This window comes from Brevundimonas sp. AVps7 (assembly GCF_058681545.1).
Genome location: NZ_CM178742.1, coordinates 165,325 through 219,030, shown reverse-complemented (window position 1 = coordinate 219,030; position 53,706 = coordinate 165,325). Strand labels below are relative to the sequence as shown.

Below are 53,706 nucleotides of genomic sequence, written 5' to 3'. Positions count from 1 at the left end.
AGGACGGCGACGGCGATGGCGGCCGTGGCGGCGGCGAAACGGATCATCACATGCACTCCTGAGTTCGTGGCGCTTTGCGGCGACCCGACCTGAATGGGATCCGATTGTTTCCGCGCCGTGTGAAACCCCGGGCCGAAAAGCGACGCCTGATGAAATCGCGGCCATCAAGGGCGGCCGTTCCCGTCAGCCGTAGACGATCGGGACCATGGCCAGGACACGACCGCCGCACGCACGGGCGTAGTCGTCGCGACGGGCGGTCGGCAGCTGGCGCATCGCCTCGACGCGGAACCGGGCGCGGCACTGGAGGTCCGGCATCGGAGCGCCGAGGCGGCAGGCGCGGCCGGCGGCGTCATTGACGCGGGCGTCGAAGGCGGCTGCGCCTTGCAGCGAACCGAGGTCCAGGTCGCCGAACGGAATGCGGTAGTCTTGCGCCGAGGCTGCGCCGGCGGAGAGAAGAAGGGCGGCCGAGAGGGCGGCGATGGCGAACTTGTGCATGACGGGATCCTGCTGAACGTCGCGGGGAGACGACGCCGCCCCTATGACGCCCTTCGGTGACAGGGCGGACCGCGCACGGTGACGCTGCGATGAATCCTTTCAGACAATCCCGCCCCGAGCGTTAAATCGTGTTCACTCTGCGCACGGACGGCACGATCGTTTCGCGCCTATCCGCTGTTCCGCAGCCCCGCCGCCACCCCGTTAATGGCCAGCAGAATGCCTTCGCGCACCAGGGGATCGTCGTCCCCCGCACGCCGCCGGCGGATCAGTTCGATCTGCACATGGTTGAGCGGCTCGACATAGGGCATCCGCAGCCGGATCAACCGGTCCAGCTCCGGCTGCCCGCCCAGCAGTTCCGTCTGCCCTGTGATGGCAAGGACCGCGTCACGGGTCCGGTCCCACTCCGTCTGCAAGGCTCCGAAGATGGTCGCCGCCAGCGCCTGATTGGGCACGAGGGAGGCGTAGCGACGGGCGATGGTCATGTCCGACTTGGCCATGATCATCTCCATGTTCTGGACCAGGGTCCGGAAGAAGGGCCACTCATTCGCCATGGCCTGAAGTTCGGCCATGTCCTGTCCCTCAATGGCAGAGCCGAACCCGAACCAGCCGGGCAGCATGACCCGGCTCTGCGACCAGCTGAGCACCCAGGGAATGGCGCGCAGATCCTCGATGGCGGTGGAGGCGGTGCGCGAGGTGGGGCGTGAGCCGATCTTCAGCTCGGCGATCTCGTTGATCGGCGTGGCGGCGCGGAAATAGTCGACGAAGCCGGGCGTCTCATAGACCAAGGCGCGGTAGGCCGCCATTGAGGCGATCGACAGGGCCGAGGCGGTCTTGCCGTGTTTGGCCGTCATCGCCTCGTCCGGCGGCGGCGCCAGCGACGCGATCAGGGTCCCGGCCGTGAGGGCGTCGAGGTTGCGGCGCGCCACATCCGGCTCGCCGTATTTGTTGGCGATGACCTCGCCCTGTTCGGTGATGCGGATGCGTCCGGCCACCGTGCCCGTCGGTTGGGACAGGACGCCGGCGAAGCTCGAGCCCCCGCCCCGTCCCACGGCGCCGCCCCGGCCGTGGAACAGCTGCAGCCGCAGACCCGCGGCCTGGGTCACCGTCAGCAGGGCCCGCGACGCCTCGTGCAGTTCCCAGGTCGAGGTCAGGTAGGACCCGTCCTTGTTGGAGTCTGAATAGCCGATCATCACTTCCTGCACGCCGCGCGCGTGTGCGACGGCGAGGGCGGACGGCTCCTTGAACAGCCGCTCCAGCGTCGGCTTGGCGGCTCTGAGGTCGTCGATGGTCTCGAACAGGGGGGCGGCCTGGATCGGGCATTCGCCGGGCGCCTCGGGTCGATAGAGACCGACCTCCTTGAGCAACAGATAGACCTCCAGCATGTCGGAGGCGGCGTCGGTCTTGGACACGATATGGGTCCGGATGGCGTCCGGTCCGAACCGCTCCAGCGCCTCGGCCGCGGCCTGCAGGATGGCCCGCTCCTTGAGAACTTCGGCGTCGTATTCGGCATAGGGACTGAACAGCAGACGCGGCGTCGCCAGCTCGGCCGACAGCAGGGCCAGGCGCGCCTCTTCGTCCAGCGCCGCATAGTCGGGGCAGACCCCGGCGACGCGCAGAAGATGGGAAACGACGCGCGCATGGACGTCTGAATTCTGGCGCAGATCGAGCGTCGCCATGTGGAATCCGAACACATCGACTGTGGCGATCAGGCGCGACAGTCCATCGTCGGCGAAAACCGCGCCGTGGCTCGCGACCAGGCTGTCCTGCAAAACCGCGAGATCGGCCCGGAACTCGCCGGGGCCGGCATAGGGCGGCGCGGCGAACGGCGCCGGGCGCGGGGCCGTCTGGCCGGTCAGGATCGGATGGGTCGCCGACAGTCGCGCATAGATCTGGCTCAGGGCCCGGCGATAGGGTTCGTCAGCCCGGTGCGGAGAGTCGTCGCCCGATCCTTCGGCCAAGGCCTTCAGCGCCGGGCTGATCTCGGCCAACGACCCCGACAGGCTGAGTTCCGCGCCCAGGGCGTTGGTCGCCTCCAGATAGTGACGCATCACCGCCTTGGCGGGGGTGGCGAAGGCCGCTCTCAGCGCGTTGGCATCGACATTGGGGTTGCCGTCGCGGTCGCCGCCGACCCAGGCGCCGATACGGATGAAGGGCTTGAGCTCCGGCGCGTGCAGCCGACGACGCCAGTCGATCAGTTGTTCGGGCGCGACCTTCAGGAACACCCGCTCGAGGAAGGACACCACGGTGTCGATCTCGTCCTGGACCACCAGCCCGGTCGTCCGCACCAGCCGTGTCGCCCACAGGATCACCGTCTGGCGGCGCAGGCCATTGATCAAGACCTCGGGCGCGCAGGCCAGGTCGTCGCGATCGCAGGCGTCCAGCAGATCGGACACGGTGGCGATCCGGTCGATGACGCTCTTTCTGCGCACCTCCGACGGGTGGGCGGTCAGAACCGGCGAGATCAAGGCCTCGGACAACAGGGCCCGCGCCTCCTCGACGGTCCGACCCGCCGCCGTCAGTCGGGCCAGCGCCCCTTCGGGCGTATCGGGACGCGCGCCCTCGGCCGTCTGGCTGCGCGCGCGGCGCTTGCCGGCCCGGTCCTCGGCGACATTGGCGAGCAGGGAGAAGACCGCGAACCCGTGCGCCAGGCCGACCGCATCATCCAGCGACAGCTCATTGAGCAACCGCTCCAGCTCGGCCGATCCGCGCGCCCCGGCGTGGCGGTGGTAACCGACGGAAGCCACCCGCACCGCCTCGATCCGGTCGTAGAGATCCTTGCCGCCCTCGTCGCGGATCACCTCGCCGAGCAGCCCGCCGAGCAGCCGCACCTCCTCGCGCAGGCGATCATCAGCGGCAGGTGCGGCGGAAACGGGCATGGCGGTCTCATTCAGCGGGGAGGCTGGAAAGCGTGACCGTATCAGCGGTTTGCCGATCGGTCCTTGCAAAGAGCAACGCTGAAACCGGATGTGCGATGCTGTTTCGGAGGCGGACGCCGAAATGTCGTTCCACGAGATTCGACAAATCGCCTCATTTCCCTCATAAGCCGCCGCTTCCGGCGCAATTGAACCTGCGTCTCCACCTGCACGTCCCCGGTTTCGACCGGACGAGGCAGGCGAGAACCCTCTGCCGACGTGATCGTCGCCAGAGGTCGTTTCGCTATGGAGCATGGTTCGACCGTCGGTCTGAACAGCCCGCGGGCTAACGAGGTAGTGAATTGTTCGAGGCTCTGAACGAGCGGCTGACAGGCGTTTTCGACCGGATCACCGGGCGCGGCGCCCTGTCCGAAAAGGACGTCGCGGAGGCGATGCGCGAAGTGCGCGTGGCCCTGCTGGAGGCCGACGTCGCCCTGCCCGTCGTCAAGGACTTCATCGCCTTCGCCACCGAGAAGGCCACGGGCGAAGAGGTCATCCGTTCGGTCAAGCCGGCCGATCAGGTGGTCAAGATCGTCTATGACGGCCTGGTCGAGATGCTGGGCGGCGAGGAGCCGACCCCGCTCAACCTGAACGCCACGCCGCCCGCCGTCATCCTGATGGCCGGCCTGCAGGGCTCGGGCAAGACGACGTCCTCGGCCAAGCTGGCGCTGCGACTGACGAAGTTCGATCGCAAGAAGGTCATGATGGCCTCGCTGGACACGCGTCGTCCGGCCGCCATGGAACAGCTGGCCCAGCTGGGCAAACAGATCGAGGTCGTGACCCTGCCGATCGTGGCGGGCGAGAGCGCGGTCCAGATCACCCGCCGCGCCCTCACGTCCGCAAAGCTGCAGGGCTTCGACGTCCTGATCCTCGACACCGCCGGCCGCATCACCCTCGACGAGGGTCTGATGGCCGAGGTCGCCGAAGTCGCCGATATCTCGAAGCCTGTCGAGACCCTGCTGGTCGCCGACAGCCTGACGGGTCAGGACGCCGTCCGCACCGCCAAGGCCTTCCACGAACGCCTGCCCCTGACAGGCCTGATCCTGACCCGCGCCGACGGCGACGGTCGCGGCGGCGCCATGCTGTCGATGCGCGCCGTCACCGGCCTGCCGATCAAATACATGGGCGCCGGCGAGAAGGTCGACGCGCTCGAGGTCTTCGACGCCCGCCGCGTCGCCGGCCGTATCCTGGGTCAGGGGGACATCGTCGCCCTGGTCGAGAAGGCGTCCCAGGACCTGGACGCCTCCAAGGCCGAGGCCATGGCCCGCAAGCTGGCCAAGGGCCAGTTCGACCTCAACGACCTCGCCGCCCAGCTGCAGCAGATGAAGCGGATGGGCGGTCTTCAGGGCATCATGGGCATGCTGCCCGGCGTGGCCAAGATGAAGAACCAGATGGCCGAGAGCGGCGTCGACGACCGCATGATCCTGCGTCAGGAAGCCATCATCTCCTCCATGACCAAGGCCGAGCGCAAGAAGCCCGACCTGCTCAACGCCTCGCGCCGCAAGCGGATCGCCGCCGGCGCCGGGGTCGAGGTCCAGGACCTCAATCGCCTGCTCAAACAGCACCGCCAGATGGCCGACATGGTCAAGTCCATGTCCAAGGGCGGCCCGCGCAAGATGCAGCAGATGGCCGCCATGCTGGGCGGTCTCGGCGGCGGCGGCGCTCCCGGGATGGGCGGCATGGGCGGCCCCGACCTCAAACGTTTGAAGGCCATGGGGGGCGGCAAGATGCCCGAGCCCAGCGCCGACGAAATGAAAGCCCTCCAAGACCGGCTCGCCGGACTGGGCGGCGGACAGCTCCCGGGCCTGCCCGGTCTACCCACCAAGAAATAATCAGACCCAGAAAGAGACCTGAAATGCTGAAGATTCGTCTGGCCCGCGGCGGCGCCAAGAAGCGCCCCTACTACTACATCGTCGTTGCCGACTCCCACGCTCCCCGCGACGGCAAGTTCATCGAGCGCGTCGGCACCTACAACCCGATGCTCGCCAAGGACGGCGACAAGCCGCGCGTCACCCTGAAGGCCGACCGCATCTCGGAATGGCTCGCCAAGGGCGCCCAGCCGACCGACCGCGTCGCGCGCTTCATCTCGCAGAGCACCGACGAAGCCCTGACCGGCAAGGTCAAGTGGACCCAGTCGAACAACCCGAACAAGGGCGCTCCGGGCAAGAAAGCCCAGGAACGCACCGCCGAGCGCGCCCAGCGTGAAGCCGATCGCGCCGAGGCCGAGGCCGCTGCGAAGATCGAAGCCGCTGAAGCCGCTGTCCGGGCCAAGGAAGAGGCCGCCGCCGCCGCGGAAGCCGCCAAGAACGCCCCGCCGGTTGAAGAGGCTCCGGCTGCTGAAGAAGCCGCCGCTGAAGAGGCCCCGGCCGCTGAAGGCGAAGGCTCCGCCGAAGTCAGCGTCGAAGAGGCTCCGGCTGAAGGCGCTGCTGAAGAAGAAAAGACCGAGGCCTAAGGGTCTCACTGGAGCCCTGACGCAGGTCGGGGTCCGGATGACGGAAGGGCAGTGTTCGGTTCGAACGCTGCCTTTCTGCTATCTGGTGCGAGGATGAACGGAGACGCGGCGATGGCGAACGACCAGAAACTCATCCTCGTGGGCCATGTCGCCGGCGGGTTCGGGGTCAAGGGCGAGGTGCGGGTGACGGCCTATACGGCGGATCCACTGGCGCTGACCGCCTACGGTCCGCTGCTGCGCGGCGACGGCTCGCACGGCCTGACCCTGACCCAGACGCGCGCGACCAAGGACGGCGTCGTCGGCCGGGCGAAAGAGATCGCCACCAAGGAAGAGGCCGACGCCCTTCGCAATCTGAAACTCTACGTCCCCCGCGACGCCTTCCCGGCGCCCGAGGAGGATGAATTCTATCTGGCCGACCTGATCGGCGTGGAGGCGCGCGACGCCGGCGGCGTGGTGCTGGGCACGGTCAAGGCGGTGCAGAATTTCGGCGCCGACGACATGCTGGAGATCGCCCCGGTGGCCGGCGGCCAGACCTGGTATCTACCGTTTACGAAGGCGGCCGTGCCCGACCTGCATCTGTCGGACGGCTGGCTGCTCGCCGTTCCCCCGCAGGAGACCGGCGAGCGCGAGCCGGACTAGGCCCTATTCGATCTCGACGGTTTCCGCGTCGCCGACGTATTTCTTGATCGACTCGATCGCGCGCTTGGCGCCCGACTTGTCCGAGTAGCCCTCGGTCGAGAAGATGATTTCCGAGTTGTATTTGAACCGGACGCGGAACTCGCCGGCCTTGTCCTTGTAGACTTCGAATTTGTGGGCCATCGGGCGCCTCCTCGTTGGTGAGGCCCGGATAAAGCCCCGCTTCCCGCCGGGCGACAACCTGACAATGTCTGACGGAGTACACAGGCGCGTGAGGCGGGGCGCGACACCCTTGCGGGGGGCCGACTGTCAACCGACATGGGCCTATCAGCAACCGTCACGGTGTCTCATGGCAGACCTTTCCGCCTTCCCGATCACGCGCCAGTTTCCCGCCGTCCATCCCGACCGGCTGCAGCTCTATTCCCTGCCAACCCCCAACGGGGTGAAGGCCTCGATCATGCTGGAGGAGATCGGCCTCCCCTATGAGGTCCATCTGGTGGACATCATGAAGAACGAGACCTGGACGCCCGACTATCTGTCGCTGAACCCCAACGGCAAGATCCCGGCCATCCTCGATCCGGACGGCCCGGGCGGACAGCCGATGGGCCTGTGGGAATCGGGCGCCATCCTCGTCTATCTGGCCGACAAGACGGGCAAGCTGATCCCGACCGATCCGGCCGCGCGCTATGAGACCCTGCAGTGGGTCTTCTGGCAGATGGGGGCCGTGGGTCCGATGTTCGGCCAGCTCGGCTTCTTCCATAAATTCGCCGGCAAGGACTACGAGGACAAGCGCCCGCGCGACCGCTACGTGACCGAGAGCAAACGCCTGCTGCGCGTGCTGGAGGACCGGCTGAAGGACCGCGCCTTCATCGTGGGCGACGACTTCACCATCGCCGACATCGCCCTGATCGGCTGGGTCAACAACCTCGTCACCTTCTACGACGCGGGCGAGCTGGTGGACTACGCGTCGCTGACGGCCGTGCCCGCCTGGGTCGAGCGCTGCCTCGCCCGACCGGCGGTCGCGCGCGGATTGAAGATCCCCGCGCGCACCTGACGCGGGATCGTCCGGCGGCGTCGCGTGTTGGGTCGGGGCACACAAGGAGACCCCATGAAACTGATCCTCAAAGAGCTGTCGAAGAAGATGCGCAGCATCGACTTCACCATGCTGACGACCCGCACCGCCTCCGGCGCCCTGACGTCGCGGCCGATGAGCAACAACGGCGATGTCGACTACGACGGCGACAGCTGGTTCTTCACCACGGAGGACGCCGGCATGGTCGCCGACATCATGGGCGACCCGATCGTCGGCCTGACCCTGACCGGCGACAAGGGCCTGCTGGGCAAGCCCGGCATCTTCATCGCCGTCGAGGCGCGGGCCGAGCTGATCCGCGACAAGGCCCAGTTCATCGCCCACTGGACCAAGGGGCTGGACCGCTGGTTCCCGCAGGGCGCCGACACGCCTGGCCTCGTGCTGATCAAGGCCCACGCCTCGCGCATCGCCTACTGGGACGGCGAGGACGAGGGCGAACTGACCCTCTAGGTCCGGCCAGGATCATCCGCGGCCTTCGCCAAAGACGCGAAGGCTGCGGACCCTAACCCCGAAGCTTCCGCGTCAGGGCCTCGACGTCGCGGGCGATCTGGTCGTCCTGCGGCATCAGCTCCTCGATCTTGCGCACCCCGTGCAGGACCGTGGTGTGGTCGCGCCCGCCGAAGCGGCGGCCGATGTCGGGATAGGACCGGGTCGTGTGCTGTTTGCACAGCCACATGGCGATCTGGCGCGGACGGGCCACCGCGCGGGTGCGGCGCTCCGACAGCAGGTCGGCCTGTTTCATGTTGAAATGCTCGGCCACCGTCTTCTGGATCTCGTCGACGGTGATGCGACGCTCGGGGCCGCCGCGCAGGGCCGAGCCCAGCAGGGTCAGCGTTTCCTCGACGCCCAGGGAGGACAGTCGCGAACCGGCGGCCGCGGCCAGGGTGTTCACGGCGCCTTCCAACTCGCGCACCGAACCCGGGGTGCGATCGACGACCTGTTCCAGAACCTCGCGCGACGCCTCTCCGGACACCACGCCCATCCGGGCGAAGGCGGCCAGGCGGTTCTCGGCCACGGCGATCTTGAGCGCGCGATCGGCGGGCTCGACCGGGCAGGTCAGGCCGGCGGCCAGATGGCTGCGCAGGCGCGGCTCGACCTCGGTCAGGGCCATGGGCGGACGGTCGGCCGAGAGGACGATCCGCTTGCCGTCCTCGATCAGGGCCGTCAGCGTCGACAGCAGTTCCTCCTGCGTCGAGGCCTTGCCGCCCACGAACTGGACGTCGTCCAGCAGCAGCATGTCGGCCGAGCGCAGGCTTTCCTTGAAGGCGGCAGTCGAGCGGTCCTGCATCGCCTTGACGAAGGTCGACAGGAAGCGTTCGGCGGTCAGATAGACGACCTTCGCGTCGGGGCGCAGGCGCTGCGCCTCCCAGGCGATGGCGTTCAGGAGGTGGGTCTTGCCGTAGCCATAGGGGCCGCAGAAGAAGATCGGGTTGAAGTGGCCGTCGGCCCAGCTTGCGGTCTGGCGAGCGATGGCCAGGGCGAAGGCGTTGCCCTGACCCTCGACGAAGCTGTCGAAGGTCAGACGCTCCTGCAGGCCTGCGGCGCGCACGGCGCGGGCGCCGTCGGTCACGGGGCCCACGGTCGGCGACACCGGTGTCGCCTCGCCCGGGACAGAAAGGGCCTGCATGGCCACAGAGGAGGCCGGAGGCGCAGACGTCACCTCGGCGCGGCACCGCACCTCCAGACGACGCGACAGGCCGTCCAGGCCCAGCCACAGCTCGTTCAGACGGCGGAGCGCATTCTTGCGCACCCAGTCGCGGGCGTAGCCGGTCGGGGTCACCAGGATCAGTTGACCGCCGCCGTCGATCCGCACCGCCGAGGGCGCGATATAGGAACTGAACGGTCCATCGCCGATTTCGGCCCGGAGCCTCAGCGAGGCCTCGTTCCAGATCCGGTCCGGGTCCGTCATGTTCGCCAACGCCAAGCCCCCCATCGTCGTTACACCCGCCTTAAATTGGTCATCCCGCACCGGAACCTTCTGTTCCGAAGTCCACGCCGGGTCGGCCGATCCAGGGACGCGTTCTCCTGACCTCCGAAGCATGAGCTTCGAAAGCGGGGGCGACCTCGCGGACAGACGTCTCCCGCCGGCGCAGGGGTTCGCCCCCGCTCCGTCTTCATCCGTGTGGGGATGGAAGTGCGTTAGAGCCCAAAACTTACGCTCGACGCGGCATGGGTCAACGCTGATTCGCGAGCCGATTCGCAGTTAAATTGTTTGACTCCGCTAAAGCCAAATCAGGCCTAGGAAAATCTTGATTTCGCCTGTTCGGCGAGCGTCGATTCCCCTGCCGAGACTTATCCGCACACGGCGAAACGGCGAGTAAGCTGGTGCTTACTCGCCGTTGAAATCGCTGGATTTTCGCATGACAGAGGCGTGAACCGCCTCTGGAAACCTCCTGGGTACGCAGTCGTACCTAAGGGGTTTTACGCCGCCGACATCTTCTTCAGCTGGGCGTGCAGACGGCTCACCTTGCGCGAGCCGGTGTTCTTGTGAACGACGCCCTTGGTGACGGCGCGCATCAGCTCGGACTGGGCCTCGACGAAGGCGCCCTTGGCGGCGGCGGCGTCGCCCCCGGTCACGGCTTCCTGGAACTTGCGAAGGAAGGTGCGGACGCGCGTGCGGCGCGACTTGTTCACTTCGGTACGCGCGGCGATCTTGCGGATCGCTTTCTTGGCGCCGGGATTGTTGGCCATCGTCAAACCTATCAACGGAAACGCCGCAGACACCCGTCTACGGCGCAGAAAATCTTCAAGAGCGGGCGGCTATAGCGGAATGGGGTTTGTGGGGCAAGGGGAGTCTGGGAGAGATGAGGCAGTAGGCAATAGGCAGTAGGCAATAGAAGAAAAACCGGCCAGCGGGCGATGAGGCCCCAAGCGCCGTGACGCCCCTACTGCCTATTGCCTCACCTCCCCGTGAACACCGGCTTCCGCTTCTCGACGAAGGCCGCCATCCCTTCCTTCTGATCCTCGAAGGCGAACAGGGAGTGGAACAGGCGGCGTTCGAACTGGACCCCTTGCGTCAGGGTCGTCTCGAGGGCGGCATTGACCATCTCCTTGTTGGCCATGACGGCCAGCGGGCTTTGCGACGCGATCTTCGCGGCGATCTTGCGGACCTCGTCCAGCAGGGTCTCGTGCGGGAAGACACGGCTGGCCAGGCCGGAGCGTTCGGCCTCGGCCGCGTCCATCATCCGGGCGGTCAGGACCATGTCCATGGCCTTGGACTTGCCGACCAGCCGCGTCAGCCGCTGGGAGCCGCCGATGCCGGGGGCGACGCCGAGGTTGATCTCCGGCTGGCCGAACTTCGCCTTTTCCGAGGCGACGATGAAGTCGCACAGCATGGCCAGCTCACAGCCGCCGCCGAGGGCGAAGCCGTTGACCGCCGCGATGATCGGCTTGCGGAACCGGGTGATCCGGTCGTGGCCGAGGGCGAAGAAATTGCCCTTGTACATGTCGGCATAGGACTGGTCCGACATCTCCTTGATGTCGGCGCCGGCCGCGAAGGCCTTGTCGCCCGACCCGGTCAGGATCAGGCAGCGCACGCTGTCATCATGCTCGACCGCGTCGAGGAAGGCCGCCAGATCCCTGAACAGGGCCGAGTTCAGGGCGTTCAGCGCCTCCGGACGGTTCAGGGTCACCACGGCGTATCCGTCGGCGTGCCGCTCGATCAGCAGGGTGGAATAGGTCTCGGCCATGGTGCGGTCTCCGGTGCGTCTCCCGCCTGCATACCGGCCCCGCCCCTGCGACGAAACCCGCATTGGCAAAGCGCATACGCAGGATAGTATGGCGACAACCCTGGGGAGAACGGCATGCTGATCTGGTACCTGACCGCCGTGCTGATGCTGGCCGATCTCAGCCCTGCGGCGCAGGCCAGGCTTGCGCATTTCAACAGGACGGTGGCCGAGGCCCGCGCCGGAGTGGCGGCGCTCGGACCGGAGGCCTCCGTCCGCGCACGTCTGGAAGCCCTGCTCACCTTGGACCAGGGACCGTTGATGATGGCCAGCCATTCCGATCTTTCGGACCTGCCCGAGGCGGATCGGCACGTCGTCCAGGGAGCCATGGACGCCGAGGTCGAGCGGCTAAGCGCCGAGAACGTTCAGGCCCTGCTCGCCATGGTCCCGGCCGAAGGCTGGTTCTCCACCACCGTCTACGGCGAGGAGGCGGCGACCGGCGCCTTCATGATCGTCCAGCATGCGGACACGGCGCTGCAAAAGCGCTTCCTGCCGGCCATCGAGGCCATGGCGGATCGGGGCGAGGCCAGCAGATCCTTCTACGCCCTGATGTACGACCGGATCGCGGTCGCCGAGGGCAGGCTCCAGCGCTACGGCACCCAGATGCAGTGCGTGGACGGCTTCATGCGTCCCTTCCCCACCGAGGATCCTGACCAGCTCGAGGCCCGCCGGGCGCCGATGGGGTTCCGCTGGCCAGACTACGCCGGCTACCTCGCCAACTTCGGCGCCTGCGGCGCGCACTGAGGGCTCACCCCTCCCACTGGAACACCTCGGTGATCGGGACGCCGAAAACGGCGGCGATGCGGAAGGCGGCCTCGAGGCTGGGCGAGTATTTGCCCTGCTCCATGGCGACGATGGTCTGGCGGGTCATGCCGATCCGCGTCGCCAGATCGGCCTGGGTCATTTCTCCGGCATGGAAGCGCAACTCGCGGATGCGGTTCCGGATGGGCGGCGGGCCCTTCACGCGGCGATCCGGCGGTGCAGGACCACGACGACCGCCGACTTGATCGCCTCGGCCAGGACGATAGCGAGCAGCAGCCCTTGCCCCATGATGGTCGCGGCCTCGCCGCGCGACGCAATCGCAAGGCCGCCGTACTCGACGCCAACCGCCAGGGGACTGACCAGGGCGACGCACAGAACCAGGCCGGTCAGGGCCGCATAGCCGATGCTCGTGGCCCGACCGTCGATCTGGATTTCGCGCTCGTCGGACAGGGAGCGTTGGTCGCGCGGCGTCCGCATCGCCACGACACCCATCAGCACCCCCTGAACCAGCAGGCTGGCGATGACGCACTCCACGAACAGGGCCACCGGCCACTCCCCCGGCAGTTCGACGAGCCGGCCCCAGACGACGACGAAATAGAAGCTCCAGATGATGACGCCGCTGCCCAGGCTGATCCAGGCCGCCTTTTCGCGAAACGACATCAGCGAGCCCTCCGCAGCAGCATCAATGTGACCCCGGCGCGGATCATCTCGGCCAGGACGAGGCAGGCCAGCAGAACATTGGCCAGCAGAACCATCATCTCGCCGGTGATCGAGAAGACCGCGGCCCCGCCGACGAGGTTGTCGTCCAGCAGTCCGACGAAATAGGCGCCGGCCGAGACGCAGAAGACCAGGCCGATCAGCGCCATCAGCGCAATATGGCTGGCCTTCAGCGATGCGAGGATCTCGCGCTCATCGCGGGTGTCGCGCTCCGACTTCGGCGTCGTCGCGGTGGCGATGATGGTCAGCACCACCTCGACCAGAACGACGACCACGAGGCTGCCCATAAAGGCGAGGCTGACGTCGCCGGTGAAATGGTCGCTGACCAGCCTGCCCGCCGCGACGTGCCGGATCAGAAACCAGAAATACCAGCCCCACACCGCCACCGAGGCGATGATGCTGATCCACAGATGCTTCTCTCGAAACGACATGACGGCCCTCCGCCGCAACAGGCGGCGAGAGCGATGTCGCACGACGCGGACATGATGTCCATTATTTTGGACATTATGTCTTTGACAAACCCACGTCATGATGTAGTGTGGATGGACAAGGAGAAGCCCCCGTGTCCGTTCTGTCGAAGCCCTACTTTCATGATGAAGCCGCCGCCTTCGCGTTCGTCGAAGGCATCATCTGGAACGGCTCGCCCCATTGCCCGACGTGCGGCTCGGTGAAGATCTACGCGATCAAGCCGAACCCAGAGAAGAAGGTCCGCATGGGCCTGAAGAAGTGCGGCGACTGCAAGCGCCAGTTCACCGTCCGCATCGGCACGATCTTCGAGGAAAGCCACCTCCCGCTTCATAAGTGGCTTCAGGCGATCTACCTGATGTGCTCGTCGAAGAAGGGCATCAGCGCCAAGCAGCTGGAGCGCACTCTGGAGTGCACCTACAAAACTGCGTGGTTCCTGGCCCACCGCATCCGCGAGGCCATGCGCTCGGGCGACCTGTCGCCGTTCGGCAATGACGGCGGCGCGGTCGAGGCTGACGAGACCTTCTTCGGTCGCGAGCCGGGCAAGCCCGTTCAACGCGGCGTCGCTCACAAGATGAAGGTGCTGACCCTGATCGACCGTGAGACCGGCCGCGCCCGTTCTATGGTAATTGACGACCTCAAGGCCGAAACCATCGGCCCGATCGTCCTCGCCAACGTCCAGCGCGAAGCCGCCCTGATGACCGACGAAGCCCACCGCTTCCAGTCCATCGGACGCCACTTCGCCAGCCACGACACCGTCAACCACGCCAAGGACGAATACGTCCGCTACGGCGACCCGGTCATCACGACCGACACCGTCGAGAACTACTTCTCCGTCTTCAAGCGCGGCATGAAGGGCACCTATCAGCACTGCGCCAAGAAGCATCTGCATCGCTATCTGGCTGAGTTCGACTTCCGCTATTCGAACCGGTCGGCGCTGGGCTGCGAGGACCAAGAGCGCACCGTCCGCGCGCTGGTCGGCGTGATAGGGAAGCGCCTGACGTACCGCAGGCCTGACCTCGGGTCCCAAGCCCACGCCTAACGGGCGTCATCGCCGCCGGTTTGCAAAGACAAATCAGGTGTGAGACAATTGGCTACGCCCCGACACCGCAAGGCATCGAGGCGTAGGGTTAGGTTTTGGTCTGGGGTCTACCTCATGTGCCACCTACCCCCGGGAGCGCGCCAACGCCCCCGCCGCACGCGGTAAAACCCATGGTGACCCCGGTTGGGCCTTGGCCCGCCGGGGAATCTTGGGAGAGGCGATTAAGCATTTCCGCCCCCCTCTGAATTGAACAGCGTCCGATCGCCGAAGGGTGTTGGTGCCTCATCAGGCGCGCGCCCCGCCAGCCACAGACGGCCGTGCTTCTCATCAATCTCACCGCGATCAATCAGGCGCTTTGTGAAGTTGTAGAAGTGGTTCGGATTGCTCTGAAGCTTGGGGCCAAACTCCGGGTGTTGCAGGATCAGTTTGCGGACTGCTGAACGCGTGGTGCCGTGCTCGGCGTCAGCGATAGCGTTGATCGCAAACTCGACCATCGAACCCGCGCGACGGCCATCTTTGGGCGCGACCGCCGTCTCTGCCAATGCGCCTACCGCTACATGTTCAGGATCGACGCCTAGCGCAGCCGCCACGGCCGCGATCCGCGCATCCACCTCGGAAAGCTGACGCAAGAGCTGGTCGCGTTGAAGCGACAGGCGTCCCACCTGTTGCTGGACAATGTCCAGAATGCTTGCTGGGTTAGAGGGGTCGGCCATGAAAAAGAGGGTAGAGAAAGACTCTCCATTCCACAAGGCCAAATGATTCAGAGGGGTGGGTCAGGGGGTTTTTGGCCTAAGTCATTGAAAAACAACAAACCCGTCCAACTCTCTCCGAGTGCCGTTTTGTTCTGGTCTTCCGCTGCTGGTCGGGGGTGCTGCCGGACGATTCGCGTGTGGTATAAGGACCGTCATGACAGACGCCCCCAAGCCCCAGGCTGACAAATTCCGCGACATGGCCCGCGAGCTAGAGGCGGACGAAGCCCCCGAGCACTTCGAGCGGGTGGTGCAGCACATCGCCAGCGTCCCGGTCCCGGTGAAGGGGTCGAAGCCGGCCGGAAAGCGCACGCCCGGCCCGCGCTCCGCTTGACGGCGAGTCCGGCTTAATTCACACAAGGCAAGAGGGCCGCAGGTTTCCCCATGGCCCTCCCTGTCTTCGATCAGACTGCCGGACCTTTTCCGACTGCTGCCCGTACCGGCCTCTCACCGCCAGTACGGGCACCCGGATGACTGAATCACGCCGTACCGCCAATTGACCGGTGATTCGCGCGCAACGAAACCCCTGAAATCCAAACTACCCTAGGCATCAACATCTAGGACGGGTTTGTCAAAGACATAATGTCCATTATTTTTTACATCACGTCCAAGCTATCAGACATCCACCATCTCGCCCAGCTTGCGCACCGTGTTCCAGTTCCGTCCGGTGCCCATCCCCAGCATGCGTGGCGTGGCCTTCCTGAAGATGCCGCTTTCGCCCTGACCGTTCGGGAACCAGAAATAGAGAACGTCGCCGCCAGGCCCGGACCGGCCCTCGACCGCCTCGCCGCCCTCGGCCAGGGCACGACACGCCTCGAGCGCCCCGGCCTTGATCCCGTCCTTCATGACCATGGCCACAACCTTCGCCGGCTGGTCTGCGGCTTCCCGGGCGAAGGGGTTGGCGGCGATCAGCCCGGCCCATTGCTCCGACGTGCGGACCATGGCGGCAACCTTGACGCCGAAGCGGCGCTCCATCTCGAGCTCAATATCCGTCTCAAGCGCGGCCGGATCGCGATCGCTCTCGACCACCAGATTGCCGCTGGCCAGAAGCGTGCGCGGGTTCTTCAGCCCCAGGGCCTCGGCCATGGTGCGCTGCTCGCCGACAGGCGCGCGGACGCCGCCCGTGTTCATGCCCCGGAACAGGATGATGCGGTGGGTCATCAGCGCTTCTGGCAAGAGGGACAGTAGAAGGTCGAGCGGCCGCCCTGAACGATCCGTCTGACGACGCCCGTGCAGCCTTCCCCGAGGCAGGGCTGCCCCTCGCGGCCATAGACGTCGAACCGATGCTGGAAATAGCCTTGGCCGCCCTCGGCGTTGGCGAAGTCCTTCAGGGTCGAGCCGCCCGCCGCGATGGCGTCGTTGAGCACGTCCCGGATGACCGAGGCCAGGGTCTCGAGCCTCGGCTTCGTGAGTTTGCCCGCCGCGATCAGCGGCGAGATGCGCGCCCGGTACAGGGCCTCGCAGACATAGATATTGCCCAGGCCGGCGACATTGCGTTGGTCGAGCAGCGACACCTTGATGTTCTGCTTCCTGCTGTCGAAAACCTCGGCCAGATGGCCCCCGGAGAAGGCGTTGCCGAGCGGCTCCGGCCCCATGGCGGCGAACCAGGGGTGGGTCTCGACCTGGCCGGTGGGGATCAGACCCATGAAGCCGAACCGGCGCGCGTCGGCGAACCCCACCCGCGTCTGCTTCCCGTTCCGCACGGCGCAGAAGCTCATGTGCTCGTGCTTGCCGGCGATGGGAGCGGACTCCTCGAACTCACCCAGCTGTTCGCCGTCGACGGTGAACCGGCCGGTCATGCCCAGGTGCGCGACCCAGGTCTCGCCGGTGGACAGGGGCGCAAGCAGATACTTGGCCCGGCGGTCGATCCGCTCGACCGTGGCGCCCTCCAGTCGCTCAACGAACCGGTCGGGGAAGGGAAAGCGCAGGTCGGGACGGTTCTGTCGCACCCGCGTCAGGCGGGCTCCGACCAGCACCGGCTCCAGGCCGCGTCGGACCGTCTCGACCTCGGGAAGTTCAGGCATGTCATCCGTCTAGACCGTCCCTGTGACAGGGTGAAGCGGATCCAGCGTCGCCATAAGCTGTGCGGTTACGGACGGCTCTACACACGGCCGACGTGGAAGCTCCGCCAAACCCCCATGTTTCGGTGACACGCCCGCCGCACAAGTCAGCCATCCCCGTCTCACGGCTCGATTGGGGGATCGATGACGGACGTCACAGCCATCGGCGAACGGGGTCGGCGCGCACGCCGCCCGTTCAACATCCACGCCCTGCGGCGGGCGGCAACGCGATTGCGGCTGTCTATCGCGACCGGCGTCCGCGCCGACGAGCCCGTGACCGTGGCCTTTGTGACCGTCGTGGTCCTGTCGCTGTATTTCGCCCTCCTGCCCGGCGTCGACATGGCGGTCAGCGCCCTGTTCTACAGTCCGGGCGCGGGCTTCGTTCTGGCCGACAATCCGGTCCTGAAAGGGCTGCGCAAGTCCTCAAGCTGGGTGCTTGGACTGATGCTGCTGGGCCTGATGGGCGAGATCGTCCTGGCCCTGCGTCGAAATCCGCGCCGTCTCACGGGCTGGGGTCGTCGCGCCGCCGTGCTGATGATCGGCCTGGTCGTCGCCTCGGGCTTTCTCGTCAACGGCGTCCTGAAATCGATGTGGGGTCGCGCCCGGCCGATCCAGATCGAGGGCTTCGGCGGCGACGCCGACTTCACCCGGGCCTGGCAGGTGTCGGACAACTGCCTGTCCAACTGTTCCTTCGTCTCGGGCGAGGGATCGTCCGCCGCCTGGATGGTGGCCGTGGTGGTCCTGATGGTTCCGGCGCCCTGGCGTCGCTGGGCCCTGCCGGTCGCGGTCGCCTATGGAGCCGCCCTGTCGATCAACCGCATCGCCTTCGGCGGCCATTTCCTGTCGGACATTCTGCTGTCGTGGGCTCTGACGGGGCTGGTCATCGCCGCCCTGCACCGGCTCGCCCTCGCCTGCCCCCGGACGGCGCGGCAGATCCGCCGTGCTCGCCGTCGGAGCGGCATGATCGCCTGAAACCTGCTATGGCTCGGCCATGCCCGTCCATGTCCAGCGTTTCTGCATCCACGCCCTGATCGCCCTCGTCCTCTCGGCGGCGGCGACCTGGGCACTCAGCCTGTTCTGGGGCGCGATCGGCGGGGGCGACCTGCCGCTTCACGGCTGGATCGCCATGGCGCTGGGCGTCGCCGGAACGGTCGGCCTGACCTGGATCCTGATGGCCCTGGCCTTCAAGTCGCATCGTGAGGGTTGGGACGAGCGGGTCGATAACAGCCTGGATCCCGGAAGGGACGAACCCGAGGTCTATTAGGCGAACGCCGGCCGCACCTTGACAGCACAGGCTTGACCATAGCCGTCCGGGCTGCGTTTCTGCCTCATCGTCCTTCCGGAGCTGACCCATGCGCGCCTTCATCGCCTCGGCCTTCGTCTTGATCCTCGCCGCCTGTTCGCCTGCTGCCGAGCCAGGAAAAGCCGGGGCCGAACCTGTTGCGGCGGCAGCGCCCACGCTCCGGCTGGGCGCGATAGACCTGACCCAGCCGGTCCGGGCCGCCGGGACCGAGCCGTTCTGGACCATCGACATCGCCGACGGCGTGATGACCTATCGCGACATGGAGGATTTCGGCGGCGACATCACGACCCCGCGCACCGGCCCGGCCGTTCCGGTCGTGACCGGCGACACCGCCGTCTACGCCGTGACGCTCAGCGACGGAAAGACCCTGACCCTGACGCTGACGGCGACCGAATGCCCCGACATCGGCGAAGAGACGCGCGCCCTGACATCCAGCCTGGCCATCCCGGGCGCGATGACGCAACAGGCCTGCGCCGACGCCCGCACCGCCTATCCGCCCGAGACCTGATCGACCCAAGGAGTACACTGTCATGCGCCTGTTCCGCGCCAGCCTGCCGATCCCGGTGCTCGTCCTGGCCGTGACCCTCGCCGCCTGTTCCGATCCGGCGCCGACCGGGCCCGAGGTCACGCCGGCCCCGGCCCCGACGGTGCTCGGCGATGTCGATCTGAACCAGCCGCTGCGGGCCCTGGGCACGGAGCCCTTCTGGGCCGTCGACATCACGCCGCAGGACCTCGCCTATACGGCCGTCGATGCGGTCGAGGTGCGGGCCTCCAACCCGGGACCGACGGTCCAGGGCACCACGGCGGTCTATGCCGCCGCCGCGCCCGACGGCTCGACCCTGGTCGTCACCCTGATCGCCACGGAGTGTTCGGACGGCATGAGCGACCGGGTCTATCCCCTGACCGCGCGTGTCGAGCTGGGGTCGCAGACCCTGAACGGATGCGCCGCCTCTGTGGCCTTCCTCAACAGCCAGCCGGCGCCGTGACCGTCTAGCCGTCTCCCAGCAAGGGGCCGACGCCCGGAACGCTTCGCACCGCCTCGCCCAGCAGGTCGCGCCCGGTCGACGCTCGCACCCTGTCCCGTGCGGCGGGGAGGAGGCGTTTCAGCGCCGCCTTGTCCACGCCTTCGTCCCTGAGCCGGTCCAGCAGGCCCATGGCCTCGGCCACCGCCGCGCCCGACACGCCTCCGGCCGAGGCCATGATGCCGCCGAAGAGGCCCCGCTTCGGACGTCCGGCGGCCTTCGACCGCGCCGCCGCCTCGGCGCCTTCCACAGCGGCATAGAGGGCCGTCAGAGGTTCGCGCCCGGCATGGCGGTCCAGCAGGCCCAGCGCGCCTGTCAGGGCGGCGGCCGCCTGGGCGGCCGTCAGGCCCGCCGGTGCTGCGGCGGCCGAGACGACATCGTCGAAGGTCAGGGCTGAGGTCACGTCTGCATCTTTCATCGTTCACTTAACTGTTCTGGAACCGCGTCGGCTGCATATGGGACGGATGACCCAGGTTGAAACGCCGCAGGACCTTCGCCCTCTGACCGCGCTGCGCTTCGGCGCCGCCATCTGGGTGGCGCTGTTCGCCTTCTGGCCCGACCTCGACGTCAGCTTCATGCCGAACCTGGTGGCCAAGGGCTATCTGGGGGTCGAGCTTTTCTTCGTCCTGTCGGGCTTCATCCTCTGCCACGTCTATCTGGCGGCGCATGGCGAGAAGCGGTTCAGCTACGGATCGTTCCTGTGGGCCCGGATCGCGCGGGTCTATCCGCTGCATATCGCCACCCTGGTCGGCGTCGGCGTGCTGGCGTTCGGGGCGCTCGCCGCCGGGATGAACGTCAACGGCAATATCCTCAGCTGGGCGTCGCTCCCGGCCAACATCCTGATGGTCCATGCCTGGGGCTTCGCGCCCGTGGCCGGCTGGAACCATCCCTCATGGTCGATCTCGGCGGAGTGGTTCGCCTATCTCTGCTTCCCGCTGTTCGCCTTCGTGGCCTGGCGGCTGCGAGAGCGTCCGATCGCCGCTGTCATCGGCGCGGTGGCCTTCCTCGTCGGCCTCTACATCGTCTTCCAGGCCCTGGCCGGCTTCCCCCTGACCCAGGCCACCATCCTCTGGGGCGCCCTGCGGATCGTTCCCTGTTTCGCGCTCGGCTGCGCCCTCTATCTGATGCACCGCAAGATGAGCCTGCCCCGGCCCGGCTGGATCGCCGCCGGCGTGGCTCTGGCCATAGCCGTCGCCGGATCGCTGTCGGCGCCGGACGCCTTGATCGTGCCCCTGTGCGGCGCCCTGATCCTGGCCCTCGCGTCCCTGCCAAACGCGCGCGCCGGCTGGCTGGCGTCGAAGCCCGCCGTCTATCTCGGGGAGATCAGCTACTCGGTCTATATGGTCGTGGTGCCGTGGAAACTGTTGGCTGTGAACGCGGCGTCGAAACTCACGGGCGGCGGCGACAAGCTTCAACTTTTTGTGTGGCTCGCGGTCTTCCTGACCCTGCCGGTGGTCGCCGCGGCGTCCTACCACCTCGTCGAATTCCCCGCCCGGCGGGCGCTTCGCGGCATCGCACAACGACGTGCAGCCCGCGCGAAAGCACGCACAGGCGGTCCACAGCTCGCCTGAAAAGGGGCTTTTACCCTGCGCTAACTATCGTCTAGGGATAGTGCGGGCGTAACAGTCGGAAACAATTCGAACATGACGAAACGGATCACCGCCGCGCTGGTTGCCGCCTGCCTGGGCTTTTTCGCCCTGTCTCCCGCTCCCGCGAAGGCTGACGATCCGTACTGGCAGTGCGTGACCTTCGCCCGCATGTTCTCCGGCATCAACATCTTCGGCGACGCCTGGACCTGGTGGAACCAGGCCGTTGATCGCTTCCGCACCGGCCGCGCGCCGGAAACCGGCTCGGTCCTGGTCTTCCGCCCCGAGGGCCGCATGAGCCGGGGCCACGTCGCCGTCGTCTCCGACATCCTGACCGACCGCGTCATCCGCGTGACCCACGCCAACTGGGGCGGCAGCCGCGGCCGCGTCGAGGAGAACGTCACCGTCGTCGACGTCTCGGGCCAGAACGACTGGTCCCAGGTCAAGGTCTGGTACAACCCGATCCACGACCTCGGATCGACCGTCTATCCGACCTATGGCTTCATCTATAACGGCGCCCGCGACGCCTATGACGCCGGTCGCCAGGTGGCTTCGAACGCCGCGACCAACACGGCCCGGAACTAGCCGGCCCAACCTACACCTGAGGCCACCCGAATGATCCGCCTCTATCGTTCGGGCTGCGCGGCCTGCGAGCCGGTCGAGATCGATGTGATCGGCGGCTGGGTCATGCCGCCCGACACCCTGTGGATCGACATGATCGAGCCCACTCACGGCGAAGACGCCGCCGTCGAGCGCGCGCTGGGCATCTCCATCCCCACCCGCGCCGAGATGAGCGAACTGGAGGCCTCCAGCCGGCTCTACCGCGAGGGCGGCGCCACCTATGTCACCGCCGACATCCTGCATCGCGGCGACGACGACCTGCCCGGCATCGATCCGGTCACCTTCGTCCTGACCAGCGGGCCGATGGTCACCATCCGCTATTTCGATCCGCGTCCCTTCACCCTGTTCACCGACAAGCTTCAGCGCGAACCGGCCCTGTGCAGCACGAGCGCCGACATGTTCCTGCATTTAATGGAGGCGATCATCGACCGCGCCTCCGACGTGCTGTCCGGTCTGGCCGCCAAGGTCGAAGGCGTCGGCGCCCACGTCTTCTCCGAAGGCAGGACGGTCGGCTTCAAACACCTGGTGACCAAGCTGGGCCGCGCCCACATGGCCAATGCCCGCATCGAACAGAGCCTGGCCGGTCTCAGCCGCGTCTTCGCCTTCGTCGCCGTGGACGACTGGTTCGAGCACAATGACGAACCGCGCGAGCACCTGCGCTCGCTCAGCCGCGACGCCGTCAGCCTGATCTCCCATAATCACTCGGTCGCGGCAGGCATCAACTTCCAGCTCTCGGCAGCGCTCGGCCTCATCAATGTCGAGCAGTCGTCGATCTTCAAGATGTTCTCGATCTTCACGGCGGTGCTGATGCCGCCGACCCTGATCGGAGCCATCTACGGCATGAATTTCGACCACATGCCGGAACTGCGCTGGATGGAGGGTTATCCGATGGCCCTGGGCCTGATGATCATCTCGGCCGTGTCGCCGCTGCTGTATTTCAAACGACGGGGCTGGATCTAGGGACGAGGGCTTGGGGTTTGGGGTTTGGGGTTTGGGGTTTGGGTTTTTGGAGTGGTCAGGTCTTCCTGAGACCTGAGACCTGAGACCTGAGACCTACGCCCTACTCACTACCCCCTACCACTCCGGCTTGATCGACAGCTGGAACGCGACCAGGCCCTCGGAGACGTCGTTGTCGATGCCGTGGCCGGCGTGCATGCCCTCGGCCTCGATCTCGCGATAGACGAGGCCGAACGAGCCCTGCATGTCGCCCCGGCGCATCGCCACGCCGACCGAGGCGTCGCCGAGGAAGGAGCCGCTGTCGCGGCTGTAGCCGGAGCGGGCGTACTCGCCGTCCCGCGTGCGCGCGAAATTGTAGCCGACGGCCGTGCCGGATCCGGCGGCGTAGATGTACCAGCGGGCCCGTTCCCCGAAGGCCTGCGAGCCTTCCGGCAGGATGCGATCCGCTGTCGATCCGATCCGCAGGGTCGCCCCGGCCTCGGCCGTGCCGCCCCGGTCGCCCGCGCCGATCCCGACGTGGGGCGTCAGCGTCACCTCTAGGCCTGACGCCGTATAGCCGCGCGCCGTTGTCCAGCCGCGCGTATAGCTGACCTCATAGCCGTCAGGGTCGAACATTGCCTGGTCCAGCGGCGTCGGCGGGACGGGCGAGCCATCGGCGCGGCGCAGTTCGCCCCGGGTGCGCAGGCGCAGGCGATCGCTGAACCCGTCGCCCTCGCGCCAGACGTCGCGCGTCGTGGTGGCGGCGAAAGGATTTTGCGCCTCGATCGGCGCGTAGTCCGCAGCGAATTCCAGCGCCGGTCCGAACTCGCGACCCGCAGCGACATTGAAAGCCGCCTGGCGGTTCAACCGGGCGGTGATGCTGGCGGAGGTTTCCTGCTCGGTGTCGGACCAGTTCTGGTTCACCCACGTCTGGGCGTTCGCCGGAACGGCCATGGCCGCCAGTGCGATTACGCTCAGAACAAGTGACCTCAGATAGATCAACGGTCCCCTCACAGTCCGTTAACAGACTGCACCCTGCACTGGAATCGGATCAGGTCCAACCGCGTTTTTGCAACACCTTCCTGACATGATCGCCCAACGCGACTTTGTCCGCGCAGGTTCCCCTGTCAGGCGTGTGACGAGGGCCAAGGCTGTCCGGACGCGAAACGAGCGGCCCCTCGGGAGGAGCCGCTCGTTACGATCAGTGCGATTTCGGGGCTGTCCCGCCTCGCCTCACTGGCAGGCGAGGCACTCTTCATAGTCGGTCGGAGCGGCCGAGAAGAGGTCGGGCTGGTTCGGATCGACCTCGGCCTCAACCTTGTCCTCGGCGCCGGCGAAGGCGGCGCGCTGCACCGACTTGGAGCGCAGATAGTAGAGCGATTTCACGCCCTTCTCCCAGGCGGACCAGTGCAGCATGTGCAGGTCCCATTTGTTGACGTCGCCCGGGATGAACAGGTTGATCGACTGGGCCTGGCAGATTTCCGGCGAGCGGTCGGCCGACAGTTCGACCACCCAGCGCTGGTCCAATTCGAAGGCGGTCTTGAAGATCCCCTTCTCGTCGTCGTTCAGCATGGTCAGATGCTGGACCGAGCCCTCGTTCTCCAGGATCGAGTTCCACACCGCATCGGTGTTGGCGCCGTAGCCTTCGAGCAGCTTCTCCAGGTACGGGTTCTTGACCGCGAACGAGCCGGACAGGGTCTTGTGGGTATAGATATTGGCCGGGATCGGCTCGATACCCGCCGAGGTCCCGCCGCAGATGATCGAGATCGAGGCGGTCGGGGCGATGGCCAGCTTGTGGCTGAACCGCTCCATGATGCCGCGCTCGGCCGCGTCCTCGCAAGCGCCCTTCTCTTCGGCCAGCTTGACGCTGGCCTTGTCGGCCTCGCGACGCAGGTGTTTGAACAGCCGCATGTTCCACGACTTGGCCATGGCGCTCTCGAAGGCCACGCCCTGCGCCTGCAGGAAGGAGTGGAACCCCATCAGGCCCAGACCCACCGAACGCTCGCGCTTGGCCGAATAGACGGCGGCGGCCATTTCCGGCGGGGCGCGGGTGATGAAGTCCTCCAGGACATTGTCCAGGAACCGCATCACGTCCTCGACGAAGCGAGGCTCCTCACGCCACTCCAGGAACATCTCGGCGTTGACCGACGACAGGCAGCAAACGGCGGTACGGTCGATGCCCAGGTGGTCGGGACCCGTGTGCAGCATGATTTCCGAGCACAGGTTCGACTGTTTCACCTTCAGTCCCAGCTCCTGCTGGTGGCGAGGCATCTGGCGGTTCACCGTGTCGGAGAAGATCAGATAGGGCTCGCCGGTCTGCAGGCGGATCTCGAGGATCTTCTGCCACAGCGAGCGGGCGTCGACGGTGCGCAGGACCTCGTCGTTCTTGGGCGAGCGCAGGCCGAACGTCCCGCCGGCGCGCACCGCCTCCATGAACTCGTCGGTGATGTTGATGCCGTGGTGCAGGTTCAGGGACTTGCGGTTGAAGTCGCCCGACGGCTTCCGGATTTCCAGGAACTCCTCGATCTCCGGGTGGTGCACGTCGAGGTAGACCGCCGCCGAGCCGCGACGCAGCGACCCTTGCGAGATCGCCAGCGTCAGGGAGTCCATCACACGGATGAAGGGGATGATGCCGCTGGTCTGGCCCGCGCCCTTGACCTTCTCGCCGATGGAGCGGACGCCGCCCCAGTAGGTGCCGATGCCGCCGCCGTTCGAGGCCAGGGACACGTTCTCGTTCCAGACGCGCTGGATGCCGTCGAGCGAGTCCTGCACCGAGTTCAGGAAGCAGGAGATCGGCAGGCCGCGGTTCGCGCCGCCGTTCGACAGCACCGGCGTCGAGGGCATGAACCAGAGCTTCGACATATAGTCATAGACGCGCTGGGCGTGATCGGCGTCGTCGGCATACGCCGTCGCGACGCGGGCGAACATGTCCTGATAGCTCTCGCCGGCCAGCAGATAGCGATCCTCCAGCGTCTTCTTGCCGAAGTCGGTCAGGAGGTCGTCGCGGGAACGGTCCAGTTCGAGGCTGCGCACCACCGTCAGATGGGGCTTTTCGGTCGCCGGCGCAGCGTTAACCGCCTCGAATTCCACTGTCTTCAACGCTTCGCCGCCAGCCATAATCGTCATCGCCCTGAACAAAAACCGAAGTGAAGCCGCCTGCGTCCGAACCACTGCATCTAGTGGCCGAAGCGCTCCCCGAACCAACATATGGGGCGCAGATGCCTAACCAATGGTCAACGGGCTTGACGCCGGAATTCGTCTCGAATCACGTCGAGACGGGGGATGAGCCTGTGCAAAAGCCGCGACGGCCGTGCGACGCACCATTGTGACAGGAGTCACGAAGCCGTGATCGGGAACGACAGCCCAGCTTGGCCGTTAGCGACCGGATGCAATCCTCCGATCTCGTCCCTTTTCTGCGCCGCGCCCTGACCGTCGCGCGCGCCGAATTCGCCGCCCTAGGCGCCCTGGCCATCATCACCCTGGGGATCATGACCTTCGTCGAGATCGCCGACGACATGACCGAAGCGGACGGCCAGGCCTTCGATCAGACGGTGCTGCACTGGATGCAGCCGATCGCCGGTCAGCCGCGCGGCCCCTGGTGGCTGCATGAAGCGGCCGCCGACCTCACGTCCCTGGGCGGCATCGCCGTCCTGACGCTGTTCGCCGTCGTCGCCCTGGGCATGCTTCTGATCCTCAGGAAGCGGCTGTCGGCCCTGCTGCTGGTCGTGGGGCTGGCTGGAGGCGTCGGCCTCAGCGAAGGCCTCAAGGCCCTGTTCGAACGCGAGCGGCCGCCGGCCGCCTATCAGGCGGTAGAGACGCTGAACGCCAGCTTCCCGTCCGGTCATGCCCTACTGTCCACGGTCTTCTACCTGACCGTCGCGGTGTTGATGACCCGCGCCTTCCCCAAGCGTCGGCTCAAGGCCTACGTGCTCGGCGTCGGCATGGTCTTCGCCCTCACGGTCGGTTTGACGCGCGTCTATCTCGGGGCCCACTGGGCCTCGGACGTCATGGCCGGCTGGTGTGTCGGCGCGGCCTGGGCCATGGCGCTTTGGCTGGTCAGCTATGCGGTCGAACGCAGGCAGACGCGCCACCACGCCCATCTCGTCGACGACCCGCCCGCCCCTGACGAAACAGCGCTCGCCGAGACCTGAGATTTCACTAGGTCTGTTCCCGCCGAAAGGGTTAATATCCGCGTTAACCGTCCGCCCGGGCTTTCATCTACCCGGTTCTGCGGCAGGAGGCTTCGATGATCGGCCTGATGTTAGCCCTGCTCTCCGTCCCGGCCGTGGTCGAGACCCAGGCTGTCCAGGCCACGCTGCAGTCCTGCGCCCTCGAGAACGGCCGCTATGTCTGCCGCTACGCCGTGCCGGACATCGTCATCGTCCCGGTCCCCGGAACCGACATTGTCGCCGATGCGCCCGCCGTCGTGCTGGGTAGCGGATCGGGCCCGGAAGCAGCCTCGCCCGAAACCCTGCCGCTTGCGCCGGTCATCACCGAACTCGCCACGCCGCCGGTCAGCCCGCCCGTCGCCCCCCCGGTGGTCGCCGACCCCGGCCCGATCCAGCCGATCGACACCGGCGTCCTGACCGAGCGCGAGGCGCAACTGGTTTCTCGCTGCGCCGACGCGGGCTGGATGTCGCTCTGCCTGCCCGACGACCGGCGCGCCGCCCGCACCCTGCGCGACAAGCAGGCCGCCTATCTCGCCGTCCGCCGCGAGGTCACCCGACTGCTGAGCGACGATGACTGCGACGCCGCGGTCAAGGCCGCGCTGGACGGCGGTTACATGGCGCTGGCCCGGGAGACGCGGGACTACTGCAGGGCTCCGGCCGCCGCCTCGACCGGCCCGGACTCCGCAGCGGTCGTTCCGGCGCCGACGCCCCTTGAAGCAGACGCTGCCGCCAAGGTCGACGAAGCCGACGAGGACTAACCCCCTTTCGTCATCCTCCGGCAAGCGGCGCAGCCGCGCGGACCGGTGGCCCCGGCGGCGCGCGGGAGCGCGAACCTGACGCGCTTGCCTCTGCTTCCGACACCCTGGCTAAACAGATCGCCTTCGGCGCCGCCGGGGCCCCCGGTCTGCGCCGCCAAGGGGCGGCTTGCCGGAGGATGACGAAGGAAACGCGGGCAAGAAAAAAGGCCCCGGCGTTTCCGCCGGGGCCCTTCGTCATTTCAGTGCCTGTCGGCTCAGTGACCCGGGGTCACCGGGGTGCAGGTGGTGCCGTCGGCGCAGTCCGAGAAGTGGACTTCAGGCGGCTCGACCAGGATTTCCGACGGCCGGACGTGAACTTCCGGACGCTGGACGTAGATCTGGGCCGGCGCGATGCGGATCGGCGGCGCGTCGACATAGACCGGCGGTCCGTCGATGTAGATGGTCGGGCCGGCGACGTTGATCGGGCGACCGATCACGCGAACGCCCGGCGAACCGACGTGGATGGCGGGTCCCGGATTGTTGATCGGCGGGCCCCAGCCCCCCGGTCCCGGCCAGCCGGCTCCGCCGCCGGTCCAGGGGCCGTAGAAGTCGACGACGCGCGTGCAGGAGCACGGTATGTCGCCATAGTGTGGCGCTTCGGGACAGCCATGGCCGTCCGCCGGCGCCGCGGCGCCGGAGATCAGCATGGCGGCCACGATCGATGTGATCGGATCCATGTTCAGCTCCCCTCAAGTCCTTGCGAGACCTCGCTATTTCCCCTCACAGGCGAACGCTGAAAGGGGCGGGCGAGCCGCCTAATCAGCGTTATATTAACCTTTTCGAACTGTCTACCATCCACCGTCGCGCTTGCTTCCCAGTGTGGCGGCCGCTACACGCGCCGACCGTTTCTGGTATCGCCTTGCAACCTTTTCTGACCTCGGCCGTGCTCGTCGCCCTGGCGGAAATCGGGGACAAGACCATGCTGCTGGCCATCGCCCTGTCGGCGACCTGGCGGCGGCCCGCGCCCATTATCCTCGGCATTCTGGCCGCCACCCTCCTGAACCACGCCTTCGCCGCACTGGCCGGGACCCTGGCGGCCCAGTACCTCGACGGACCCTGGATGAGGTGGATCGTCGGCTTCGCCTTCCTGGGCTTCGCGGTCTGGGCCCTGATCCCCGACACCCTCGACGTCCAGGACGAACAGGGATCGGAAAAGACCTTCGCCGGCGTCTTCTGGACCACCACCGCCGCCTTCTTCCTGGTCGAGATGGGCGACAAGACCCAGATCGCCACGGCCGGCCTGGCCATCCGGTTCGAGACCCTGCCCCTGGTCGTGATCGGTTCAACCCTCGGCATGATGCTGGTCAATGGCCCGGCGGTCCTGCTGGGCGAGGCGACTGCGAAGCGTCTGCCGCTGAAATACATCCGCATGGCCGCGGCCGCCGCCTTCGCCGCCACGGGGCTCTGGGTGCTGCTGGCCGCCTGACGACCAAGCTTGACTACGGGCAACTACGGATCGTCCGGCCACCAATACATTAACCCTCCTGTGGCATGACCAACCCATGGCGTGGCAGGGGAAAACGCTGATGCAAGGTCGCTGGCGGGTCTTCCGCCACGAAACAGGACGTGAGGCCGGACCGCCGGCCTGGGCCTATGTCGCGCTGTTCTGCGCCAGTCTCCTCATCGGCATGTGGAGCGCGCAGCAGTTCGACGCGATCGTGATGTGGCCGGCCAACGGCATCCTGCTGGCCGCCTTCCTTCAGTTGCGTCGACGCAAGGCCATCGCCGTCCTGGCGGCCTGTTTCGTGATCAATCTCGCCAGCAATGTCTTGCGCGGCGACCCTATGCCCTTCTTCTGGCTCAACGCCGTGCTGAACCTCGCCGAGGTCCTGATCGCCGGCGTTCTGGCACGCCGGGTTTGCGGCGCGGCACTGGATCTGCGTCGCCCCCGCCGTCTGCTGCGCTTCGCCGTGGGGGCCGTGGCGCCCGCGGTCCTGATATGCACGGCCGTCATCGTCAGCGTGGCCGGCGTCGTGCAGAACTATTCGCCTGGCCTCTACGCCTTCACATTCCAGCGCTATTTCGCGATGGAGGCCCTGGGCCTGCTGACCATCACCCCGACGCTGCTCTTGCTGGCCCGCCGCCACCGGTTCGCCGACACCGGCGAGGTGGCAGGCGTGAAGGAGACCATCGCCCTGTTCGGCCTGCTCACCGCGACGACCCTGGTCGTCTTCTGTCAGTCCAGCCTGCCGATCACCTATCTGATCTTCCCGCCTCTTCTGCTGCTGGTCTTCCGCGTCTCGACGACGGGTTCGGCCCTGGCCATCCTGCTCGTGACGCTGATCGGCGGCTTCGCCACGCTCAAAGGCTACGGCCCGGTCACGCTTCAGCGGCTCACCACCGATCAGGAGCTGGCTCATCTCCCCGACCTCGTCCGTCAGCTGAACGTCTTCTACGGCTTCCTGTTGACGTTGATCGTCGTCGCCCTGCCGGTCTCGACGATCGTGTCCGAGCGCCGGCGCATGATCGTGCGGCTGGAGAGCCGCACGATCGCCGCCCAGGCTGCGCGGCGTCAGGCCGAAGCCGCCGACGCCGCGAAGTCGCGTTTCCTGGCCCTGATGAGCCACGAGATGCGGACACCTCTTCATGGCGTGGTCGGCTTTGCCGAGGTCCTGTCTCGCCGATCGGGCCTGCCTCGGGAGGCCCGTCATCAGGTCGAGGAAATCCAGCGATCCGGCGCGGCCCTGCTGACCCTGGTCGAGGACCTGCTGGAGGTGTCGCAGGGCGACGCCGGCGCCGGTCTGGAAAAGACAGACCCGACCGAACTGCTGGCCCAGGTCGCCGCCGCCAGCCGCGACAGCGCCGCCACCAAACGCCTGCCCATCCATGTCCGCATCCTGCCGGGCGCGGAGGCCCCGGTGCTCGCCGACCACCGCCGCCTGCGCCAGATCCTGCACCGGCTGGTGTCCAATGCGGTCAAGTTCACGACCCATGGCGAGATCGTCGTCAGCATCGAGCGCGAAGGCCCCCTGACGGTCTTCCGGGTCGCCGACACCGGCCCCGGCATCTGTCCCGACCTGATCCCCGCCCTGTTCGACGCCTTCGTCCAGGCCGACGATTCCATCAGCCGCGCCCATGTCGGTTGCGGTCTGGGCCTCGCCGTCGCAAGTCGCCTGACCCGGGCAATGGGCGGCCAGATCGAGCTGGAAAGCACCTCGTCCGACGGCTCGACCTTCGTCGTCCGCCTGCCCCTGCAGCTGGCGGAAGAGGACGCGACGACCGAGGTCGGCGATCCGGCCATCGCCGAGACCGACGGCGCGGCCCGTGTGCTGATCGTCGACGACCATCCGACCAACCGGGAAGTCGCCCGACTGATGCTGGCTCCGCTCGGCTGCGAGATCTTCGAGGCCGTCGATGGCGTCGAGGCGGTGGAAATGTCCTCGGCCTCGCCTTTCGACCTGATCCTGATGGACGTGCGGATGCCGCGCATGGACGGCCTGGCGGCGACCCGGGCCATCCGCGCCCTCGGCGGCGATCACACCCACACTCCGATCCTGGCTGTCACCGCCGACGCCATGCCCGAGGACGCGGCCCGCTGCCTGGCCGCCGGCATGAACGGCCACGTCGCCAAGCCCCTGACCCACGCCAGTCTGTTCGCCGCCATCGACGCCGTTATGGGCGCAAACGTTGAGGCGCTCGACGAAGCGCTGGCCTAGGTTCAGTCCCGGCCGGGCGTGTCGTCCCGCGCCAGACGCGCTTTCAACTCGGCGACATCGGCCATCAGCTGGCGCTGTTCCTCGTCGGTGAACCGGTGCCTGTCCTCCATGAAGGCGCCGATCACCCGCCCGATCAGCAGCGGCAGGATGAACAGGAGGGTCACGTGCATCAGCACGAGGGCCACGATCCGCCCGCCCAGGGACGTCGGCGAGATGTCGCCGTAACCCGTCGTCGTCGCCGTCACCGCCGCCCACCACAGGGCGTCGCCATAGGTCCGGTGCTCGAACATGGAATACAGGCCCGCGCAGACGACCAGCAGGACGGCATAGGCCAGCAGCAGCTCGCCGATACTGTTGGTGGCGCGGATCAGCAGTTTCACGGGGACGACCTCAAGTGATTGACGCGCCTACCTTATCGTCCCGCATCGACCGGGAAAGGCGCCGCGTCGTCATAGTCGCCCCGAAAGGCGAAACGCCTGGGCCAGAACGCCGCCAGCCCGGGCAGGGCGTCGACCCTGCGCGCCACCTCGCCCAGTCGCGGCGCGACCTCGTGGAACCTCGCCCGCAACGGCCGCCAGCGGCTGACCACCGCCATATAGAGGTCCAGCACGGAGACCTCGTCGCCAAGCAGGAACCGCCCGGCCGGCGTGATCTGGCTCTCCATCACCGCCCAGCATTCAGAGATCCGCTCCAGCGTCCGCCGATCCATCTGGGCTTGCGCCTCCGGGTCGTCGCCGACGAGGCGCGAGGGCACGTCACGGACCCAGTACATCGAATAGATGGCGGCCGGGATGAAGCACATCCAGCGCAGAAACTGCGCCCGCATCGGATCGCCCGGCGGCGGCGCCAGGCGCGCCTCGGGATGCCGTTCCGCCAGCCAGATCAGGATCGCCGCGCTCTCGGTGATCTTCTCTTCCTCCGGGGTGACCAGCATGGGCACTTGGCGCATGGGATTGTGCGGCGCCATCCGCTGACGCTCCTCTTCGGAGGCGTAGGTGACGATCTCCTCCAGCCGGTATGGCGCCCCGATCAGGGTCAGCGCCGCCTCGACCGGCAGCGAACCCGATCCTTCCGCCCCATAGACCAGATACTCGCCCGTCATCGGCCCCTCCCGTATTTCGCCCATCCTATACGACGAACTCCGCCCCCCGGAGGGTGACGGCGGGGCGAGTTGGCCTTGCAGGGCGCTCAGCAAACCCGGACCCCCGACTCCGGCCGGCCGCCCGGAAAACCCCCGTTCGTCGGGTGCGGTTCCCGGTCGCGCCACCGACAGGTCGCTTGCCCGGCACAGCGGGTCGTGAAAAAGCGATATCGCGGCGCCGGGGGGCGCTGTTTTTCTGGACAGAACTGAATGCTGAAATCTCCGGCCATCCGATACCTCGGCCTGTTCCTGCTCCTGACCGTCGCCCTGTTCAGTGTCCTGGCGACGCCCTGGGCCGAACGGATGTTCGTGGCTCCCTTCACCCAGGGGCTGGTTCACGCCTGCGCCTTCCTGATTGGCCTGTTCGATCCTCGGGTGGAGGCGGCGGGCGCCATCCTGCGGTTCACCGACGGCCGCGGCGCGGTTCAGGTTCTGGCCGGCTGCAACGCCGTCGAGGTCTGCGCCCTGTTGACCGCTGCCATCATCGCCTTCCCTGGAAAGCTTCGCTATGGCCTGATTGGTGCAGCGGCAGGCGTCGCCGCGCTCCAGGCCGTGAACCTCCTGCGCATCATCAGCCTGCTGTACCTGTCGCGCGGGTCCCAGGAGGTGTTCGAGTTCTTCCACAACTATGTCTGGGACGCGATGATCGGGCTGGAAGGCCTCCTGGTCTTCTTCTTCTGGACCCGCTGGCAGTCGCGCCAGGAGCAGGGGGCGGCCGCCAAGGCCGCCGCTCCGGAGGCCGCAGAATGAGCCTGATGTCCCGTCTCGCCGCGCGCACGCCGGAAGAGGCCGCGCGTCGCCGCTTCGGTGTCTGGGCCGGCCTGTCCCTGGTCGTCCTTCTTCCGCTCTGGTGGCTCTGGGGCGCCGACATTGTCGCCGGCATCCTTCGCCCGCTGGTCGGGCTGATCCTCGGCCTCTTCGGTCTGACGGGCCGGATCACCGTCATCGACGGCGGCGACTGGTCGATCGGCACGCGCCTGACCCATGCCGGTCAGGCGATCGACTATCCGGTGGCAAAGGAGAACCTGCGTCGCCTGATGCTCGGCTTCCCCCTCGTCGCCGCCTTCATGATCGCCCCGCCGCGCCCGCTGCGGCCCTGGCGCGCGGCGGGGATTTCGATCGTCGTCCTCAGCCTCGTCTTCGGCGTCTGCGTGGCCATGACGGTCTGGGGCCAGCTGGCGCCCATGCTGAGCCCGGATCTCGCCGGCTCCGGCATGGCCATCACCACCCGGCCCGACCAGCCGCCCCTGCATCCCTTCGCCGCCCAGGTTGTCATCATCGGCCGCTATGTCGCCCAGTCGATCGCCCCCTTGCTGACGGCCCTTCTCCTGTGGGCCACGCTCAACCCGGCCGCCCTGCGCACCCTCGCCGCGGAGATCAAGGAGTAGGCGCTCGGCGTCGGTTCCAGCAGCGTGGCCTCCTCGTGGAGGCATGCGATCGCCGCGACATGATGCGCGGATCGACCCAGGACGCCTTTGAATTCAAGGCCCGGCTCTGACGAGAGACTTTATCCGCGCCCTGGTATGAAACGGGGGGATACTGGCGAGACTGATCCGTGCATCCCTCATCACCCGCGCAGCGACCTGAGCGCCGAGTTTCGTCCGTTTCGTCAGGGTATTTTTCGTCCGGACCAGACAAAACCATCCCCCGTTCGACACAAGATGTTGATGCTGGGGATCGTTAACCATCAACAGGTAGCTTTCGACGCGATTCTGGAGTTCAGTGGCTCCAGTCCCTCTTTCGTTCATCCCGGCGCAGGCCGGGACCCAGCTTTCCGAGCCCTCCCCATGAACGCCCACACCATCATCACGCCCGCCCGCGCCGGCCTGCTGACCCCCTCGGCCGCCTACAAGCCGTTCCGCTATCCGTGGGCCTTCGACATGTGGAAGAAGCAGCAGCAGGTCCACTGGATGCCCGAAGAGGTCCCTCTGGGCGAGGACTGCAAGGACTGGGCGGCGAACCTGAACGACAAGGAGCGCAACCTGCTGACGCAGATCTTCCGCTTCTTCACCCAGTCGGACATCGAGGTCGCGGACAACTACATGGAAAAATACGGCCGGGTGTTCAAACCGACCGAGGTGAAGATGATGCTGTCGTCCTTCGCCAACATGGAGACGATCCACATCGCGGCCTACGCCCTGCTGCTCGAGACCATCGGCATGCCCGAGAGCGAGTTCGGCGCCTTCATGGAATACGAGGCCATGCGGGACAAACATAACTACATGGGCCAGTTCGGGGTCGAGACCGACGCCGACATCGCCCGGACGCTGGCCATGTTCGGCGGCTTCACCGAGGGGCTGCAACTGTTCGCCTCGTTCGCGATGCTGATGAACTTCCCGCGCCAGAACAAGATGAAGGGCATGGGCCAGATCGTGTCCTGGTCGGTCCGCGACGAGAGCCTGCACTGCGACGGGATCATCAAGCTCTACCACGCCTTCAACGCCGAAACGGGCTGCGTCACGCCGTCGGTCGCCGACGACATCGTTGAATGCTGCCGCACCGTGGTCGGTCTGGAAGACAAGTTCATCGACCTGGCCTTCGAGGCCGGCGAGGTGAACGGCATGACGCCCGAGGACATCAAACAGTACATCCGCTTCATCGCCGACTGGCGCCTGCGCCAGCTCAAACTGCCCGAGCTCTACGGCGTGAAGGAAAACCCCCTGCCGTGGCTGCAGTCGCTGCTGTCCGGCGTGGAGCACGCCAACTTCTTCGAGGCCCGCGCCACCGAATACTCCAAGGCCGCCACCACCGGCGCCTGGCACGGCGCCGAAGGCGTCTGGGGCGAGTTCGACAAGATGATGGCCCGCCGCGACATGAGCATGGTCGCGGGCTGACGTCCCTGAGGTACGCCGGAAGTCAGATCCCGGCGTACCACTGGTAACCGCGGTCTTCCCAGTAGCCGCCCTTGCCGCCGGCGATGTGGGCGAAGCTTTCGACCACATCGATCCGCTTGATATATTTCGCCATCTTGTATCCGAGCTGGCGTTCGAGCCGGAGCCGGATCGGGGCGCCGTGCTTGATGGGCAGGATCTCGTCGTTCATCTCGTAGGCGAGGATCGACTGTTCGTGGCGAGCTTCCGGAATGTCGATGCTCTCGTAGTAGCGGTCGCCTTCCTCGGTCTGATCCAGGGCGTCGAAACAGTGGAAGACGACATATTTCGCCTCCGGCTTGACCTCGGCCCGGTCCAGCACCGCCGACAGGCGCGCCCCCTTCCACTTGCCGATCGACGACCAGCCCTCGACGCAGTCGTGTTTGGTGATCTGGGTGCGTGACGGCAGCCGCCGCAGATCCTCCAGCGACAGGGCCAGCTCCCGCTCCACCAGCCCCGCGACGACCAGGCGGTAGTCCCGGAACCCGTTCGCCTTCAGCGCCACATAGTCGGACGCCGCCGGATCGACGGAGCCGTTGGCCCGGAAGTCTTTGGAGATGTCCTTTTCTTGATACTCGGGCGCAAGGGCCCCGCGGGCAAGCATTCGCTGCCCGCGTTTGCTGGCCTGCTCGGCCTTCTTCAGCGTGCATTGCCCGGTTGCGCTGCCGGCCACCCGGTCGCATCCGCCCAGCGCCAGAGCGGCGCCCGCGCCCAGGATCAGTCCACGTCGATGGGAGATCATTCCGTCTCTTCCTTCCCGGGTTCGATCACGAACCAGCCGGTAATCATGGAGCGCATGTTGTTGGCGAACCCGGCCACGATGACCAGGGCCACATGGACGAAGACAAACCCCACCAGTCCCGCAGCAGACAGGAAGTGCAGCGTCCTAGCCGACTGCCGCCCGCCCAGAACCCAAAGCAGCTCGGGCAGGGCCGCGTTCATCGTCGGCGACATCGCCAGCCCTGTCGCCAGCATCATCGGCAACAGCACCAGCAGCACCAGCAGATAGGTCAGCTTCTGCAGCACATTGTACCGCCGCGCCTCCTCGCCCTTCGGGAACTTCAGCTGTGCGTGCTCGACCACGCTGTGCGGGATGTCGGCCAGGTCGGCCCGCGTAGGCGCGATCATCCGCTTCAACCGCCCGCTGATCGCGATGAAGGCCAGGTAGATCAGGCCGTTGATGACGAAGATCCAGGCGAACAGGAAATGCCAGTTCCGCGCCGCCCCCAAGTCACGCCGCATCGGAACCATCAGCCAGTCGGGCGCCAGCGGGAAGCTCATCCACGGGCTGTCGAAGGTCGATTTGAGGCCCCAGTACAGATGCGGATGCGCCATCAGAATGTTGATCCCGCTCATAACCAGGATCGTCATCGCCAGGACGTTGAGCCAGTGGGTCAACCGCACCGTCAGCGGATGCCGCCAGGTGTCGATCCGACCGCCGGACAGCGGCCGATCCGCATGACGATCCGGCCGCGCGACCTCGACCTTGGCGATAGGGGCATCGACCGCCTCATCTGTCATCGACCGCTCCTCCGTCCATCCCGACCCTCCCACGGAGCCCGCATCCCGGCAACGGGCGTGCTAAAGTTACGCCATGTCCACTCGATCAGACGCGCCCCTGAACGTCGCCCTCGTCGGCTACGGCAATGCCGGCAAGACCTTCCATGCCCCGCTGGTTACGGCCTGTCCCGACCTGAGGTTACATTCGGTCGTCACGAGCCGGCCGGATAACCTGCACGCGGACTGGCCCGATGCCCGCGCCGTTCCCGGCTTCGAGACCGTCCTCGCCGATCCCGCGATCGATCTCATCGTCCTGGCCACCCCCGACGCTCTTCACGCGACCCAGGCCGAGGCGGCCCTGAACGCGGGCAAGGCCGTCGTCATCGACAAGCCTTTCGCGCTGAATCTCGCCGACGCCCGCCGTCTGGTCGAGCTGTCGGAGGCGAAAGGGCTGTTGCTGTCCGTCTTCCAGAACCGCCGCTGGGACGCCGACTTCCTCGCCCTTCAGGCCGAACTCGCTTCGGGTCGTCTCGGTGAGGTGGTGACGGTCGAGAGCCACTACGACCGCCACCGCCCACTGGTCCGCGACCGCTGGCGCGAGAACGACGGCGACGGCGTCTGGATGGACCTCGGGCCCCATCTGGTCGACCAGATCCTGGTCCTGTTCGGCGCGCCCGAGGCCATCACCTGCGACCTCGCCGTCCAGCGGCCCGGCGGCCTGACGCCCGACTGGGTCCACGCGGTCCTGCGCTACGTCGACAAGCGTGTCGTCCTGAACGCCGCCATGGTGTGCGCCGCCCCCGACGTCCGTTTCGCTGTCCACGGGACGAAGGGCAGCTGGCTCAAGTCCGGCCTGGACGTTCAGGAAGACCAGTCAAAGGCCGGCATGGCCGTGGGCAGCCCCGGCTGGGGCGTCGATCCGAAACCCGGGACCTTCGTCGACGGCGAGACCGGAAAACGCAGCCTCGCTCCCGGCCCGGCCGGCCGTTACCAGTCCTTCTATGCAGGCATCGCCTCGGCCCTGCGCGGCGAAGGTCCGACGTCGGTCACGGCCCGGCAGGCTCTGTCGGTGATGGAGGTCCTCGACGCCGGCCTGCGCAGCGCCGAGACTCGCCGGGAGGTCCTGATCGATCAGTAGCGCGGCGGGGCGCAGCGGCTCCGGTCGCCGGCCTGACAGGCGCGCACATCGGCCTCCCAGCGGGCGCGATCGGCCTGCCACCGGGTCTGTTCCTCCAGGTACGCCCTCTGCGCGGCCTCGGACCGGCGAACATCTTCTTCATAGGCCAGCTGGGCCTGGGTCGAGGCGGTGACAGTCGCCTCATATTTGGCGCGCTCGGCCTCGAACGCGGCCTGATCGGCCCGTTCCTGATTCTCGGCCAGCCGGTTGCGCGAGGCGATCTCATCGTTCAGCGCCTGGGTGATGCGCAGCTCTTCCGGCGTCTGTTCGGAATCGTCGGCCCGGCGGTAGGCCTCGCCGTCGTTGACGGGCGGCGGACTGGCCGGCTCGGCCTGGCCCAGCAGTTGATCGGCCCGATCCGCAGGCTGCGTCTGCGCGGGCGGCTTTTGCGCCTCGGCCACGCCGGCCGCCAGCGCGAAGGTCAGTGCGACAGCGCAGGCCGCCAGGTTTCTGGTCCTGATCATCATCTCGGTTCCCTCTCGCGCCACACCAGCCTCAGGAGCTTGGCCATATCAGGGCGGCGCATCTCCCGGAACGCGGTTCGCGTCGAAAAGTGGCGTCCCGCTGCGGGGCGAGGTTAAATGGGGGAATTGTTCTCCTCCCCCGCGAGCTGTCCCGATGATCCTCACCACGAGTTCCGGCGACTTCCCCATCCCGCCGGAGGTCGCCACCCGCCTGCCCCAGGTCCCGCCGGTGCCCGATCCCACCGCCCCGAAATATCGCGAGGCCCGCCGCGCATTCTCCGACTGGCTGGACGCGGCGCCGGAACACACGATCGACTTCGAACGTCTGCGTCGCTGGCATCTGGTCCAGAACGAGCTCGCCGCCGCCGCCCGCGCCGAGGGCCGCGCCTTCGTGGTGACGGAAGACGGGCTCGACTGAGCGGCTCCGCCCGAGCTTCGATGGCCAGGTTCTGGCCGCCGCGACGGGAACTTCATTCCCGCGCCGTCGTATCGGCTGGACGCACCTGCAACCGGGTGTGATCTGACTCCTCGCCCTCGTCCGTCTATCTCACGGCGAACCCAGAAGGATTCCAATATTGAACCGCCCGGCCTATCCTTCTTCACGTAGATTGGTTCTCGCCATGGCGGCAGCGGGTTTGGGTATGTTCGCGAGCAGTGTTGTCGCCGCGCCGCGGATGTCGCCCCGGAAGGCCGAGGCCGACCTCGACCGGGTCGACGCCCTGATCGCGCGCATGACGATCCAGGAGAAGGCGGGTCAACTGAACCTGCTGGGCGATCCGTTCCGCTTCCGGCCGATGAACGTGAATCCACTGGACGGACAGGGCGATCCCGCGCGGGTGACCCGGATGATCCGCGAGGGCCTCGTCGGCAATCTGTTCAACGGCGTCGGCGCCGAGGCCGGGCGCCGCATTCAGACGATCGCGGTCGAGGAGAGCCGGCTGGGCATTCCCCTGCTGTTCGCCGCCGACATCATCCACGGGCTGAAGACGGTCTTCCCGGTTCCGCTCGCGGAGGCGGCCGCCTTCGATGCCGACCTGGCCCGGCGCACCGCGCGGGCGGCGGCCGTGGAGGGCGCGGCCTCCGGTATCCACCAGACCTACGCCCCGATGGTCGACGTGGCGCGGGACCAGCGCTGGGGTCGCGGCGTCGAGGGCGCGGGCGAGGATGTCTGGCTGAACGAGGTTCTGGCCGTCGCGCGCGTGCGCGGCTTCCAGGGCGACAAGGGCCTCGCGGATCGTGACGCGCTTCTGGCCACGCCCAAGCATTTCGCCGCCTATTCCGCCGCCATCGCCGGCATGGACTACAACACGACCGACATGTCCGAGGCGACGCTGCGCGGCACCTTCCTGCCGCCGTTCAGGGCCGCGTTCAACGCCGGCGCCCTGTCGGTTATGACCGCCTTCAACGACTTGAACGGCGTCCCGGCGTCGGGCAACCCGTATCTGCTGACCGACATCCTGCGCGACGAATGGGGTTTCAACGGCTTCGTCGTGTCCGACTATACGGCCGAGCAGGAACTGATCGCCCACGGCTTCGCCGCCGACGGCCGTGACGCGGCCCGTATCGCGCTTCTGGCCGGCATGGACATGTCGATGGTCTCGGGCCTGTTCCTCGAACACATCCCCGATCTGGTCGAGACGGGCGACGTGCCCCTGGCGCGCGTCGATCAGGCGGTTCGTCGCGTCCTGATGACGAAGGCGGCGCTCGGTCTGTTCGACGACCCCTATCGCGGCTGCGATCCCGTGCGTGAGCGTCAGGTCGTCGGCTCGCGCGAGCATCGCGATCTGGCGCGCGAGGCCGGGGTGAAGTCCATCGTCCTCCTGAAGAACGAGGGCGGCCTTCTGCCGCTGAAGCCGTCGGGCCAGAAGATCGCCCTGATCGGACCGTTCGGCGCCGACGTCGACAATGTCTTCGGCCCCTGGACCATCTGGGGCGACGAGACGCGTCGCATCTCTCTGGAAGCGGGTTTCCGCGCCGCCATGGACGACGAGGCCGACCTCGTCGTGGTCAAGGGCTCCGACGTCGAGACGGCCCTGCCGGGCGGCATCGAGGCGGCTGTGCTGGCGTCGGCCCAGGCGGACGTCGTCGTCCTCGCCATTGGCGAAAGCTCGCGCATGTCGGGCGAGGCCCAGTCGCGCACCGAGATCGACATCCCGGCGCCCCAACGCGCCCTGGCCGAAGCCGTCGCTGCGACCGGCAAGCCTGTCGTCGTCCTGCTGAGAAACGGCCGCGCCATGGAGCTGTCGGGGCCGATCAAGGACGCCGGGGCGATCGTTGTCACCTGGTTCCTCGGCGGCGAGATGGGTCACGCCGTCGCCGACATCGTCTTCGGCCTGGCCTCGCCCTCGGGCCGCCTGCCGGTCAGCTTCCCGCACCGCTCGGGCCAGCAGCCCTACAGCTACGACCACAAGATCACCGGCCGCCCGGCGAACAACGCCCTGGCGTCTCAGGAGTATGTGGCCCGCTATCGCGAGACGACCAACACCGCCCTCTATCCCTTCGGCCACGGCCTGACCTATGGCGCGGTGAGCTACGGCACCGTCAGGCCTGCCAACGGGACGCTGGACTGGGACGGAGAGGTCGAGGTCTCGGTCGATGTGACCAATGCGGGCGACCGTGCGGTCGAGGAGACGGTCCAGCTCTATATCCGCGACCGGGTCGCCGACCTGACCCAGCCGGGACGTCGCCTGCGCGACTTCAGGAAGGTCGAGCTCGCGGGGGGCGAGACGAAGACCGTGGCCTTCACCCTGCGGCGCGCGCGTCTGGAGTATGTCGGCGCCGACGGCAGGCCGACGGTTCAGCCCGGAGCCTTCGACATCTGGCTGACCTCGTCGGCCCAGGCGGGCGAACCGGCGACGCTGATCCTCGCCGCCCCGTAGGGGTTCACCGTCCGGCCGCACCGGCTACGCGCGGCGGATCACGTCGATCAGGGGTCCGCCCACACCCCGGGTGAGGGTCGCCTCGACGCCATAGGCACGCCTGAGGACATCCGGCGACAGGGCCGTGGCAGGCGGATCATCGGCCAGAACCTCGCCGTCGGCGAGGACGATGATCCGGTCGGACAGGCGCAGCGCCATGGAGAGGTCGTGCAGGGTCACGATCACCCCCACGCCTTCGTCGGCCAGCCGTCGGAACAGGACGGCGGCGTCCAGCTGGTGCGCCGGATCGAGCCCGGTCAGCGGCTCGTCGGCCAGAAGCCATCCGGGCTCCCCGGCCAGCGCCCGTGCGATCAGAACCCGCGCCCGCTCACCGCCCGACAGGGTGTCGACGATCCGGTGTTCGAATTCGGTGACACTGGCCGCCGCCATGGCCCGATCGACGGCGGCCCGATCCTCCCCGGCCTGACCGCGCGCCCCGATGAAGGGAGTGCGCCCCAGTTCGACGAGAGTCCGCGCCTCGACCGCCCAGGCGATCTCGGGCGTTTGGGGCAGGAAGGCCAGTCGCCGCGCCCGGTCGCGCGGCTTCATGCCGGTCAGGGCGATACCGTCCAGCGAGGCGCCCCCCGAGCTCGGCTCGCGCAGACCCGCCAGACAGCTCAGCAGGGTCGACTTGCCGGCGCCGTTGGGACCGACGACGGCGGTGACCTTTCCGGCCTCGATCGACAGGCTGACGGCCGAGAGGATCGACTTGCCGCCGATATCAACGGTCAGGTCCGCACAGGACAGGACGCTCATGCGATCGTCCTCCGCAGACGCAGCAGCAGGACGAGGAAGAAGGGCGCCCCCAGCGCCGCCATGGCGACGCCCAGCTTCACCTCGCCCGCCGCCGGGGTCATCCGGACAAGGATATCGCCGGCCAGCACGATGACGGCCCCGCCGAGAATGCTCGGCACGAGAAGGGCGCCCGGACGTGCGCCCACCAGCGGCCTCAGCAGGTGCGGCGTCACCAGCCCCACGAACCCGATCACGCCGGTGACGGCGACGCTCGCACCGGCCGCCAGCGCCACGCCCAGCGCGAGCGTCCATCGGGTCCTGTGCATCGAAATACCCAGCGATCTCGCCCCGATCTCCCCCAGTGTCAGGGCATCCAGGGCCCGGCCGGTGGTCAGGAGCAGTCCGCAGCCTACGGCGATGAAGGGCAGGGCCATCTTCACCTCCTCGAAACTGCGATCCGCCAGGGATCCCATCAGCCAGTCAACGATCTCGGCCACCGCCCAGGGATTGGGCGCCAACGACAGGGCCAGGGACACGCCCGCGCTGGACAGGATGTTCAGGATGGCGCCGGCCAGGACGAAGGTGACCAGGCTCGACGCCGATCCGGACAACAGCATCAGGATGGCGACCCCGATCAGGGCCCCGCTGATCGCGGCGACCGGCAGGGCCCATGGCGCGACCGCGGTCACCCCGTAGTAGAGGGTCACCACCGCTCCCAGCGCCGCCATGGCGGACACGCCGAGCACGCCCGGATCGGCCAGCGGGTTCCGCGTATAGCCCTGCAGCACCGCGCCCGAGAGACCGAGCGCGGCGCCCACGACGATGCCGAGGATCGTGCGCGGCAGGCGCAGTTCGAACACGATGGCCCAGCGCGGATCAATATCCGGCGAGACCCAGGCGCTCCACGGCACCCAGACCTTGCCCGCGATCAGACTGACCCCGGACAGGATGAGCAACAGGGCGACCAGCCCCGCATACAGAAGCGGTCGGCTCACGGGCTTCATGAGGACCTCGCCAGGGCCGCGTCCCGCGCGCGCGACAGGGCCGCCGCCGTCTGGATCAGGACGGGCCCGCCGCAGAACAGCAGCCGCTCCGGGAAGACGGCGCGTTCCATGCCGCCGGCGACACGGGCCAGGGCCGGATGCTGCATCACCCGCTGTGCCCGGCTCGGCAGACCACGCGACGGCTCGCCGGACAGCAACAGTTCGGGTGGATCGGCAATGACGAACTCCAGCGGCACATTGGCCGACCCGCGAAGGCCGTAGCGGGCGATGACGTTGTCCAGGCCCGCGCGCCGCATCATCTCGTCCATCAGGGTGCCGGGCCCTGAGGCGAAACCGCCGGGCATGAAGACGAGTGCGGACACGGGGCGTGTCCCGGGCGCGGGAACAGCGGCGGCCAATGCGGCCTCGATTCGACGGACGACCGCTTCGCCGCGCTCCGGGCGGCCGACCAAGGCGGACACCTCGCGCACCTGGGCCAGGCTGTCAGCGACCGTCTCGGGCACGCTGTACTGCAGGGTGCGGATGCCCACCCGCTCCAGGGTGTTCAGCAGGGCCGGGGACGATGGCCGCCCGGTCAGCACCAGATCGGGCTCAAGAGCGATGACCTCTTCCGCCGTGCCGTAGGTGAACGGCAGGGTCCGCGCGATGTCGGCGATGGTCGAGCCATAGCGGTCGCGGGAAAAGTGGCTCAGCGCCGTGATCCGGTTCCGGTCCGCGACGTGGGCGAGGATCACATCCAGACAGGGATTCAGCGAGACAATGCGTCGGGGCTCGGCCTGCGGTGAAGGCGCCGGCGCGGCGCGTGCAGACCCCAGGCCGAGGCCAGCGGCCAGTCCGCCCGCGACCAGGGCGCGACGATCGGGTGCTGTCATCGATACGCCTCCTTCCCGGCGGGCCTGAGTGTGCGCCGCCCGTCGGGGCCAGCGCCAGAGGGCGCGAACGGACGGTCCGGTCGCGCCCGGGTGTGGTGCTAGAACCGGGCGCGGACGCCCACAAAGGCACCGCGACCCGCGACGCCATAGTTGGCGGTGGTCGCATAGGTCTCGTCGCCCGCGTTCTCGACCCGGCCATAGACTTCGAGCGTCTCGTTGATCGGCCAGGAGGCCCGCAGATCGACCAGGGTGTAGGCGTCCAGGCGCGTCGTGTTCGAGGCGTTGTCGAAGCTGTCGCCCACGTGCTGGACGGCGACCGAGGTCGACAGACCGAACGGCCAGACATAGCCGACTGTCAGGTTGGCGGCCTCGTCCGGACGACGCGCCAGCTGGCGACCCAGGTTGGCGCCGGGCGTGCGGTTCTCGGTGTTGGTCCGGGTATAGTTGGCTTCAATCGAGAACGAACCAATCTCATAGTCCGCCGCCAGTTCAACGCCATCCGCTTCGGTCAGGGCGATGTTCGAATAGTAGCCGAAGCGGCGCACCCCGTTCCTGAAGCACAGTGGCGCCGTCGCCGGCGTGGCAGTGCCCGAGCAGGACACGAAGTCGATCTGGTTGGTCGTCTCGCGCGAGAAATATGTCGCCGACAGGATCAGGGCGCCGTCCAGCAGATGCTGTTCCAGGCCCGCGTCCCAGCCGTCCGCCTCTTCCGGCAGCAGGGTCAGGTTTCCGAACTGGCTGTAGAGTTGGTACAGGCTCGGCGCCTTGAAGCCCTGGCCGAAGCTGGCGCGCAGCACGGTCGAGCCGTCGTTCAGCGCCCAGGCCACGGCTGCCTGGCCCAGGGTCTTGCCGCCGAAGGTGTCGTGCTCGTCGCGACGCACGCCGCCGGTCAGGGTCAGGCCGTCGACGACCTCGGCCTGAAGCTGGGCGTAGACGCCGTCGATGCCGACCTCGGCCGCATCCGGAGCGGCGGAGAACTCAGAGTCCTCGTGCTCGGCGCCGAAGGTCGCGGTCCAGCCCTCGCGGACGTCGAACACGCCCTGGTATTCATAGCGCCTGTTCAGGCCTTCGGCCTCGAAGGTGATGCCGGACCCGGCCTGATCGGGGTTCAGGTTCTGTCGGTCCGTGCGGGTGTAGCCATAGGCGACGCGGTTGCTCAGGCGGCCGTCGAACAGGTCGAAGTTCAGGCCCGCATAGGTGACCAGTTCCTTGGTGCTCGAGGTCTCACGCGTGTCGCCGAAGGCGAACAGGGGCGCCGGGAAGCCGTCGACATCGACGGTCCCGTCCGAATAGACGGCGCGGAGATCGATCGAGACACCCTCGACGATCCGGACGTTGACCCGGCCGCTCAGGCCGAAGTTCTCGTAGCCGTCATCCTCGGTCCCGCGCGCGAAGGCCGAGAAGCCGTCGGTCTCATAGCGGGAGGCGGCCAGTCGCCAGGTGGCGCGGTCGCCGGCGCCGCCGACCGAGCCGCGCAGATAGGTCGTCCCGCGCGATCCCGCCTCGGCATCGATACCCGCCTGGAAGGGGCGGGTCGGTTCGGCGGTGACGATGCTGACCACGCCGCCGATGGCCTGGGAGCCCCACAGGGTCGACTGGGCGCCGCGCAGGACCTCGATCCGCGCGACGTCGCCGATCAGCAGGTTGCCGAAATTGTAGCCGCCGCCCGTGCCCGACGGGTCGTTCAGCTTCACCCCGTCGACAATCGCGACCGTCTGGTCCGTCTCTGCGCCGCGGATGCGCACGGCCGTGACCGAGCCCTCGCCGCCGTTGCGCGACACGGTCACGCCGGGCGTGCGGGCCAGCAGGTCCGACACGACGACCGTCTGGCTGGACTGGATGTCCGCCGTGGTCAGGACAGTGACCGACTGGCCGACGCGGTCGGCGGCCTGGGCCGAGCGGTTGGCCGTGACCACCACATCGTCCAGCAGGCCGGGGTCGGTGACGGAGGATGCAGTCTGGGCGCTCGCGGCGTTGGCGGCGAGCAGGAGCGCGGCCGTGGCGGCGCTGGCGATCAGTTCATTTCTCATCTGGGTCCAATCCCTCGTTTGACAACGAGCCGGCTCGCGAACGGCCGTGATCGGACATGGAGACACGCCCGGTCACGACCGCGCAGCGATGCGCGGCCCAACAGACGTCGCCATTCGGGAAAAGACCCGTTCCGCTCGGCACACCACGTCCGCGCGAAGGACGACCACGACGGGCAGGTCTCCTGGCTCGCGGGTCAATGCCGGTGCGCGTCGCCTTCCCAGATCCTTTGGTCGAAACCATCGGACCCAGTGGCTAGTGACGCGCGGGCTCGCCGCTTACAGTTGCGTGGGCAGCCCGGGTTTCACACCCGAGTTCCCTTTTCATCCCCATCGCTGGGGAACCTGTCGCAGGCCGGCCCTTAGGCCATTGCGCCAGCGGCGGCAATGGTGACGCTCAACGCGCCGGAGCCAGGCCCTATGGCCTTGCGTCATGTCAGGGAAAGTGGCGCACCCGAGAGGATTCGAACCTCTGACCCCTGCCTTCGGAGGGCAGTACTCTATCCAGCTGAGCTACGGGTGCATCCGTCGGCCTCGCGGCCGGACGAAGGGCCTTACAGCAGGTCGCGTTCAGCCTCAATCCCGGAAAGGCGGGGCCCGGACAGGCGAGGTCCGGAACGACTTGGCGAAGAGCGCCGCCCCGCCTAGCGTGCGGCGGTCCTTTCGGAGTCCGTCCATGCGTCGTCTTTTCCTGGCCGCCCTCGCCCTTCCCCTGCTGCTGGTCGCGGCCTGCGCCACCGCTCCGGCGCCCGATCCATCCGGCGACAGTCTGGACGCCGTGGCGCGGGACTATGTCGCCCTGATCCTGGAGATCGGCGAGCGAGAGCCCGGCTATGTCGACGCCTACTACGGTCCGCCGGAATGGGCCGAGGCGGCCAGAGCCAGCCCGCGCGAGGTCCCGGCCCTGATCCAGGGCGCGGCCTCCCTGACCGGGCGGCTGAACGCCCTGTCGACGCGGGGCGCGGAACCCGCCGTGGTGCAGCGCAAGGCCTATCTTCTGGCCCATGTCTCGGCCGCTGCGGCGCGTCTGCGCATGATCGGCGGGGAGCGGATGAGCTTCGCCGACGAGGCCTACGCCCTGTTCGGGGTCCGGCCGGAACTGAAGCCGCTCAGCGACTATGATCCGATCCTGGCCCGGATCGACGCCCTTGTTCCGGGAGACGGCGCCCTGGCCGACCGGGTGTCGGCATTCCGCACCGGCTTCATCATCCCGACCGACCGCCTTCAGGCCGTGTTCGACGCCTCGATCGCCGAATGCCGGGCGCGGACGATCCGCCATATCCCGCTGCCGGCCAACGAGCGGTTCACCCTGGCCTTCGTCACCGACAAGCCCTGGTCGGGCTACAACTACTTCCAGGGCGACGCGGCCTCGAAGATCGAGATCAACACCGACCAGCCGATCTTCACCGACCGGGCCATCGATCTGGGCTGCCACGAGGGCTATCCGGGCCACCACGTCTACAATGCGTTGCTGGAGAAGACCTTCGTCGTCGATCGGGGCTGGGTCGAGATGAGCGTCTATCCCCTGTATTCGCCGATGTCGTTCGTGGCCGAAGGCAGCGCCAACTACGGCATCGACCTGGCCTTCCCGGGCGATGAGGCGGAGGTCTTCGAGCGCGATGTCCTTTTGACCCTCGCGGGTCTGACCGGCGCTCCGGTGCACGAAAAGGACGAGCTGAACGCCCTGGTTCGCCAGCTGGCGCGCGCCGAGTACACGATCGCCGACGACTACCTGGCCGGCCGGGTGAACCGCGAGGACACGATCGCCAAGCTGTCGAAATACATGCTGACCACGCCCGAGCGCGCCGCCCAGCGTGTGCGCTTCATCGAGACCTACCGCAGCTACATCATCAACTACGGGCTTGGCCGGGATACGGTTCAGGCCTGGGTCGAGCGCCAGGGCCCCGATCACTGGGAGGGCATGGAGACCCTGCTGGCCAGCCAGATCCTGCCGGTGGATCTGCTTCCCTAGACCGCTACTGCGCCGTCATGCCGCCGTCGATCTTGAACTCGGCGCCGGTGACGAACTTGGCTTCGTCCGAGGCGAGATAGAGGACGCACCAGGCCACGTCGTTCGGCTCGCCGATCCGCTTCAGCGGGATGCCGCGGGCGAGACGCTCGTGGGCCTTGGCTTCATCGCCGCCGGCCATGGCGATGAACGGGTCCAGGATGGCCGTCTTGATGAAGACCGGGTGGACCGAGTTGACCCGCACGTTCCACTCCATCTTCGCGGCCTCGAGGGCGACGGTCTTGGTGTACATCCAGACGCCGGCCTTGGTGGCGTTGTAGGCGCCCATGCCCGGCGCGGCGGCCAGGCCCGCGATCGACGAGATGTTGACGATGGAGGCGGCGCCCGAGGCGCGCAGATGCGGCATGGCGTGCTTGCAGCCGAACATGACCGAGCGAAGGTTGATCTCGTACTGCCGCTGCCAGTTCTCGGTCGTGTCCTGTTCCGCGAAGAGCAGGACGTCGCCGACGCCGGCGTTATTCACCAGGATCGACAGGCCGCCCATGGCTGTCGCCGCCTTGCCGACCACATCGACCCACTGGGCCTCAGACGTCACGTCATGGGTGAAGCCGAAGGCCGCGCCCGGGATCTCGGCGTTGATCCGCGCGGCCAGGTCTTCGGCGCCCGCGCCGTTGATGTCGGTGATCGCGACCTTCGCGCCTTCGCGGGCCAGCATCCAGGCGATGGCCTCGCCCAGCCCCTGGGCCCCGCCCGTGATCAGTGCGGCCTTGCCCGCGACGCGTCCCGGCTTGCTCATGGTCATTCCCCTCCCAGGGATTTCGCGGCGGCGTCGATAAAGCGCGCCATCGTCGTGTCGAGGTCGGTGACGCCGCCCGCGTCGTGGGTCGTCAGCAGAACGGTCACCCGGTTGTAGACGTTCGACCATTCCGGATGATGGTCCATCGTCTCGGCCTTCAGCGCCACGCGCGTCATGAAGGCGAAGGCGGCGTTAAAGTCAGTGAACTTCAGCGTCCGCTCGATGGCGGGACGGTCGCCGTCGTGGACCGACCAGCCGGTCAGGTCGGTCAGCGCAGCAGCGGGATCGAGAGTCGGTCTGGCCATGAAAGGTCTCCTGTCATCGGGCCTAACGGTCTCGCCGTGCGCCCGCAAGGCGCCGCTACGTCAGCTAGCCGACACTCGGGCGAACGCTGGAACGTCCGGTCAAGCCGGGGCGTTGGTAAGCGTCGCCATACGCGACGGGAGCTGAATATTGGACAATCTCTGGATCGCCTCGCTAAGCGCGGCCGACCGAAAACGACTTGAGCCGCATTTGGCTGAACAGGCCTTCACCCAGGGCCAGATGCTGTACGACGCGGGTGAAGCGGTGGATCAGGTCTGGTTTCCCCTGAACGGCGTGATTTCCCTGATGACCATTCTTCCGGAAGACAGGATGGTGGAGACGGCGGCCATCGGCCGCGAGGGACTGATCGGCGTGACCTGTGGGCCGATGAACGCCCGCGCCTCGTCGCGCGCCATCGCCCAGATCCCGGGCTCGGCCGCCTGCTGCTCCGCCGAGGCGTTTTCGGACGCACTGGGTGAGAGCCCGACCTTGCGCACCGCGCTTGCGAAATTCACCGAGAGCCTGTTCGCCCAGGTGCAGCAGACCGCCGCCTGCAACGCCCAGCATCGGCTGGACGAGCGGCTGGCCCGCTGGCTGCTGACCCTGCACGACCGCGCCGGCTCCAATCGTTTCAACCTGACCCAGTCCGACATCGCCGGCATGCTGGGCGTGCGCCGGGCGACGGTGTCCGAGGTGGGGGCTGGCCTCGAAGGTCAGAAGCTGATCCGCCGGGGTCGCGGATGGGTCGAGGTGCTGGATCGCGAGGCGCTCGAGGACGCCGCCTGCGGCTGCTACGGCGCCATGCGCGGGGTGATGAAGGATCTCGGCGTGCCTGCACCCAGGGCGCCGGACGCCTGAACCGCAAGCCGCGACGGCGAGGCCCGGTGACGTGGCCGCCCGACCGCGCTAGACCGCCCGCATGAACGCCTCTCCGCATGGCCCGCACTCGTCGGGCGACACCTCCTCCTTCGGCTTTCGCGACGTGGATGCGCGCGAGAAGGTGCGGATGGTGCGCGGCGTCTTCGACAGCGTCGCCTCCAGCTACGACCTGATGAACGACCTGATGAGCGGGGGCGTGCACCGGCTGTGGAAGGACGCGGCCGCCGCGAAGCTGAACCCCCGGCCGGGCGAGACCATCCTCGATGTCGCTGGCGGCACAGGCGACATGGCGCGGCGCTATTCGAAGATGGCGCGCAGGGCCCAGGAACGGCGCGGCGGAGACGACGCCTCGGTCATCGTGCTCGACTACAACGCCGAGATGATCCTGGCGGGCGTTCAGAAGGGCGGCGAACCTGAGATGATCTGGACCGTCGGCGACGCCATGGCCCTGCCCATCCCCGACGCCTCGGTCGACGCCTATTCGATCAGCTTCGGCATCCGCAATGTGTCGGACATCGCCGTGGCCCTGAAGGAAGCGCGCCGCGTGCTTAAGCCCGGCGGTCGGTTCCTGTGCCTGGAGTTCTCGCGCCCGACGGCCGAGGCGGTGCGCAGGGCCTATGACGCCTGGTCTTTCCACGCCATTCCCCGCATCGGCGAATGGATCGCCAAGGATCGTGACAGCTATCAGTATCTGGTCGAGAGCATCCGCCGCTTCCCCGACCAGTCGACCTTCAAGGCCATGATCGAAGAGGCGGGTTTCAGTCGCGTCGCCGTGACCAACCTGTCGGGCGGGGTCGCCGCGATCCACTTCGGGTGGGCGGTCTGAGCTTTCCCAACGCATACCGGGTCGCCCCCGCGCCGCCGCCGACCGTGGCCGTGCGCGACCCCCTGCGCGCGACCTGGCGGCTGATCCGGTGGGGCGCCGCCCTGGCCCGGCACGACGCCCTGCTGCCGCGCGAGATCACGCCCCTGCTGCCCGCCTGGGCAAGACTGCTGGCGGGGTTCGTGCATCTGTTCGCCGGACGCGAGGGCCGCGACGGACGGCCGGGCCAGAGGCTGGGTCGGGCGTTCGAGACCCTCGGGCCGGTGGCGATCAAACTGGGTCAGGTGATGGCCACCCGCGCCGACATCTTCGGCATCGAGTTCGCCCGCGACCTGGGCCGGCTCAAGGACAAGCTTCCGCCCTTCCCCACGGAGGAGGCGCGACGCGAGATCGAGCGGTCGCTGGGTCGGCCGGTCGAGAGCCTGTTCACTGATTTCGGCGACGCCATCGGCGCGGCGTCGCTCGCCCAGGCACACCCCGCCTGGCTGGCCGATGGACGCAAGGTGGCGGTCAAGGTGCTGCGGCCGGGGGTCGAGCGGCGGGTGGTCAAGGGTCTGGACGCCATGCGTCTGGCCGCCGGTCTGGTGCACCGGATGGTCCCGGCGGCGCGGCGACTGGAGCCCGAGGCCTTCGTCGAGACGGTGGCGCGGTCGATGTATCTGGAACTCGACATGCGGCTGGAAGCGGCGGCGGCCTCGGAACTGCACGACATCATGGAGAAGGCCCGCGCCGACGGGGCGCACATGACCGCGCCCAAGGTCGTCTGGGACGGGGTCGGCAAACGGGTTCTGACGCTGGAGTGGGCGCAGGGCCTGCCGATGACCGACCCGGCCGCGATCGAACAGCCGGGCATGGATATCAATTCGCTGGCCGACAATGTCGTGCGCGCCTTCCTGGTCCAGGCGCTCGACTACGGGACGTTTCACGCGGACCTGCATGAGGGCAACCTGTTCGCCTCGGCGCCGGCCGAGCTGACCGCTGTCGACTTCGGCATCATCGGCCGGCTGAACCCCGGCGAGCGGCGCTACCTCGCCGAGATCCTGTGGGGTTTCCTGACGCGGGACTATCCGCGCATCGCCCGCGTGCATTTTGAGGCCGGATATGTGCCGCCGCACCATTCGGTCGAGGCCTTCGCCCAGGCCCTGCGCGCGGTCGGAGAACCGGTCATCGGACGCGCCGCATCCCAGGTGTCGATGGGCCGGCTGCTGGGCCAGCTGTTCGAGATCACCGCCCTGTTCGACATGCACCTGCGCCCCGAACTGATCCTGCTGCAGAAGACCATGGTCTCGGTCGAGGGCGTGGCGCGCCGCCTGAACCCCGACCACGACCTGTGGGCCGCGTCCCAGCCCGTGGTGGAGCGCTGGATCACCCGCGAGCTGGGTCCCAGGGCCCAGGTCCGCGACGGCCTGCGCGAAATCCTGTCCGGCGCCCGCGCCCTGTCGCGGCTCGTGCAGGAGCCGACGACGAGCCAGACGGTCATCGTCGAACGGGTGAAGACACCGATCTGGCTGGCTGTCTGTGTGGTCGTCGCGACGGGTCTTTCTGCCGCCGCCCTCGTTATGTCGTTATGGCCCGGGATTGTGGGCTGACATCGCCGGAGTTCGCATGACCGTTTCGATCAAGACCACCGCCCTCGTCTTCGCCCTCGCCGCCGTCGCCGGCCCCGGGCTGGCCCAGACGACGCCGGCCCAGTCCCTGAACCAGAGCCGGTCTCTCGCACCCTCGGCCGGCGCCGCCGCCACGATCCCGAACACCTTCGACGGCCCGGTGGCCCAGCCACGGCCCGTCACACCCGTGCCGGCGGCTCCGGCCGCCCAGGTCACCGATGCCGAAATGGCCGAGGGCGCGCTGCGCGCCGTTATCGAACAGTTCCGCGCCGCCGACATCGACGAGCGACTGTTCACCCCCGGTGTGGCGACCCAGCTGAACGGTCAGCTGGCGGCCTATTCCCGGCTGATCCGGGGCTATGGTGCCGTGCAGTCGATCGAGGCCCAGGGCGCGACCAACGGCGTCGGCCAGTTCCTTGTGGTCTTCGACAACGCCGCCACCCAGTGGCAGGTCGGGCTTGAGGACGGCGGCCTGGTCGCCGCCCTGCGGTTCCGTGAGGCGCCGCCCGAATCCTCCGAGCCGGCCGCGCCGGGCGCCTGAACCACCACTGATCTCCTCCTCCGGGACCGAAGCATGAAGCGTCTAGCCCCCCTCTCTTCTGGAGTGGCCGCCCTTGGCCTCGTCGTTCTTTCCGGCTGCGCGTCCAGCCCGGGCGGCCCGATGGGAGGCCCCGGCGGACCAGGCGGCTTCGGGGGTCCCGGAGGTCCCCAGGGACCGAGGCCCGGCCTGTTCGTCAGCCCTTTCGGTGAACTGTTCTTCTCCGAGCCGGGCGAGCCCTGGCCTGTCGCGGCCTGGGTCTCGGGCGCCGACGCCGACAGCGACGGCCGGTTGACGTTCGAGGAATTCACCGCCGACGGCGTGCGTCGGTTCCGGGCCCTCGACACCCGCCGTGACGACCGGCTGACCCCCGACGAGATCGCCGCCTACGAACAGGACCTTGCGGAAGCCCGCGCGCGTCTGCCGGGCATGGAGGGCGGGAGCCGCGGGCCCGGACGCCGTCTGCAGGGCTTCGGCGGCGGCATGGCGCTGGGCGTCGCGGAACCCGCCCAGCAACAGGGCAGCCGCAGCGGTCCGCGCCAGCGCGCGCCGACCGGACCTCTGGCCTACGGCCCGATCGCCGCGGCGGGCTTCTTCAACTATCCGCAGCCGGTCAAGGCCGCCGATCTCGACACCAACCAGACCGTGACGGCCCAGGAATGGGCCCAGGCGACGGACCGCTGGTTCATCGCGCTCGACACCGATCAGGACGGCGCCCTGACCCTGGCGACCCTGCCGCGCACGCCCCTCCAGCAGATGATGGATCGGCCGCGTTAGTCGAGCGAAGGTTTGCCGCGGCCGCTCTTGATCGTCGCGCGTCCCGACTTGGCCTGAAGGCGACGTTCCTTCGACGCCCGCGTCGGGCGGGTCGGCACGCGGTAGGTCGGG

General features: G+C 67.6%; 60 protein-coding genes, 1 tRNA gene and 1 riboswitch (2 of these 62 cut by a window edge). Of the genes, 31 read left to right on the top strand and 30 right to left on the bottom strand.

The window, feature by feature from the left end; translation table 11 throughout:
• The 3 genes from ACW17Y_RS01170 to ppc form a co-directional block, all read right to left on the bottom strand.
• Positions 1-47: the 5' portion of a UrcA family protein gene (locus ACW17Y_RS01170; protein WP_492036958.1), read on the bottom strand. The gene continues 268 nt to the left of window position 1, outside the view; 47 of the gene's 315 nt are visible here — the first part of the coding sequence; it begins with the start codon at positions 45-47; its stop codon lies beyond the left edge, outside the window.
• A gap of 136 nt (positions 48-183) precedes the next feature.
• The gene (locus tag ACW17Y_RS01165; protein WP_492036957.1) at positions 184-495 is read right to left on the bottom strand and encodes a UrcA family protein; all 312 of its coding nucleotides are present in this window, start codon (positions 493-495) and stop codon (positions 184-186) included.
• Between the two features lie 167 nt (positions 496-662).
• On the bottom strand, positions 663-3,371 hold the full coding sequence (ppc, locus tag ACW17Y_RS01160) for a phosphoenolpyruvate carboxylase (protein ID WP_492036956.1): 2,709 nt from the start codon (positions 3,369-3,371) through the stop codon (positions 663-665).
• A gap of 338 nt (positions 3,372-3,709) precedes the next feature.
• On the opposite strand from ppc, the gene ffh reads away from it, so the two are divergent.
• The 3 genes from ffh (at position 3,710) to rimM (ending at position 6,498) form a co-directional block, all read left to right on the top strand.
• Entirely contained in the window at positions 3,710-5,239 is a 1,530-nt protein-coding gene (gene ffh, locus ACW17Y_RS01155; RefSeq protein WP_492036955.1) for a signal recognition particle protein, read from the top strand.
• 23 nt (positions 5,240-5,262) lie between these two features.
• On the top strand, positions 5,263-5,859 hold the full coding sequence (gene rpsP / locus ACW17Y_RS01150; RefSeq protein WP_492036954.1) for a 30S ribosomal protein S16: 597 nt from the start codon (positions 5,263-5,265) through the stop codon (positions 5,857-5,859).
• A gap of 111 nt (positions 5,860-5,970) precedes the next feature.
• Positions 5,971-6,498 (top strand): ribosome maturation factor RimM, encoded by a 528-nt coding sequence (rimM, locus tag ACW17Y_RS01145; RefSeq protein WP_492036953.1) that lies wholly within the window; start codon positions 5,971-5,973, stop codon positions 6,496-6,498.
• A gap of 3 nt (positions 6,499-6,501) precedes the next feature.
• On the opposite strand, the gene ACW17Y_RS01140 is transcribed toward rimM, so the two are convergent.
• On the bottom strand, positions 6,502-6,678 hold the full coding sequence (locus tag ACW17Y_RS01140; protein ID WP_298159296.1) for a YegP family protein: 177 nt from the start codon (positions 6,676-6,678) through the stop codon (positions 6,502-6,504).
• Between the two features lie 166 nt (positions 6,679-6,844).
• On the opposite strand from ACW17Y_RS01140, the gene ACW17Y_RS01135 reads away from it, so the two are divergent.
• Together ACW17Y_RS01135 and ACW17Y_RS01130 are read left to right on the top strand one after the other, a co-directional pair.
• Positions 6,845-7,549 (top strand): glutathione binding-like protein, encoded by a 705-nt coding sequence (locus ACW17Y_RS01135; protein WP_492036952.1) that lies wholly within the window; start codon positions 6,845-6,847, stop codon positions 7,547-7,549.
• A 54-nt stretch (positions 7,550-7,603) separates the two neighbouring features.
• Complete coding sequence (locus ACW17Y_RS01130; protein WP_492036951.1) at positions 7,604-8,035, top strand: pyridoxamine 5'-phosphate oxidase family protein; 432 nt, start codon at positions 7,604-7,606, stop codon at positions 8,033-8,035.
• A 52-nt stretch (positions 8,036-8,087) separates the two neighbouring features.
• On the opposite strand, the gene dnaA is transcribed toward ACW17Y_RS01130, so the two are convergent.
• From dnaA to ACW17Y_RS01115, 3 genes are all read right to left on the bottom strand, one after another.
• The gene (gene dnaA, locus ACW17Y_RS01125; RefSeq protein WP_492036950.1) at positions 8,088-9,494 is read right to left on the bottom strand and encodes a chromosomal replication initiator protein DnaA; all 1,407 of its coding nucleotides are present in this window, start codon (positions 9,492-9,494) and stop codon (positions 8,088-8,090) included.
• A gap of 512 nt (positions 9,495-10,006) precedes the next feature.
• On the bottom strand, positions 10,007-10,276 hold the full coding sequence (rpsT, locus tag ACW17Y_RS01120) for a 30S ribosomal protein S20 (RefSeq protein ID WP_425991988.1): 270 nt from the start codon (positions 10,274-10,276) through the stop codon (positions 10,007-10,009).
• Between the two features lie 209 nt (positions 10,277-10,485).
• The gene (locus tag ACW17Y_RS01115; protein WP_492036949.1) at positions 10,486-11,274 is read right to left on the bottom strand and encodes an enoyl-CoA hydratase-related protein; all 789 of its coding nucleotides are present in this window, start codon (positions 11,272-11,274) and stop codon (positions 10,486-10,488) included.
• Positions 11,275-11,388: 114 nt separating this feature from the next.
• Here ACW17Y_RS01115 and ACW17Y_RS01110 point away from each other — a divergent pair, with 114 nt between their 5' ends.
• Positions 11,389-12,054 carry a DUF6624 domain-containing protein gene (locus ACW17Y_RS01110; RefSeq protein WP_492036948.1) on the top strand — a complete coding sequence of 222 codons (666 nt, stop codon included), beginning with the start codon at positions 11,389-11,391 and terminating at the stop codon, positions 12,052-12,054.
• 4 nt (positions 12,055-12,058) lie between these two features.
• On the opposite strand, the gene ACW17Y_RS01105 is transcribed toward ACW17Y_RS01110, so the two are convergent.
• The 3 genes from ACW17Y_RS01105 to ACW17Y_RS01095 are packed head-to-tail and all read right to left on the bottom strand — an operon-like array spanning position 12,059 to position 13,220.
• Positions 12,059-12,274: a helix-turn-helix transcriptional regulator gene (locus ACW17Y_RS01105; RefSeq protein ID WP_492036947.1), complete on the bottom strand. Its 216-nt coding sequence runs from the start codon at positions 12,272-12,274 to the stop codon at positions 12,059-12,061.
• Positions 12,271-12,732, bottom strand: a complete 462-nt coding sequence (locus ACW17Y_RS01100; RefSeq protein WP_492036946.1) for a hypothetical protein — start codon at positions 12,730-12,732, stop codon at positions 12,271-12,273. The genes ACW17Y_RS01105 and ACW17Y_RS01100 overlap by 4 nt, the downstream gene beginning before the upstream one ends.
• Entirely contained in the window at positions 12,732-13,220 is a 489-nt protein-coding gene (locus ACW17Y_RS01095; RefSeq protein ID WP_492036945.1) for a hypothetical protein, read from the bottom strand. The genes ACW17Y_RS01100 and ACW17Y_RS01095 overlap by 1 nt, the downstream gene beginning before the upstream one ends.
• Before the next feature lie 131 nt (positions 13,221-13,351).
• On the opposite strand from ACW17Y_RS01095, the gene ACW17Y_RS01090 reads away from it, so the two are divergent.
• Positions 13,352-14,296: an IS1595 family transposase gene (locus ACW17Y_RS01090; protein WP_492036944.1), complete on the top strand. Its 945-nt coding sequence runs from the start codon at positions 13,352-13,354 to the stop codon at positions 14,294-14,296.
• Between the two features lie 221 nt (positions 14,297-14,517).
• Here the strand turns inward: ACW17Y_RS01090 and ACW17Y_RS01085 are convergent, their stop codons facing one another.
• Positions 14,518-15,009 carry a hypothetical protein gene (locus ACW17Y_RS01085; protein ID WP_492036943.1) on the bottom strand — a complete coding sequence of 164 codons (492 nt, stop codon included), beginning with the start codon at positions 15,007-15,009 and terminating at the stop codon, positions 14,518-14,520.
• A 193-nt stretch (positions 15,010-15,202) separates the two neighbouring features.
• Between ACW17Y_RS01085 and ACW17Y_RS01080 the strand changes: the two genes are divergently transcribed.
• Positions 15,203-15,379, top strand: a complete 177-nt coding sequence (locus tag ACW17Y_RS01080; protein ID WP_492036942.1) for a hypothetical protein — start codon at positions 15,203-15,205, stop codon at positions 15,377-15,379.
• Between the two features lie 281 nt (positions 15,380-15,660).
• Here ACW17Y_RS01080 and ACW17Y_RS01075 read toward each other — a convergent pair whose 3' ends face one another.
• Both ACW17Y_RS01075 and mutM read right to left on the bottom strand, forming a co-directional pair.
• Positions 15,661-16,206 (bottom strand): DUF1697 domain-containing protein, encoded by a 546-nt coding sequence (locus tag ACW17Y_RS01075; protein WP_492036941.1) that lies wholly within the window; start codon positions 16,204-16,206, stop codon positions 15,661-15,663.
• The gene (mutM, locus tag ACW17Y_RS01070; protein ID WP_492036940.1) at positions 16,206-17,069 is read right to left on the bottom strand and encodes a bifunctional DNA-formamidopyrimidine glycosylase/DNA-(apurinic or apyrimidinic site) lyase; all 864 of its coding nucleotides are present in this window, start codon (positions 17,067-17,069) and stop codon (positions 16,206-16,208) included. Before mutM ends, ACW17Y_RS01075 begins: the two co-directional genes overlap by 1 nt.
• A 180-nt stretch (positions 17,070-17,249) precedes the next feature.
• Here mutM and ACW17Y_RS01065 point away from each other — a divergent pair, with 180 nt between their 5' ends.
• The 4 genes from ACW17Y_RS01065 (at position 17,250) to ACW17Y_RS01050 (ending at position 19,394) form a co-directional block, all read left to right on the top strand.
• Complete coding sequence (locus ACW17Y_RS01065; RefSeq protein ID WP_492036939.1) at positions 17,250-18,077, top strand: phosphatase PAP2 family protein; 828 nt, start codon at positions 17,250-17,252, stop codon at positions 18,075-18,077.
• 19 nt (positions 18,078-18,096) lie between these two features.
• Positions 18,097-18,369: a hypothetical protein gene (locus ACW17Y_RS01060; RefSeq protein ID WP_492036938.1), complete on the top strand. Its 273-nt coding sequence runs from the start codon at positions 18,097-18,099 to the stop codon at positions 18,367-18,369.
• An 88-nt stretch (positions 18,370-18,457) separates the two neighbouring features.
• Positions 18,458-18,916: a hypothetical protein gene (locus ACW17Y_RS01055; protein WP_492036937.1), complete on the top strand. Its 459-nt coding sequence runs from the start codon at positions 18,458-18,460 to the stop codon at positions 18,914-18,916.
• Between the two features lie 22 nt (positions 18,917-18,938).
• A complete protein-coding gene (locus ACW17Y_RS01050; protein WP_492036936.1) occupies positions 18,939-19,394 on the top strand; it encodes a COG3650 family protein in 456 nt (151 codons plus the stop codon).
• Between the two features lie 4 nt (positions 19,395-19,398).
• On the opposite strand, the gene ACW17Y_RS01045 is transcribed toward ACW17Y_RS01050, so the two are convergent.
• A complete protein-coding gene (locus tag ACW17Y_RS01045; protein WP_492036935.1) occupies positions 19,399-19,833 on the bottom strand; it encodes a hypothetical protein in 435 nt (144 codons plus the stop codon).
• A gap of 61 nt (positions 19,834-19,894) precedes the next feature.
• Between ACW17Y_RS01045 and ACW17Y_RS01040 the strand changes: the two genes are divergently transcribed.
• From ACW17Y_RS01040 to ACW17Y_RS01030, 3 genes are all read left to right on the top strand, one after another.
• Positions 19,895-21,001 carry an acyltransferase family protein gene (locus ACW17Y_RS01040; protein ID WP_492036934.1) on the top strand — a complete coding sequence of 369 codons (1,107 nt, stop codon included), beginning with the start codon at positions 19,895-19,897 and terminating at the stop codon, positions 20,999-21,001.
• Between the two features lie 72 nt (positions 21,002-21,073).
• Positions 21,074-21,601, top strand: coding sequence for a CHAP domain-containing protein (locus ACW17Y_RS01035; RefSeq protein ID WP_492036933.1), 528 nt, complete (start codon positions 21,074-21,076; stop codon positions 21,599-21,601).
• Positions 21,602-21,631: 30 nt separating this feature from the next.
• Positions 21,632-22,597, top strand: coding sequence for a magnesium transporter CorA family protein (locus ACW17Y_RS01030; protein WP_492036932.1), 966 nt, complete (start codon positions 21,632-21,634; stop codon positions 22,595-22,597).
• A 114-nt stretch (positions 22,598-22,711) separates the two neighbouring features.
• On the opposite strand, the gene ACW17Y_RS01025 is transcribed toward ACW17Y_RS01030, so the two are convergent.
• Together ACW17Y_RS01025 and ACW17Y_RS01020 are read right to left on the bottom strand one after the other, a co-directional pair.
• Positions 22,712-23,527 carry a lipid A-modifier LpxR family protein gene (locus tag ACW17Y_RS01025; RefSeq protein WP_492036931.1) on the bottom strand — a complete coding sequence of 272 codons (816 nt, stop codon included), beginning with the start codon at positions 23,525-23,527 and terminating at the stop codon, positions 22,712-22,714.
• A gap of 279 nt (positions 23,528-23,806) precedes the next feature.
• Entirely contained in the window at positions 23,807-25,699 is a 1,893-nt protein-coding gene (locus ACW17Y_RS01020; protein ID WP_492036930.1) for a ribonucleoside-diphosphate reductase subunit alpha, read from the bottom strand.
• Positions 25,700-25,959: 260 nt separating this feature from the next.
• On the opposite strand from ACW17Y_RS01020, the gene ACW17Y_RS01015 reads away from it, so the two are divergent.
• Positions 25,960-26,724 carry a phosphatase PAP2 family protein gene (locus ACW17Y_RS01015; RefSeq protein ID WP_492036929.1) on the top strand — a complete coding sequence of 255 codons (765 nt, stop codon included), beginning with the start codon at positions 25,960-25,962 and terminating at the stop codon, positions 26,722-26,724.
• 95 nt (positions 26,725-26,819) lie between these two features.
• Positions 26,820-27,500: a hypothetical protein gene (locus ACW17Y_RS01010; protein WP_492036928.1), complete on the top strand. Its 681-nt coding sequence runs from the start codon at positions 26,820-26,822 to the stop codon at positions 27,498-27,500.
• A gap of 254 nt (positions 27,501-27,754) precedes the next feature.
• Here the strand turns inward: ACW17Y_RS01010 and ACW17Y_RS01005 are convergent, their stop codons facing one another.
• Positions 27,755-28,216, bottom strand: coding sequence for a hypothetical protein (locus tag ACW17Y_RS01005; RefSeq protein WP_492036927.1), 462 nt, complete (start codon positions 28,214-28,216; stop codon positions 27,755-27,757).
• Between the two features lie 182 nt (positions 28,217-28,398).
• On the opposite strand from ACW17Y_RS01005, the gene ACW17Y_RS01000 reads away from it, so the two are divergent.
• The gene (locus tag ACW17Y_RS01000) at positions 28,399-28,965 is read left to right on the top strand and encodes a TMEM165/GDT1 family protein (protein WP_492036926.1); all 567 of its coding nucleotides are present in this window, start codon (positions 28,399-28,401) and stop codon (positions 28,963-28,965) included.
• 100 nt (positions 28,966-29,065) lie between these two features.
• The gene (locus ACW17Y_RS00995) at positions 29,066-31,195 is read left to right on the top strand and encodes a response regulator (protein WP_492036925.1); all 2,130 of its coding nucleotides are present in this window, start codon (positions 29,066-29,068) and stop codon (positions 31,193-31,195) included.
• A 2-nt stretch (positions 31,196-31,197) separates the two neighbouring features.
• On the opposite strand, the gene ACW17Y_RS00990 is transcribed toward ACW17Y_RS00995, so the two are convergent.
• Together ACW17Y_RS00990 and ACW17Y_RS00985 are read right to left on the bottom strand one after the other, a co-directional pair.
• Positions 31,198-31,575: a potassium channel family protein gene (locus tag ACW17Y_RS00990; RefSeq protein WP_492036924.1), complete on the bottom strand. Its 378-nt coding sequence runs from the start codon at positions 31,573-31,575 to the stop codon at positions 31,198-31,200.
• A gap of 32 nt (positions 31,576-31,607) precedes the next feature.
• Positions 31,608-32,321 (bottom strand): glutathione S-transferase family protein, encoded by a 714-nt coding sequence (locus ACW17Y_RS00985; protein ID WP_492036923.1) that lies wholly within the window; start codon positions 32,319-32,321, stop codon positions 31,608-31,610.
• Positions 32,322-32,546: 225 nt separating this feature from the next.
• On the opposite strand from ACW17Y_RS00985, the gene xrtH reads away from it, so the two are divergent.
• The 3 genes from xrtH (at position 32,547) to ACW17Y_RS00970 (ending at position 35,170) form a co-directional block, all read left to right on the top strand.
• Positions 32,547-33,086 (top strand): exosortase H, encoded by a 540-nt coding sequence (xrtH, locus tag ACW17Y_RS00980; protein ID WP_492036922.1) that lies wholly within the window; start codon positions 32,547-32,549, stop codon positions 33,084-33,086.
• Positions 33,083-33,724, top strand: a complete 642-nt coding sequence (locus ACW17Y_RS00975; RefSeq protein ID WP_492036921.1) for an exosortase H-associated membrane protein — start codon at positions 33,083-33,085, stop codon at positions 33,722-33,724. The genes xrtH and ACW17Y_RS00975 overlap by 4 nt, the downstream gene beginning before the upstream one ends.
• 399 nt (positions 33,725-34,123) lie before the next feature.
• On the top strand, positions 34,124-35,170 hold the full coding sequence (locus ACW17Y_RS00970) for a ribonucleotide-diphosphate reductase subunit beta (RefSeq protein WP_492036920.1): 1,047 nt from the start codon (positions 34,124-34,126) through the stop codon (positions 35,168-35,170).
• A gap of 22 nt (positions 35,171-35,192) precedes the next feature.
• On the opposite strand, the gene ACW17Y_RS00965 is transcribed toward ACW17Y_RS00970, so the two are convergent.
• Together ACW17Y_RS00965 and ACW17Y_RS00960 are read right to left on the bottom strand one after the other, a co-directional pair.
• Positions 35,193-35,948: a molybdopterin-binding protein gene (locus ACW17Y_RS00965; RefSeq protein WP_492036919.1), complete on the bottom strand. Its 756-nt coding sequence runs from the start codon at positions 35,946-35,948 to the stop codon at positions 35,193-35,195.
• The gene (locus ACW17Y_RS00960) at positions 35,945-36,727 is read right to left on the bottom strand and encodes a cytochrome b/b6 domain-containing protein (RefSeq protein WP_492036918.1); all 783 of its coding nucleotides are present in this window, start codon (positions 36,725-36,727) and stop codon (positions 35,945-35,947) included. Before ACW17Y_RS00960 ends, ACW17Y_RS00965 begins: the two co-directional genes overlap by 4 nt.
• A 73-nt stretch (positions 36,728-36,800) precedes the next feature.
• Between ACW17Y_RS00960 and ACW17Y_RS00955 the strand changes: the two genes are divergently transcribed.
• Positions 36,801-37,844, top strand: a complete 1,044-nt coding sequence (locus ACW17Y_RS00955; protein ID WP_492036917.1) for an oxidoreductase — start codon at positions 36,801-36,803, stop codon at positions 37,842-37,844.
• Here the strand turns inward: ACW17Y_RS00955 and ACW17Y_RS00950 are convergent.
• The gene (locus ACW17Y_RS00950; protein ID WP_492036916.1) at positions 37,838-38,347 is read right to left on the bottom strand and encodes a cell wall hydrolase; all 510 of its coding nucleotides are present in this window, start codon (positions 38,345-38,347) and stop codon (positions 37,838-37,840) included. The genes ACW17Y_RS00955 and ACW17Y_RS00950 overlap by 7 nt on opposite strands.
• Positions 38,348-38,501: 154 nt before the next feature.
• On the opposite strand from ACW17Y_RS00950, the gene ACW17Y_RS00945 reads away from it, so the two are divergent.
• Entirely contained in the window at positions 38,502-38,765 is a 264-nt protein-coding gene (locus tag ACW17Y_RS00945) for a hypothetical protein (RefSeq protein ID WP_492036915.1), read from the top strand.
• Positions 38,766-38,988: 223 nt separating this feature from the next.
• Positions 38,989-41,226: a glycoside hydrolase family 3 N-terminal domain-containing protein gene (locus ACW17Y_RS00940; RefSeq protein WP_492036914.1), complete on the top strand. Its 2,238-nt coding sequence runs from the start codon at positions 38,989-38,991 to the stop codon at positions 41,224-41,226.
• Between the two features lie 24 nt (positions 41,227-41,250).
• On the opposite strand, the gene ACW17Y_RS00935 is transcribed toward ACW17Y_RS00940, so the two are convergent.
• The 5 genes from ACW17Y_RS00935 to ACW17Y_RS00915 form a co-directional block, all read right to left on the bottom strand.
• A complete protein-coding gene (locus ACW17Y_RS00935; protein WP_492036913.1) occupies positions 41,251-42,021 on the bottom strand; it encodes an ABC transporter ATP-binding protein in 771 nt (256 codons plus the stop codon).
• Positions 42,018-43,004: a FecCD family ABC transporter permease gene (locus tag ACW17Y_RS00930; RefSeq protein WP_492036912.1), complete on the bottom strand. Its 987-nt coding sequence runs from the start codon at positions 43,002-43,004 to the stop codon at positions 42,018-42,020. Before ACW17Y_RS00930 ends, ACW17Y_RS00935 begins: the two co-directional genes overlap by 4 nt.
• Complete coding sequence (locus tag ACW17Y_RS00925) at positions 43,001-43,876, bottom strand: ABC transporter substrate-binding protein (RefSeq protein WP_492036911.1); 876 nt, start codon at positions 43,874-43,876, stop codon at positions 43,001-43,003. The genes ACW17Y_RS00930 and ACW17Y_RS00925 overlap by 4 nt, the downstream gene beginning before the upstream one ends.
• 98 nt (positions 43,877-43,974) lie before the next feature.
• The gene (locus ACW17Y_RS00920) at positions 43,975-45,906 is read right to left on the bottom strand and encodes a TonB-dependent receptor plug domain-containing protein (RefSeq protein WP_492036910.1); all 1,932 of its coding nucleotides are present in this window, start codon (positions 45,904-45,906) and stop codon (positions 43,975-43,977) included.
• Positions 45,907-46,061: 155 nt separating this feature from the next.
• Positions 46,062-46,267: riboswitch (cobalamin riboswitch) on the bottom strand.
• Positions 46,268-46,349: 82 nt separating this feature from the next.
• A tRNA-Arg gene (locus ACW17Y_RS00915) sits at positions 46,350-46,426 on the bottom strand.
• A gap of 153 nt (positions 46,427-46,579) precedes the next feature.
• Between ACW17Y_RS00915 and ACW17Y_RS00910 the strand changes: the two genes are divergently transcribed.
• Complete coding sequence (locus ACW17Y_RS00910) at positions 46,580-47,875, top strand: hypothetical protein (RefSeq protein WP_492036909.1); 1,296 nt, start codon at positions 46,580-46,582, stop codon at positions 47,873-47,875.
• 4 nt (positions 47,876-47,879) lie between these two features.
• Here ACW17Y_RS00910 and ACW17Y_RS00905 read toward each other — a convergent pair whose 3' ends face one another.
• The gene (locus ACW17Y_RS00905; protein WP_492036908.1) at positions 47,880-48,668 is read right to left on the bottom strand and encodes an SDR family oxidoreductase; all 789 of its coding nucleotides are present in this window, start codon (positions 48,666-48,668) and stop codon (positions 47,880-47,882) included.
• A gap of 2 nt (positions 48,669-48,670) precedes the next feature.
• Positions 48,671-48,973: a 4a-hydroxytetrahydrobiopterin dehydratase gene (locus tag ACW17Y_RS00900; protein ID WP_492036907.1), complete on the bottom strand. Its 303-nt coding sequence runs from the start codon at positions 48,971-48,973 to the stop codon at positions 48,671-48,673.
• Between the two features lie 208 nt (positions 48,974-49,181).
• Here ACW17Y_RS00900 and ACW17Y_RS00895 point away from each other — a divergent pair, with 208 nt between their 5' ends.
• From ACW17Y_RS00895 to ACW17Y_RS00875, 5 genes are all read left to right on the top strand, one after another.
• On the top strand, positions 49,182-49,829 hold the full coding sequence (locus tag ACW17Y_RS00895) for a Crp/Fnr family transcriptional regulator (protein WP_492036906.1): 648 nt from the start codon (positions 49,182-49,184) through the stop codon (positions 49,827-49,829).
• Between the two features lie 61 nt (positions 49,830-49,890).
• Entirely contained in the window at positions 49,891-50,676 is a 786-nt protein-coding gene (locus tag ACW17Y_RS00890; protein WP_492036905.1) for a class I SAM-dependent methyltransferase, read from the top strand.
• Positions 50,677-50,726: 50 nt separating this feature from the next.
• Entirely contained in the window at positions 50,727-52,262 is a 1,536-nt protein-coding gene (gene ubiB / locus ACW17Y_RS00885; RefSeq protein WP_492036904.1) for a 2-polyprenylphenol 6-hydroxylase, read from the top strand.
• Between the two features lie 16 nt (positions 52,263-52,278).
• The gene (locus tag ACW17Y_RS00880; protein WP_492036903.1) at positions 52,279-52,821 is read left to right on the top strand and encodes a hypothetical protein; all 543 of its coding nucleotides are present in this window, start codon (positions 52,279-52,281) and stop codon (positions 52,819-52,821) included.
• 33 nt (positions 52,822-52,854) lie between these two features.
• A complete protein-coding gene (locus tag ACW17Y_RS00875; RefSeq protein WP_492036902.1) occupies positions 52,855-53,595 on the top strand; it encodes a hypothetical protein in 741 nt (246 codons plus the stop codon).
• Here ACW17Y_RS00875 and arfB read toward each other — a convergent pair.
• On the bottom strand, positions 53,592-53,706 hold the end of the coding sequence (gene arfB, locus ACW17Y_RS00870) for an alternative ribosome rescue aminoacyl-tRNA hydrolase ArfB (RefSeq protein ID WP_492036901.1). It continues 287 nt past the right edge of the window; 115 of the gene's 402 nt are visible here — the last part of the coding sequence; the start codon falls outside the window, past its right edge; the stop codon is at positions 53,592-53,594. The genes ACW17Y_RS00875 and arfB overlap by 4 nt on opposite strands.

Bases quoted from the DNA above. Each gene is read 5' to 3' on its own strand.
- ACW17Y_RS01165 (WP_492036957.1), bottom strand. From the start codon at position 495: ATGCACAAGTTCGCCATCGCCGCCCTCTCGGCCGCCCTTCTTCTCTCC.
- ppc (WP_492036956.1), bottom strand. From the start codon at position 3,371: ATGCCCGTTTCCGCCGCACCTGCCGCTGATGATCGCCTGCGCGAGGAG.
- rpsP (WP_492036954.1), top strand. From the start codon at position 5,263: ATGCTGAAGATTCGTCTGGCCCGCGGCGGCGCCAAGAAGCGCCCCTAC.
- rimM (WP_492036953.1), top strand. From the start codon at position 5,971: ATGGCGAACGACCAGAAACTCATCCTCGTGGGCCATGTCGCCGGCGGG.
- ACW17Y_RS01140 (WP_298159296.1), bottom strand. From the start codon at position 6,678: ATGGCCCACAAATTCGAAGTCTACAAGGACAAGGCCGGCGAGTTCCGC.
- ACW17Y_RS01135 (WP_492036952.1), top strand. From the start codon at position 6,845: ATGGCAGACCTTTCCGCCTTCCCGATCACGCGCCAGTTTCCCGCCGTC.
- ACW17Y_RS01130 (WP_492036951.1), top strand. From the start codon at position 7,604: ATGAAACTGATCCTCAAAGAGCTGTCGAAGAAGATGCGCAGCATCGAC.
- dnaA (WP_492036950.1), bottom strand. From the start codon at position 9,494: ATGACGGACCCGGACCGGATCTGGAACGAGGCCTCGCTGAGGCTCCGG.
- rpsT (WP_425991988.1), bottom strand. From the start codon at position 10,276: ATGGCCAACAATCCCGGCGCCAAGAAAGCGATCCGCAAGATCGCCGCG.
- ACW17Y_RS01115 (WP_492036949.1), bottom strand. From the start codon at position 11,274: ATGGCCGAGACCTATTCCACCCTGCTGATCGAGCGGCACGCCGACGGA.
- ACW17Y_RS01110 (WP_492036948.1), top strand. From the start codon at position 11,389: ATGCTGATCTGGTACCTGACCGCCGTGCTGATGCTGGCCGATCTCAGC.
- ACW17Y_RS01100 (WP_492036946.1), bottom strand. From the start codon at position 12,732: ATGTCGTTTCGCGAAAAGGCGGCCTGGATCAGCCTGGGCAGCGGCGTC.
- ACW17Y_RS01095 (WP_492036945.1), bottom strand. From the start codon at position 13,220: ATGTCGTTTCGAGAGAAGCATCTGTGGATCAGCATCATCGCCTCGGTG.
- ACW17Y_RS01085 (WP_492036943.1), bottom strand. From the start codon at position 15,009: ATGGCCGACCCCTCTAACCCAGCAAGCATTCTGGACATTGTCCAGCAA.
- ACW17Y_RS01080 (WP_492036942.1), top strand. From the start codon at position 15,203: ATGACAGACGCCCCCAAGCCCCAGGCTGACAAATTCCGCGACATGGCC.
- ACW17Y_RS01075 (WP_492036941.1), bottom strand. From the start codon at position 16,206: ATGACCCACCGCATCATCCTGTTCCGGGGCATGAACACGGGCGGCGTC.
- mutM (WP_492036940.1), bottom strand. From the start codon at position 17,069: ATGCCTGAACTTCCCGAGGTCGAGACGGTCCGACGCGGCCTGGAGCCG.
- ACW17Y_RS01065 (WP_492036939.1), top strand. From the start codon at position 17,250: ATGACGGACGTCACAGCCATCGGCGAACGGGGTCGGCGCGCACGCCGC.
- ACW17Y_RS01060 (WP_492036938.1), top strand. From the start codon at position 18,097: ATGCCCGTCCATGTCCAGCGTTTCTGCATCCACGCCCTGATCGCCCTC.
- ACW17Y_RS01055 (WP_492036937.1), top strand. From the start codon at position 18,458: ATGCGCGCCTTCATCGCCTCGGCCTTCGTCTTGATCCTCGCCGCCTGT.
- ACW17Y_RS01050 (WP_492036936.1), top strand. From the start codon at position 18,939: ATGCGCCTGTTCCGCGCCAGCCTGCCGATCCCGGTGCTCGTCCTGGCC.
- ACW17Y_RS01040 (WP_492036934.1), top strand. From the start codon at position 19,895: ATGACCCAGGTTGAAACGCCGCAGGACCTTCGCCCTCTGACCGCGCTG.
- ACW17Y_RS01035 (WP_492036933.1), top strand. From the start codon at position 21,074: ATGACGAAACGGATCACCGCCGCGCTGGTTGCCGCCTGCCTGGGCTTT.
- ACW17Y_RS01030 (WP_492036932.1), top strand. From the start codon at position 21,632: ATGATCCGCCTCTATCGTTCGGGCTGCGCGGCCTGCGAGCCGGTCGAG.
- ACW17Y_RS01025 (WP_492036931.1), bottom strand. From the start codon at position 23,527: ATGGCCGTTCCGGCGAACGCCCAGACGTGGGTGAACCAGAACTGGTCC.
- ACW17Y_RS01020 (WP_492036930.1), bottom strand. From the start codon at position 25,699: ATGACGATTATGGCTGGCGGCGAAGCGTTGAAGACAGTGGAATTCGAG.
- ACW17Y_RS01015 (WP_492036929.1), top strand. From the start codon at position 25,960: ATGCAATCCTCCGATCTCGTCCCTTTTCTGCGCCGCGCCCTGACCGTC.
- ACW17Y_RS01010 (WP_492036928.1), top strand. From the start codon at position 26,820: ATGATCGGCCTGATGTTAGCCCTGCTCTCCGTCCCGGCCGTGGTCGAG.
- ACW17Y_RS01005 (WP_492036927.1), bottom strand. From the start codon at position 28,216: ATGGATCCGATCACATCGATCGTGGCCGCCATGCTGATCTCCGGCGCC.
- ACW17Y_RS00995 (WP_492036925.1), top strand. From the start codon at position 29,066: ATGCAAGGTCGCTGGCGGGTCTTCCGCCACGAAACAGGACGTGAGGCC.
- ACW17Y_RS00985 (WP_492036923.1), bottom strand. From the start codon at position 32,321: ATGGGCGAAATACGGGAGGGGCCGATGACGGGCGAGTATCTGGTCTAT.
- xrtH (WP_492036922.1), top strand. From the start codon at position 32,547: ATGCTGAAATCTCCGGCCATCCGATACCTCGGCCTGTTCCTGCTCCTG.
- ACW17Y_RS00975 (WP_492036921.1), top strand. From the start codon at position 33,083: ATGAGCCTGATGTCCCGTCTCGCCGCGCGCACGCCGGAAGAGGCCGCG.
- ACW17Y_RS00970 (WP_492036920.1), top strand. From the start codon at position 34,124: ATGAACGCCCACACCATCATCACGCCCGCCCGCGCCGGCCTGCTGACC.
- ACW17Y_RS00965 (WP_492036919.1), bottom strand. From the start codon at position 35,948: ATGATCTCCCATCGACGTGGACTGATCCTGGGCGCGGGCGCCGCTCTG.
- ACW17Y_RS00960 (WP_492036918.1), bottom strand. From the start codon at position 36,727: ATGACAGATGAGGCGGTCGATGCCCCTATCGCCAAGGTCGAGGTCGCG.
- ACW17Y_RS00955 (WP_492036917.1), top strand. From the start codon at position 36,801: ATGTCCACTCGATCAGACGCGCCCCTGAACGTCGCCCTCGTCGGCTAC.
- ACW17Y_RS00950 (WP_492036916.1), bottom strand. From the start codon at position 38,347: ATGATCAGGACCAGAAACCTGGCGGCCTGCGCTGTCGCACTGACCTTC.
- ACW17Y_RS00945 (WP_492036915.1), top strand. From the start codon at position 38,502: ATGATCCTCACCACGAGTTCCGGCGACTTCCCCATCCCGCCGGAGGTC.
- ACW17Y_RS00940 (WP_492036914.1), top strand. From the start codon at position 38,989: ATGTTCGCGAGCAGTGTTGTCGCCGCGCCGCGGATGTCGCCCCGGAAG.
- ACW17Y_RS00935 (WP_492036913.1), bottom strand. From the start codon at position 42,021: ATGAGCGTCCTGTCCTGTGCGGACCTGACCGTTGATATCGGCGGCAAG.
- ACW17Y_RS00930 (WP_492036912.1), bottom strand. From the start codon at position 43,004: ATGAAGCCCGTGAGCCGACCGCTTCTGTATGCGGGGCTGGTCGCCCTG.
- ACW17Y_RS00925 (WP_492036911.1), bottom strand. From the start codon at position 43,876: ATGACAGCACCCGATCGTCGCGCCCTGGTCGCGGGCGGACTGGCCGCT.
- ACW17Y_RS00920 (WP_492036910.1), bottom strand. From the start codon at position 45,906: ATGAGAAATGAACTGATCGCCAGCGCCGCCACGGCCGCGCTCCTGCTC.
- ACW17Y_RS00910 (WP_492036909.1), top strand. From the start codon at position 46,580: ATGCGTCGTCTTTTCCTGGCCGCCCTCGCCCTTCCCCTGCTGCTGGTC.
- ACW17Y_RS00905 (WP_492036908.1), bottom strand. From the start codon at position 48,668: ATGAGCAAGCCGGGACGCGTCGCGGGCAAGGCCGCACTGATCACGGGC.
- ACW17Y_RS00900 (WP_492036907.1), bottom strand. From the start codon at position 48,973: ATGGCCAGACCGACTCTCGATCCCGCTGCTGCGCTGACCGACCTGACC.
- ACW17Y_RS00890 (WP_492036905.1), top strand. From the start codon at position 49,891: ATGAACGCCTCTCCGCATGGCCCGCACTCGTCGGGCGACACCTCCTCC.
- ACW17Y_RS00880 (WP_492036903.1), top strand. From the start codon at position 52,279: ATGACCGTTTCGATCAAGACCACCGCCCTCGTCTTCGCCCTCGCCGCC.
- ACW17Y_RS00875 (WP_492036902.1), top strand. From the start codon at position 52,855: ATGAAGCGTCTAGCCCCCCTCTCTTCTGGAGTGGCCGCCCTTGGCCTC.